52 protein-coding genes (1 of these 52 running past the window's edge) are annotated in these 57,671 nt (G+C 52.2%); 17 read left to right on the forward strand and 35 right to left on the reverse strand.

The window, feature by feature from the left end; genetic code table 11:
* The 3 genes from U2W12_RS14510 to U2W12_RS14520 form a co-directional block, all read right to left on the reverse strand.
* On the reverse strand, positions 1-509 hold a 509-nt coding region (locus U2W12_RS14510), incomplete at its 3' end, for an ATP-dependent metallopeptidase FtsH/Yme1/Tma family protein (RefSeq protein ID WP_326501407.1).
* Positions 510-626: 117 nt separating this feature from the next.
* A complete protein-coding gene (locus U2W12_RS14515) occupies positions 627-1,976 on the reverse strand; it encodes an RNA polymerase sigma factor RpoD/SigA (RefSeq protein ID WP_326501408.1) in 1,350 nt (449 codons plus the stop codon).
* 456 nt (positions 1,977-2,432) lie between these two features.
* On the reverse strand, positions 2,433-2,786 hold the full coding sequence (locus U2W12_RS14520; protein ID WP_326501409.1) for a HopJ type III effector protein: 354 nt from the start codon (positions 2,784-2,786) through the stop codon (positions 2,433-2,435).
* Between the two features lie 218 nt (positions 2,787-3,004).
* Between U2W12_RS14520 and U2W12_RS14525 the strand changes: the two genes are divergently transcribed.
* Positions 3,005-5,038, forward strand: a complete 2,034-nt coding sequence (locus U2W12_RS14525) for a diguanylate cyclase (RefSeq protein ID WP_326501410.1) — start codon at positions 3,005-3,007, stop codon at positions 5,036-5,038.
* 110 nt (positions 5,039-5,148) lie between these two features.
* Here U2W12_RS14525 and U2W12_RS14530 read toward each other — a convergent pair whose 3' ends face one another.
* Together U2W12_RS14530 and U2W12_RS14535 are read right to left on the reverse strand one after the other, a co-directional pair.
* Positions 5,149-5,619: a peroxiredoxin gene (locus tag U2W12_RS14530; RefSeq protein WP_326501411.1), complete on the reverse strand. Its 471-nt coding sequence runs from the start codon at positions 5,617-5,619 to the stop codon at positions 5,149-5,151.
* Between the two features lie 8 nt (positions 5,620-5,627).
* Complete coding sequence (locus tag U2W12_RS14535) at positions 5,628-6,152, reverse strand: ACT domain-containing protein (RefSeq protein WP_326501412.1); 525 nt, start codon at positions 6,150-6,152, stop codon at positions 5,628-5,630.
* 159 nt (positions 6,153-6,311) lie between these two features.
* Here U2W12_RS14535 and U2W12_RS14540 point away from each other — a divergent pair, with 159 nt between their 5' ends.
* Positions 6,312-7,850 (forward strand): SPOR domain-containing protein, encoded by a 1,539-nt coding sequence (locus U2W12_RS14540; protein ID WP_326501413.1) that lies wholly within the window; start codon positions 6,312-6,314, stop codon positions 7,848-7,850.
* 57 nt (positions 7,851-7,907) lie between these two features.
* Here the strand turns inward: U2W12_RS14540 and U2W12_RS14545 are convergent, their stop codons facing one another.
* From U2W12_RS14545 to glyQ, 5 genes are all read right to left on the reverse strand, one after another.
* On the reverse strand, positions 7,908-8,405 hold the full coding sequence (locus U2W12_RS14545) for a hypothetical protein (RefSeq protein ID WP_326501414.1): 498 nt from the start codon (positions 8,403-8,405) through the stop codon (positions 7,908-7,910).
* Positions 8,406-8,484: 79 nt separating this feature from the next.
* Positions 8,485-9,228: a lysophospholipid acyltransferase family protein gene (locus tag U2W12_RS14550; protein ID WP_326501415.1), complete on the reverse strand. Its 744-nt coding sequence runs from the start codon at positions 9,226-9,228 to the stop codon at positions 8,485-8,487.
* Entirely contained in the window at positions 9,194-9,739 is a 546-nt protein-coding gene (gmhB, locus tag U2W12_RS14555; protein WP_326501416.1) for a D-glycero-beta-D-manno-heptose 1,7-bisphosphate 7-phosphatase, read from the reverse strand. The genes U2W12_RS14550 and gmhB overlap by 35 nt, the downstream gene beginning before the upstream one ends.
* A 121-nt stretch (positions 9,740-9,860) precedes the next feature.
* Positions 9,861-11,930 (reverse strand): glycine--tRNA ligase subunit beta, encoded by a 2,070-nt coding sequence (gene glyS / locus U2W12_RS14560; RefSeq protein WP_326501417.1) that lies wholly within the window; start codon positions 11,928-11,930, stop codon positions 9,861-9,863.
* Positions 11,930-12,847 (reverse strand): glycine--tRNA ligase subunit alpha, encoded by a 918-nt coding sequence (gene glyQ, locus U2W12_RS14565; RefSeq protein WP_326501465.1) that lies wholly within the window; start codon positions 12,845-12,847, stop codon positions 11,930-11,932. Before glyQ ends, glyS begins: the two co-directional genes overlap by 1 nt.
* 179 nt (positions 12,848-13,026) lie before the next feature.
* Between glyQ and U2W12_RS14570 the strand changes: the two genes are divergently transcribed.
* Positions 13,027-13,323, forward strand: a complete 297-nt coding sequence (locus U2W12_RS14570; protein WP_326501418.1) for an antibiotic biosynthesis monooxygenase — start codon at positions 13,027-13,029, stop codon at positions 13,321-13,323.
* A gap of 5 nt (positions 13,324-13,328) precedes the next feature.
* Positions 13,329-14,522 (forward strand): iron-containing alcohol dehydrogenase, encoded by a 1,194-nt coding sequence (locus U2W12_RS14575; protein WP_326501419.1) that lies wholly within the window; start codon positions 13,329-13,331, stop codon positions 14,520-14,522.
* 51 nt (positions 14,523-14,573) lie between these two features.
* Here U2W12_RS14575 and U2W12_RS14580 read toward each other — a convergent pair whose 3' ends face one another.
* The gene (locus tag U2W12_RS14580; protein WP_326501420.1) at positions 14,574-16,694 is read right to left on the reverse strand and encodes a hypothetical protein; all 2,121 of its coding nucleotides are present in this window, start codon (positions 16,692-16,694) and stop codon (positions 14,574-14,576) included.
* 156 nt (positions 16,695-16,850) lie between these two features.
* On the reverse strand, positions 16,851-17,540 hold the full coding sequence (gene aqpZ, locus U2W12_RS14585; protein WP_326501421.1) for an aquaporin Z: 690 nt from the start codon (positions 17,538-17,540) through the stop codon (positions 16,851-16,853).
* 400 nt (positions 17,541-17,940) lie between these two features.
* Here aqpZ and U2W12_RS14590 point away from each other — a divergent pair, with 400 nt between their 5' ends.
* From U2W12_RS14590 to U2W12_RS14600, 3 genes are read left to right on the forward strand one after another with little or no spacing between them, the layout of a single operon-like run.
* Positions 17,941-18,630 carry a TIGR04283 family arsenosugar biosynthesis glycosyltransferase gene (locus U2W12_RS14590; RefSeq protein WP_326501422.1) on the forward strand — a complete coding sequence of 230 codons (690 nt, stop codon included), beginning with the start codon at positions 17,941-17,943 and terminating at the stop codon, positions 18,628-18,630.
* The gene (locus tag U2W12_RS14595) at positions 18,618-19,409 is read left to right on the forward strand and encodes a sterol desaturase family protein (protein WP_326501423.1); all 792 of its coding nucleotides are present in this window, start codon (positions 18,618-18,620) and stop codon (positions 19,407-19,409) included. The genes U2W12_RS14590 and U2W12_RS14595 overlap by 13 nt, the downstream gene beginning before the upstream one ends.
* Entirely contained in the window at positions 19,410-20,036 is a 627-nt protein-coding gene (locus tag U2W12_RS14600) for a TIGR04282 family arsenosugar biosynthesis glycosyltransferase (protein WP_326501424.1), read from the forward strand.
* A 4-nt stretch (positions 20,037-20,040) separates the two neighbouring features.
* Here the strand turns inward: U2W12_RS14600 and U2W12_RS14605 are convergent, their stop codons facing one another.
* On the reverse strand, positions 20,041-20,733 hold the full coding sequence (locus U2W12_RS14605; RefSeq protein ID WP_326501425.1) for a metallophosphoesterase: 693 nt from the start codon (positions 20,731-20,733) through the stop codon (positions 20,041-20,043).
* A gap of 739 nt (positions 20,734-21,472) precedes the next feature.
* Here U2W12_RS14605 and glmM point away from each other — a divergent pair.
* Both glmM and U2W12_RS14615 read left to right on the forward strand, forming a co-directional pair.
* Positions 21,473-22,843 carry a phosphoglucosamine mutase gene (glmM, locus tag U2W12_RS14610; RefSeq protein WP_326501426.1) on the forward strand — a complete coding sequence of 457 codons (1,371 nt, stop codon included), beginning with the start codon at positions 21,473-21,475 and terminating at the stop codon, positions 22,841-22,843.
* A gap of 413 nt (positions 22,844-23,256) precedes the next feature.
* Entirely contained in the window at positions 23,257-24,300 is a 1,044-nt protein-coding gene (locus U2W12_RS14615; protein WP_326501427.1) for an NAD(P)-dependent alcohol dehydrogenase, read from the forward strand.
* A 501-nt stretch (positions 24,301-24,801) separates the two neighbouring features.
* On the opposite strand, the gene U2W12_RS14620 is transcribed toward U2W12_RS14615, so the two are convergent.
* A complete protein-coding gene (locus U2W12_RS14620) occupies positions 24,802-27,864 on the reverse strand; it encodes a transglycosylase domain-containing protein (RefSeq protein WP_326501428.1) in 3,063 nt (1,020 codons plus the stop codon).
* A 406-nt stretch (positions 27,865-28,270) separates the two neighbouring features.
* Between U2W12_RS14620 and U2W12_RS14625 the strand changes: the two genes are divergently transcribed.
* Both U2W12_RS14625 and U2W12_RS14630 read left to right on the forward strand, forming a co-directional pair.
* Positions 28,271-30,553, forward strand: coding sequence for a Tex family protein (locus tag U2W12_RS14625; RefSeq protein ID WP_326501429.1), 2,283 nt, complete (start codon positions 28,271-28,273; stop codon positions 30,551-30,553).
* A 59-nt stretch (positions 30,554-30,612) separates the two neighbouring features.
* A complete protein-coding gene (locus tag U2W12_RS14630; RefSeq protein WP_326501430.1) occupies positions 30,613-31,206 on the forward strand; it encodes an exosortase system-associated protein, TIGR04073 family in 594 nt (197 codons plus the stop codon).
* 49 nt (positions 31,207-31,255) lie between these two features.
* Here U2W12_RS14630 and rsfS read toward each other — a convergent pair whose 3' ends face one another.
* From rsfS to nhaD, 17 genes are all read right to left on the reverse strand, one after another.
* On the reverse strand, positions 31,256-31,606 hold the full coding sequence (gene rsfS, locus U2W12_RS14635) for a ribosome silencing factor (RefSeq protein WP_326501431.1): 351 nt from the start codon (positions 31,604-31,606) through the stop codon (positions 31,256-31,258).
* Between the two features lie 30 nt (positions 31,607-31,636).
* Complete coding sequence (gene nadD, locus U2W12_RS14640; protein WP_326501432.1) at positions 31,637-32,260, reverse strand: nicotinate-nucleotide adenylyltransferase; 624 nt, start codon at positions 32,258-32,260, stop codon at positions 31,637-31,639.
* Positions 32,261-33,499, reverse strand: coding sequence for a glutamate-5-semialdehyde dehydrogenase (locus U2W12_RS14645; RefSeq protein ID WP_326501433.1), 1,239 nt, complete (start codon positions 33,497-33,499; stop codon positions 32,261-32,263).
* Between the two features lie 98 nt (positions 33,500-33,597).
* A complete protein-coding gene (gene glk / locus U2W12_RS14650; protein ID WP_326501434.1) occupies positions 33,598-34,584 on the reverse strand; it encodes a glucokinase in 987 nt (328 codons plus the stop codon).
* A 2-nt stretch (positions 34,585-34,586) separates the two neighbouring features.
* A complete protein-coding gene (locus tag U2W12_RS14655; RefSeq protein WP_326501435.1) occupies positions 34,587-35,042 on the reverse strand; it encodes a DUF411 domain-containing protein in 456 nt (151 codons plus the stop codon).
* A gap of 20 nt (positions 35,043-35,062) precedes the next feature.
* A complete protein-coding gene (hemE, locus tag U2W12_RS14660; protein ID WP_326501436.1) occupies positions 35,063-36,142 on the reverse strand; it encodes a uroporphyrinogen decarboxylase in 1,080 nt (359 codons plus the stop codon).
* Positions 36,143-36,190: 48 nt separating this feature from the next.
* Positions 36,191-37,636: an SPOR domain-containing protein gene (locus tag U2W12_RS14665; protein ID WP_326501437.1), complete on the reverse strand. Its 1,446-nt coding sequence runs from the start codon at positions 37,634-37,636 to the stop codon at positions 36,191-36,193.
* Entirely contained in the window at positions 37,623-38,705 is a 1,083-nt protein-coding gene (aroB, locus tag U2W12_RS14670) for a 3-dehydroquinate synthase (protein ID WP_326501438.1), read from the reverse strand. Before aroB ends, U2W12_RS14665 begins: the two co-directional genes overlap by 14 nt.
* Positions 38,702-39,232, reverse strand: coding sequence for a shikimate kinase AroK (gene aroK, locus U2W12_RS14675; protein ID WP_326501439.1), 531 nt, complete (start codon positions 39,230-39,232; stop codon positions 38,702-38,704). The genes aroB and aroK overlap by 4 nt, the downstream gene beginning before the upstream one ends.
* A gap of 319 nt (positions 39,233-39,551) precedes the next feature.
* Complete coding sequence (gene pilQ / locus U2W12_RS14680) at positions 39,552-41,924, reverse strand: type IV pilus secretin PilQ (RefSeq protein ID WP_326501440.1); 2,373 nt, start codon at positions 41,922-41,924, stop codon at positions 39,552-39,554.
* Entirely contained in the window at positions 41,890-42,450 is a 561-nt protein-coding gene (locus U2W12_RS14685) for a pilus assembly protein PilP (RefSeq protein ID WP_326501441.1), read from the reverse strand. The genes pilQ and U2W12_RS14685 overlap by 35 nt, the downstream gene beginning before the upstream one ends.
* Entirely contained in the window at positions 42,447-43,076 is a 630-nt protein-coding gene (locus tag U2W12_RS14690) for a type 4a pilus biogenesis protein PilO (RefSeq protein ID WP_326501442.1), read from the reverse strand. Before U2W12_RS14690 ends, U2W12_RS14685 begins: the two co-directional genes overlap by 4 nt.
* Positions 43,073-43,636, reverse strand: a complete 564-nt coding sequence (locus tag U2W12_RS14695; protein ID WP_326501443.1) for a PilN domain-containing protein — start codon at positions 43,634-43,636, stop codon at positions 43,073-43,075. The genes U2W12_RS14690 and U2W12_RS14695 overlap by 4 nt, the downstream gene beginning before the upstream one ends.
* Positions 43,636-44,697, reverse strand: a complete 1,062-nt coding sequence (locus U2W12_RS14700; RefSeq protein ID WP_326501444.1) for a pilus assembly protein PilM — start codon at positions 44,695-44,697, stop codon at positions 43,636-43,638. Before U2W12_RS14700 ends, U2W12_RS14695 begins: the two co-directional genes overlap by 1 nt.
* A 739-nt stretch (positions 44,698-45,436) precedes the next feature.
* Positions 45,437-45,637 (reverse strand): 50S ribosomal protein L31, encoded by a 201-nt coding sequence (gene rpmE, locus U2W12_RS14705; RefSeq protein ID WP_326501445.1) that lies wholly within the window; start codon positions 45,635-45,637, stop codon positions 45,437-45,439.
* Between the two features lie 72 nt (positions 45,638-45,709).
* Complete coding sequence (locus U2W12_RS14710) at positions 45,710-47,080, reverse strand: MFS transporter (protein WP_326501446.1); 1,371 nt, start codon at positions 47,078-47,080, stop codon at positions 45,710-45,712.
* Positions 47,081-47,138: 58 nt separating this feature from the next.
* On the reverse strand, positions 47,139-48,446 hold the full coding sequence (gene nhaD / locus U2W12_RS14715; protein ID WP_326501466.1) for a sodium:proton antiporter NhaD: 1,308 nt from the start codon (positions 48,444-48,446) through the stop codon (positions 47,139-47,141).
* A gap of 224 nt (positions 48,447-48,670) precedes the next feature.
* Between nhaD and U2W12_RS14720 the strand changes: the two genes are divergently transcribed.
* Positions 48,671-50,323, forward strand: a complete 1,653-nt coding sequence (locus tag U2W12_RS14720; RefSeq protein ID WP_326501447.1) for a nitrite/sulfite reductase — start codon at positions 48,671-48,673, stop codon at positions 50,321-50,323.
* Positions 50,310-50,762, forward strand: a complete 453-nt coding sequence (locus tag U2W12_RS14725; RefSeq protein ID WP_326501448.1) for a DUF934 domain-containing protein — start codon at positions 50,310-50,312, stop codon at positions 50,760-50,762. Before U2W12_RS14720 ends, U2W12_RS14725 begins: the two co-directional genes overlap by 14 nt.
* A gap of 163 nt (positions 50,763-50,925) precedes the next feature.
* On the opposite strand, the gene U2W12_RS14730 is transcribed toward U2W12_RS14725, so the two are convergent.
* The 3 genes from U2W12_RS14730 to U2W12_RS14740 form a co-directional block, all read right to left on the reverse strand.
* The gene (locus U2W12_RS14730; protein WP_326501449.1) at positions 50,926-52,248 is read right to left on the reverse strand and encodes a S41 family peptidase; all 1,323 of its coding nucleotides are present in this window, start codon (positions 52,246-52,248) and stop codon (positions 50,926-50,928) included.
* Positions 52,249-52,315: 67 nt separating this feature from the next.
* Positions 52,316-53,506, reverse strand: coding sequence for a peptidoglycan DD-metalloendopeptidase family protein (locus tag U2W12_RS14735; RefSeq protein WP_326501450.1), 1,191 nt, complete (start codon positions 53,504-53,506; stop codon positions 52,316-52,318).
* A gap of 7 nt (positions 53,507-53,513) precedes the next feature.
* Positions 53,514-53,975 carry a hypothetical protein gene (locus tag U2W12_RS14740; protein WP_326501451.1) on the reverse strand — a complete coding sequence of 154 codons (462 nt, stop codon included), beginning with the start codon at positions 53,973-53,975 and terminating at the stop codon, positions 53,514-53,516.
* Positions 53,976-54,257: 282 nt separating this feature from the next.
* Between U2W12_RS14740 and U2W12_RS14745 the strand changes: the two genes are divergently transcribed.
* The 4 genes from U2W12_RS14745 to U2W12_RS14760 all read left to right on the forward strand — a co-directional run bounded on the left by U2W12_RS14745 (position 54,258) and on the right by U2W12_RS14760 (position 56,716).
* A complete protein-coding gene (locus tag U2W12_RS14745) occupies positions 54,258-54,572 on the forward strand; it encodes a metalloregulator ArsR/SmtB family transcription factor (protein WP_326501452.1) in 315 nt (104 codons plus the stop codon).
* 46 nt (positions 54,573-54,618) lie between these two features.
* Complete coding sequence (locus U2W12_RS14750) at positions 54,619-55,068, forward strand: rhodanese-like domain-containing protein (RefSeq protein ID WP_326501453.1); 450 nt, start codon at positions 54,619-54,621, stop codon at positions 55,066-55,068.
* 160 nt (positions 55,069-55,228) lie between these two features.
* Positions 55,229-55,699 (forward strand): protein-export chaperone SecB, encoded by a 471-nt coding sequence (secB, locus tag U2W12_RS14755; RefSeq protein WP_326501454.1) that lies wholly within the window; start codon positions 55,229-55,231, stop codon positions 55,697-55,699.
* A gap of 3 nt (positions 55,700-55,702) precedes the next feature.
* Complete coding sequence (locus U2W12_RS14760) at positions 55,703-56,716, forward strand: NAD(P)H-dependent glycerol-3-phosphate dehydrogenase (protein WP_326501455.1); 1,014 nt, start codon at positions 55,703-55,705, stop codon at positions 56,714-56,716.
* A 32-nt stretch (positions 56,717-56,748) separates the two neighbouring features.
* Here the strand turns inward: U2W12_RS14760 and U2W12_RS14765 are convergent, their stop codons facing one another.
* Positions 56,749-57,671: the 3' portion of a L,D-transpeptidase family protein gene (locus U2W12_RS14765; protein ID WP_326501456.1), read on the reverse strand. It continues 91 nt past the right edge of the window; the window shows 923 of its 1,014 coding nt (coding positions 92-1,014); its start codon lies beyond the right edge, outside the window — the gene reads right to left on this strand; it ends in the stop codon at positions 56,749-56,751.

Here is a 57,671-nt window from a genome sequence, read left to right on the forward strand (position 1 = left end):
AGAAAATCGACCAGTTCGACGACTTCTTCCTTCGCTTCCTCGCAGCCGGCCACATCGGCAAAGTGGACCGTGCGCTTGTCTTCCTCGAGCAGCTTCGCCTTGCTTTTGCCGAAACTGCCTGCGCCGCCGGCCTGCTGGCGCCGCATATAGATCACCCAGACCGCAATCAACAACAGCATCGGAAACCATGACACAAAGATTTGCATCAGGAACGACTGCTTGGGCGGAGCAACGGTGCGGATCTGCACCCCGGCGGCCAACAAATCGTCGATCATGTGCGGATCGTCCGGATTGATCGTCTCCAGATCCTGACCATCATTGGTACGTATCTTGACCTGATCGCCCATTATTTCGACGCGCGTAATTTGCTTCGCTTTAACCTTGCCGAGAAAATCCGAATAAGCGATGCTGTCCAGCGCTGGCGGCCGTGTATTAAAGCGATTGAAAACTAATAGCAAGCCGGTGATCAGGATCGACCAGAGCAGCAGGTTGTATAGATTCATCTTCATTTTTCTCTCTCCTGACCATTTATCATTTTTAGGTTCTTCTTCAGCGGCTTAAAAACCTATTATTTTAATCAATTAATGGGCGCAGCCGTTGGTATTTTCAAGACCCATGGGCTAATGTTACAGAAAACTGCTCAATTGCCCACCAAAATGGCGTTTGATTTTGCTCAACGCCCCGACTTCAATTTGCCTGACCCTTTCGCGCGTCAGGTTCAATTCCAAGCCGATTTCCTTCAACGTCAACTCCCGGTCGGTATCGACGCCAAAATGTTCACAAATAATTTTTGACTCTCTCGGGCTTAGTATTTTAAGAGCTTGTGCAAGTAAATGCTCGAGATCGGACTGCGCAAGCATTCCAAAAGGCGGGGCGAAAATATGCTGTTCGAGAAAATCGATCGGCGCAAACGCCTCTTCCTCGTCTTCAGGCGAAGACTCGATAGGCACCGCGGTTTGCGAAATCGACAGAATCGCATCGATTTCTTGGGGAGACAGGCCGGTATGCTCGGCCAAATCGTGCAATGAAGGTTCCTTTCCTGTACACGCCAATAGCCGTTCGCGGTCACGGAAAAATTTGTTGATCAGGCAGACTTGTCCGCACGGAATCCTGACTACACGCTCGGAGCGGGACAGCGCCCTTGAAATCGCTTGCCTAATCCAATAACCGGCATAGGTAGAAAACTTGAACCCGAGGCGATAATCGTAACGGTCCACCGCTTTCAACAAACCGGTTTGACCTTCCTGAACCAGATCGTCGAAATCCAGAAATCCGCCTCTATAATGGTTCGCAATGAACAACACCAGACCCGAGTTTGCGATCACCAGTTGTTGGCGAAATTCGAGCCAACGACGTTCCAGTTTAAGCAAGCCTTCAATATACAACTGACTGTCCTGTCCATCCGACAGAAGCCATTGTCGCCGCCCAACATGTTGCAAATTCAATTCGAGCATTTGATCAATATCGGCGCAGCGTAGGCTTATCCGCGAGCTGTGTTCGCGGGTAGGCGCATAGCCGTCTCGTTCCTTTCTGCCAGCATAGCAGTGCAGACCGACCAGTTGCGTGAGATCCTTGAAAGTAAAAGGAAACCATTGCAAGGCTTTGCGCATGTCCTCTGCGTCAGCCGCTGTCGGCTCTTGCATGATGCGCCGATAACATTCACGAATGGCAGCCAGACACGACGCCAGTTCGGAGGACAATTTTGCCTCTTCGTCAGGCTCCTCAGCTTCCTTGTAAAGCTGTTGTTCATACTCCTTCAACAACCACAGCGGCGTCAAGGTGGATTGCGCCAAGGCATTGACCAAATCGACCTTCCCGCTTTTCAGCCGCCTTGCAATCAGAATATTCGGGTCTTCGGCATCGGAGACGGCACGCTCCGCACATTCGGGCGCCTGATCGAACGATGGATAGACGATTTCGTGGTGAATATCCTCTCGCAATACTGAAGAATGTTCTTCTACTATCGTGACAGCCATGCTTATCCTCCTCAAAACACTTTTGGAAGCAACGATCTAGCGTATTCCCAAAAAGTATCGAAACACTGTTTAGCATCGAATGAAAATGATTTCTTATATTTGTAACCGCATAATGCCGAAACGCCAGGTCGGTGAAGCATACTGAACGACAACCCTAGACAAAGTTCGTTCGACACTCTGAAAATCATCCGCGGCTCGTCTGAGTTTCGATGCGAGCAACTATCAGACAACATCTTGATAAATTAGTTTATTTATTGAGAAATATCATTTTCATTGTTCTGCGCCGGGGCGTTTGCAATGTAACAAGTTTCAGAGTCTGCGTCAAATAATATTTATACAAAAACTGTACAAACATGAACAGCATCGTTTCCCGTTCAAATAGTCGCGACAAACAGCAAGCAGGGGCCGGAATCGTTTGCCGGCTTTGGAATTCGGATCGAGGGAATAAGGGGTAATCTATTTTTCTTCCAAGGGCATTTCTTCGAACTGTATTCCGTCCCAGCCGTATTTGATGAAATTGCGGATATTTTGATGGCTCTTGCCGTCGGGGTCGCCGAGCACATCCAATCGATAAAAATCGCCGAACAGATTCAAGGTCTGCTGCTTATTCAGATCATGCAGCAGCGCAAAAGCGAAAATCTTGCAGGAGCCTTCGTTGACGCCCGCCAAATTGACGAGACATTGCTCGCCCAGACCGTTGCTGAATTCGACCGGGTGATAATCATAGTGCTCGGTGATCACGGCGATCGTGTCCTGAAAGCTGAGGGGAACGTTGGTTTTGATTTTTTCTAAAAAAGACGAAATAGACATTGTGTTAGTAAGATCAATGAGTAATGTAAAATGGCTAAGGGTAATCGATTTGGGCCAATTTATAAAGCATCCCGCGCTGGCCCCAAAATGTTCATTACACTTTAATCCGATCGACGCTTGAAATCAGCAAGCTTTTAATTTTTAACTTCTGATCTATATTTAGCTGGACTGTGTTTTTTGATCAGCCAACGCAGCCTTGACGGTTGAATCCCGGAGCAATGAAATACATTAACGTTTTTTTATCGATCCTATTGCTCCAATGTGGTACAACCTTAGCCTTTGCCGCCCGGAACCGGCAATTGGATGTGATCGATCTTCAACTGCGCTGGCATCATCAGTTCCAGTTTGCCGGCTATTACGCGGCCGTCGCCATGGGTTATTACCAACAGGAAGGGCTGGAGGTCAGGCTGCATGCCGGTGATCCCTCGCATCAACCCGTTCAGGAAGTCTTGTCCGGACGCGCGCACTATGCCGAAGGCAACAGCGAGGTCCTTTTCCAACGTTTGAAGGGTAAGCCGCTAATCGCGTTAGCGGCCATTTTTCAACATTCGCCGTCGATCCTGTTGACGCGCAAGGACACGGACATTGTTTCGGCGCATGACCTGGTCGGAAAAAAAGTAATGTTGATGAACCGGACAGAAGATGCTGACTTTCTGACCATGCTTTTGAACGAAGGCATTTCTGCCTCGCAAATCAATATCATCCCGAGCAGCTACCGGATCGAAGATCTGATAGCCGGCAAAATCGACGCCTTCAATGCCTATTCGACCAACGAACCGTTTTTCCTGAAGCAACGCCATATCGACTACAACATCATCGAGCCTAGCAACTACAGGGTCGATTTTTACAGCGACATTTTTTTCACTTCCGAACAAGAATTGCGCGATCACCCCAAGCGTGTTGAAAAGATGCTGCGCGCCACACTAAAAGGATGGCGATACGCGATGGACCACCCCGATCAGATCATCGATCTTTTGCTCAAAACCTATCATGTCGAAAAGTCACGGGCGCATCTCGAATTCGAAGCGGCCGAAATGCGGAAACTGATCCTTCCAGACATCATCGAAATCGGTCATATGAACCCCGAACGCTGGCAACACATGACGAACACTTTCGTCAAAGCAGGCCTGATTCCGGCTAACGATCTGCTAGACGGCTTCATCTATAGCAATACACCCAAGCGCTTGCCCGAGTGGGTCATACCCGTACTCGCGGCAACATCGGGCATCATACTCGCCATCTTGGCTGTGATCTATTATCTGGTGCAATTGAACCGACGCCTCGCTCTGACCCGGAGTCAGTTGCATATAGCCAACACGGTGCTCTCGGGGGAGATCGTTGAACGCGAGGCGATCGAATTGAGTTTACGCGCCAGTGAAGCACGCTATCGCTCGCTCTTTGAAAACATGCTCGGCGGCTTCGCATTTTGCCAAATGCTTTATCGTAACGGGCAACCCGATGATTTGATCTATCTTGAGGTCAACCCGGCCTTTGCCGCATTGACCGGCTTGACAAATGTGGTCGGTAAAAAAATTTCCGAAGCCATTCCCGGCATCAAAGAATCCAATCCGGAAATCTTTACGATTTACGCACGCGTTGCGGAGGGCGGTCCTCCCGAGAAATTCGAAACCTTCGTAAAACCGCTCGAACTCTGGTTTTCGATCGCCGCCTACCATACCGGCGGCCATTGTTTCGTCGCGATGGTCGAAAACATCACCGATCGCAAACAACTTCAACATAAATACGAGCACATGGCGCAGATCGATTATTTGACCGGCCTGGCCAATCGCCGGCACTTCATGCAACAGGCGGAGGCGGAACTGGCGCGCACGTTGCGCTACGGTGGCGCGCTGTCGCTGTTGATGCTCGATCTGGATAATTTTAAACAAATCAACGACAATTACGGCCATCTAACCGGCGACAGGGTTTTGCAGACATTCAGCGAGCTTTGCCAATCAACGCTGCGCGAAGCCGATCTGATCGGACGTCTCGGCGGAGAAGAGTTTGTGATCATGCTGCCGGCAACCGGCATCGCCGAAGCCGTCAAAGTCGCCGAACGACTGCGAAAAATGATCGCGGACATTTTCATCCCGCTGGAAGATGGTCAGCCTCTGCGATTTACCGTGTCGATCGGCGTCACCGCGCTCAATGAACTGTGCGCCCATATTGACGCGATGCTGCAAAAAGCGGATCAATCACTCTATAAAGCCAAGGAAGAGGGGCGCAACCGGGTCGTCTATGCGGATATTTAGATAAATGAGGGACATCCTACTCTTCATGGATTCGGTCAAAAATAACGTCTCGAAATTGCCCCCCCCCCCTGCACTGCGCGGGAGCGACAAGAAAATTGTTAGCGAAATCCTCAGATCAATGTTTCGACCGCGCTCAGCACTTCCTGCGCATGGCCCTTGACCTTGACCTTGCGCCATTCGCGCGCCAAGTTACCGCGGCTGTCGAACAAAAAGGTGCTGCGCTCGATACCGCGCACCTGTTTGCCGTACATGCTTTTCATTCTGATCACATCGAACAGTCCGCATAAAGTCTCATCGGGATCGGACAGCAGCTCGAACGGGAATTCCTGCTTGCATTTGAAACCTTCGTGCATCTTGATCGAATCACGCGAAACGCCGAAAATAATTGTATTCAGCGCGGCAAAGCGCTCGTTGAGATCGCTAAAATCGCGACCCTCTTGCGTGCAACCTGGCGTATTATCTTTCGGATAGAAATACAATACGATATTTTTTCCCTGGTAATCGGTCAATCTGAGCGTTTTGCCGCCGGTGGACACAATTTCAAGATCGGGAATGGCGCTGCCAAGTGTCAACGTGGTCATAGCAAATCCTATCGTTTGATCGGTTCGAGAATGGCATCAATATTCAGTTGATCGCAAAAATCTAAAAACTCCTCGCGCAATGGCAGCAGGCGGATCTCCGGCGGAATCAGCACGATAAACTTGGTCGCGAATACTGAAGTTGAAATATAGGGCGCCTGATAGGAACTGCCCGAGATCTCCTCGACTTCAATCCCGCGCACGGTTAAAAATGCCGACACCGACTCGATGATGTTGTCACGATCGATCGACAACGTTTCGAGCGAGTAAGGCAGAAAATCTTTTTCCTTGTGCTCACGCTCGGGCCTGAGCATGTGGATTTTGATTTCCAGACGTTTTTCGACCGCCTCCATGACGCTTTCGAACTTGGCAATTTGATTCCAGTTGCCTTGTATCAAGAGATAGGCGGCATCCGTCTGCTCCAGACGGCTGAAACGGATTTCCACGATACTGCATTTGCAATCGCGGATAGTGGACAATATTTCAGTAATAAAATAATTCCGGTTATGTCCTAATACGGTAATGGCTAATTGCATATTTTTCTTCTGTTTATCGGCTCATAGGGGCAATGTCGCAAAAACACCTTCGCTCAGCCTTAATTTTCCATTAAATAAATGAAAGATATTGGATTTTTTCGCGTCACGCAATAAACTAGCCCGCGAAAGAGTGTTATCTTACTACCAAAGAGCATCCAAATGACAGAGTCAACATACAAAAAGAACAAGGACCGACGCTACCACATCAAGAGCAATGTGGAAGAAACTGATCCGGTTTTCGAGCCCTTGACCGACCTTGATGATGACGAGGACGCGATTGATCGTCTGCTGGTCAATACCGGTTTCGATCGCGATGAAGATATTTCTGCGCCGATGGCGTCGCAAGACAAACTGTTGACCGTTTACACAGATCTGGTTTTCGAACCTGATGCGTTTAGCGATGACGAGGTGTTGTTCACGCTGAAAAACCAGGCAGACGACGATATCGAACCTGCCGATCTTGGCTCTCCGATTGCCGATATTGATCCATTGCAAGATGAAACAATATTCGCCGGCGATGAGTCGTTAGCGGTGCGGCATGATCCAGTACCCGTTGAAGATGGCCGGTTTTCGACGCTCAATAATCATACCGCCCAAGTCAACGATTCGATCCTTGACCGCTTCATCCCGCCTGGCGATGCAGACGAAACGATCGAGGCCGTCGATCGGGTCTCGCCCGTTTCCGGCTTCGCGCCGACCGAAGCGCCGAACATGGACTTCGCATCATGTGAAGATCATGATGCACTATTCGATCAGCCGGCAACCGCGATCGAACTACAAACCGATCCGGTTCCGATGTGGCAAAGCCCCTGGGACGATGCCTTCGCAAATACGATGCCAGCTGAAGCGACTGACGAAAGCGCCGGCGATGATGACTCTGCCGAAGGCACCGCGTCCCGACAAACGTCTTTCGTGCAAGACATCCACCCCGACATTGCGCCGATTCCGATCGATTGGGGCCGCTTGCTCTCGATGCAGGAAGACACAAGACAACAAATGGCGCAACTCGAAGAAAAAGCCCGAAAAGCCGGGCATCTTTCATACGCCGCGCTCGGCTTGTCTGTAACCGCCTTGTGCGTAGGGTTGACTGCCGGTTATCTGAATTTTCAGACGCGCGCTGAGCAGACCAAGTTAAAGGAAATGCAGACTGTCTTTGAAGAAGATATGAACAGCCTGAACGAAAAATTCGACAGCAACAACCAGGCCGCGGAAGATAGCGCCGAAACTTCAAGCAGTCTGGCTGACGAATCCATAATTATACCGAGAAAGAATCCGATTGCGGTAGACGAGGCGCTGCCTCCGAATACAGAATCGACTCAGGCGGCGGTAAAGCCAGCGCCGGGCATCGCCGGGAAAAAAATTGCCGCGCTACCCATGCGCAAAGGAGTCCCGCACCAATCGAAACCCGCGCTGAAAACGGCATCGCGCAAACCTTCTAGAAATCCGTCCGCCAACGAAACCGAGGCGAATTGGACGGTCAACCTGGCTTCCTTCAAACAAATACAAGAAGCCAGAAAAAAAGCAGCCGAATTCCGCAAAAAAGGTATATCGGTCAAAGTAACGAAGGTCGATATCAAGCGCGCAACTTGGTACCGGCTCAGCGTGTCAGGCTTCAAAACACGGCAAGCCGCCAGCACCCAATCGACCCGATTGAAGAAACTGCTGCGCCTGAACTCGATCTGGGTCGCGGCTATTTAAATCGCCTTCGTCACATACGGCGGCCGCAAATCGCAAACCTACCGGTTACACCGGATATTATTTCTTAACAGGCTCGCTCGGCGCTTGCTGCACCGGCGCATCAACGTTTTTGGGAGGCTCGGCATTCGGTATTGTCGGTTCCGTTGTAGGCTCGTTATCTTTTGCGTCCGACTCGGACTGAATCATGATCGCCGAATAGCAGTTCATCATGCTCTCGGTAAGGTTGTTATGCGCATCGGCCAAAGCTTTCGGCGAACCGAAATCATGGCGCAACTCTTCCAACGTCTTTTTCGGATCGGACGCCTTCATCAAAGTCAACATTTTGGTGTAATTTTTATAAGCCGTCCGGCGATCGGGATCAAATTCGAAATAACCCGGCATGTTTTTCGTCGTCGTATCGACCACGCACTGAGCCATTTTTTCCGGATCGATTTTATAATCCTTCACGTCCTGTTCCTTCTTCATTTCTTCCAAAACAGCATCTTCATATTCACCCTTTTCAGCACAGGCCGTCACGAGCAAAGCAGAAATCGCAATGAGCAGAATTTTTTTCATTAAAGTAAAGCCTTAAGTAATTATTTAATAATTCATTGGCACAGGATTCAAGGTTCAACAGTGAAACTTGTACCAACTTTCACATTTCCTTCATCGCCTCGGCAATCCACGCTTCAGCCTCGGCATTGATTTCGGCGGCCTTGCGTCCCTTGCTTTCGATAGGCGGGCCGATTTTGACCTTGATCGTGCCCGGATACTTCAAAAAACTGTAGCGCGGCCAACAAACACCCGCGTTATGCGCAATCGGCACGACCGGATAGCCAGATTGCTGGGCCAGCATCGCCCCGCCAACGTTGAATTTTTTGACTTCGCCGGGAGCGGTGCGGGTGCCTTCCGGAAAAATAATCACCCAAAGCCCGGACTTTAGATTTTCGGTGCCTTTTTCGAGTAATTTACGCAACGCCGCGCGCTGATTTTTGCGATCGATCGCGATGGGTTTCAGCGTCGCCATCGCCCAGCCCCAGAGCGGCAGCCAAAGCAGGGATTGTTTCAATAAGACCGAATGCATTGGCAAAAAATCACGATACGCGATTGTTTCCCAAGCCGATTGATGCTTGCTCAGAATGATCGCAGTCCGGTTTTGATCGATATGTTCCAGACCTTCGATTCGATGTCCGATGCCGCAGCAGACTTTCGCGAGCCAGAGCACCCATTTGACCCATAGCCCCGCAATCCGGTAACGAACCCGGAAAGGCAGCACGATTGCCAGCAGCACCAGCGGACCAATCACAAACAGCGACAGGGTCATGCCGAGAAACAGCACCGTCGAACCCAGGTAAACTTTGAAATTATTGTCCCGCGACGAGGGCGTTGGCAGCGTCATATAAATTATCGAATACTGGAATCTTCAAATCGGAGTTTTGTTTCAGTGTTTTCTCGCCCTTGCCGGTTTTGACCAGAATCGGCCGCGCGCCCACCGCTTCGGCAGCCTGAATGTCACGCTGCGAATCGCCAATCACAACCACATCGCGCAATTCGGTCTGATACTCTGCCGCGAACGCCCTGAGCAACCCTGGTTTCGGTTTGCGGCAATCGCAATCGCTCTCGGGCCCATGCGGACAAAAATAAATCGCCTCGATCGCACCGCCGTTTTCGGCAACCCTATGCTGCATCTTTTGATGAATACGGTCCAGCATCCCCAGATCGAACAGGCCGCGCGCAATACCGGATTGATTCGTGATCACTATTACCTTGAAGCCATTTGCATTCAGCAACGCAATCGCCTCCAAGCTGCCCCGAATCGGCCGCCATTCGTCCGGCGATTTGATGAACTGGTCGGAATCCTCGTTGATCACGCCGTCGCGGTCGAGTAAGACATAACGATCTCGGTTCATCTGTCCAAACCGCGTCGTCTTGATGCAGCGCAATGGACTTGTACCCTTGAGAGTAATCGAGGAATCGAAGCCCGCATCCCAGGGCTCAAATTGATTTCATCAAGGCGACGTTGATAACCGCTCAAGACTGCAATTTCGAAATATCCGCACACGTCAAAAACTGCTCGGACAGCAGCGCCAATAACGCCAGACGGTTCGCGCGCAATTCGAGATCATCGCACATCACCATCACATGGTCGAAAAAGTCATTGACCACCGGCTCCATCTGGGCAAGGCGGCTCAGCGTGCCCTGATAATCGCGCTGCGCCAGCAAAGGCTTGATCGCGTCGCCAGCCGCATTGGCGGCTTCCAGCAAGCGCTGTTCCTGCGCTTCAGCCAGTGCACCGACGGTTGCGGCAGGCGCGGTTTCCGATTTTTTTAGGATATTGCGGATGCGTTTGTTCGCGGCCGCGAGGCTTTCTGCCTCCGGCAACTGTCTGAACGTTTTGACCGCGGCCAGACGCTGAATGAAGTCGAGCGGCTCGGACGGAGCAATCGCCATGATTGCCTCAAACTCATCGGCCGTGTAACCCTGATCCAAACAGTAGCCTTTCAGGCGGTCGAATACGAAATCGGTCACCGCGAGGCGCGTGGCCTCCACATCGAAGGCGTGCGTAAACTGCTGCAGCGCAAAATCGATCAGATCGCGGATGTTCAGAGTCAAACGGTTTTCGATGACGATGCGCAGCACGCCGATCGCCGCGCGCCTCAGCGCATAAGGGTCCTTATCGCCGGTCGGAATCAGGCCGGCGCTAAAGATGCCGCACAAGGTGTCGATCTTGTCGGCCAGCGCGACAATCTGACCGGTCACGCAGCCCGGCGTCGGACCGCCTGACTGTTTCGGCAGATAATGCTCTTCGATCGCCTGCGCGACCTCGGCCGGCTCGCCGTCCGCGAGCGCGTAATAACGGCCCATGATGCCCTGCAGATTGCCGAATTCGCCGACCATGTCGGTCAGCAGGTCGGCTTTTGAGAGCAAGGCGGCGCGCTTCGCGTGTTCGACATCGGCGTGCAACAGATTCGCGATCAATTCGGCCAGCTTGATCACCCGCTCGGTCTTGTCCGCCACGGTGCCCAGTTTTTCCTGGAACACGATGCTGGACATGCTCAACACGCGTTCGGCCAGCGCCTTCTTGCGGTCCTGCTTCCAGAAAAATTCGGCGTCGGTCAGACGCGGGGTAATGACCCGCTCATTACCCTGCCGTATCGATTCGGGGCGCGTGCTTTCGATGTTACTGAAAGTAATGAAATGCGACAGCAGAGCGCCGCCCTGGCTCTTGACCGGAAAATACTTCTGGTTGGTCTGCATCGTCGTGATCAACACTTCTGCGGGCAGCTCCAGGAAACGCGGATCGAAATTGCCGGTTACCGGCACCGGCCATTCATTCAGCGCGGCGACTTCCTCGAGCAGATCGTCCTCGATATGCGCGCTGCCGCCAACCTGCCCCGCCGCTTGGTTCGCGGCGTCACGAATGATGACTTTTCTTGCCTCGAAATCGGCTATCACCCTGCCCTGTTCACGCAGCGTTTTGACATACGCATCGGGACTTGCGATCGTCAATTTATCCGGCGCATGAAAACGGTGGCCCTGCGTAGTCCGGCCGGTGTCAAGGCCCAAAATCTCGGCGTCTATCACTTGCTCGCCGAACAGCAGCACGGCCCAGTGCACGGGCCTGACGAATTCAGTCGTACTTTTGCCCCAACGCATCCGTTTCGCGATCGGCAAGGCGGCCAGGCTCTTGCGAATGATGTCCGGAATCAACTCTGCCGTCGACCGGCCTGCTATCTCTTGCGTATAAGTAAGCCACGCGCCCTTGTCGGTTTTCAGTTCCTGCAACTGCTCGAAAGTCGTGCCGCAGCTGGCCGCAAAACCTAATGCAGCCTTGCTCGGGCTGCCGTCCGGCGCATACGCCGCCTGCAAGGCAGGACCACGCTTCTCGACCGTCTTGTTCGGCTGCGCGATCGCGAGATTTTCGATTAATACCGCGAGGCGTCTCGGGGTCGCATAAAAGCGACTGCCGGAAAAAGTCAGGCCGGCCTCGTTCAATCCGGCGACGATGCCGTTTTGCAGTGCCTTGGCCAGATTCAGCAAGGTCTTCGGCGGCAGTTCTTCCGAGCCCAGTTCAAAAAGTAAATTTTTAGTCTCGCTCATCATGATTCTCCCTGTCCTGCCAGCATCGGAAAGCCCAGCGACTCACGGCGCTGGTAATACGCCTCGGCGACCGATTTGGCCAAATTTCTGACCCGCAAGATATAGCGCTGACGCTCGGTGACCGAAATCGCATGGCGCGCATCGAGCAGATTGAAAGTATGCGACGCCTTCAGCACCATCTCATAGGCCGGCAGCGGCAGGTTCGACTGGATCAATTTCTGACATTCCTGCTCGTAGGTATCGAAGCATTTGAACAGAAAATCGACGTTGGCATGATCGAAATTGAACGACGACATTTCGACTTCGTTCTGATGAAACACGTCGCCGTAGGTCACGACGCCGTGCGGCGTGCGCGTCCAGACCAGATCGAACACGCTCTTGACGCCCTGCAAATACATCGCGAGCCGTTCCAGGCCGTAGGTGATTTCGCCGGTGACCGGCCGGCATTCGAGTCCGCCGACCTGCTGAAAATAGGTAAACTGCGTCACTTCCATTCCGTTCAGCCAGACTTCCCAGCCGAGTCCCCAAGCACCCAAGGTCGGCGACTCCCAGTTGTCTTCGACGAAGCGGATGTCGTGTTCGAGCAGATCGAAACCAAGATAGCGCAAGGAGCCGAGATAAAGTTCCTGAATGTTGTCGGGCGACGGTTTCAGAATTACCTGATACTGGTAATAATGCTGCAAGCGGTTCGGATTCTCGCCGAAACGGCCGTCGGTCGGACGGCGCGAAGGCTGCACATAGGCGGTATTCCAGGGCTCCGGCCCGATCGCGCGCAGGAAAGTCGCCGGATGAAAAGTCCCTGCTCCCACTTCCTGATCCAACGGCTGCAACAAGACGCAACCCTGCTTGGCCCAATATTCCTGCAGGGCAAGAATCAATCCCTGAAATGTCGATACATCGTAATTCGAACTCGCCACGGTACTCACGATATGCAGTAAAAATCCCGCGATTATAACTGAAATTTTGGTTTGAGGCAGGGTTTGTGATGGGCTTTTTCTAGGGCAAGCGGATTATCGCATTTCCGCAAATTTGCCCCGATCGAACTCATCACGTGCAGTATAATGACCGCCTGTCCACAGTTGTTTTAGGTGAAACCATGCACGTTACTTTGGTCCACGTTAAAGTCAAACCCGATCACATCGACGATTTTATCACCGCCACCCGACTGAACCATCAGGCTTCTATCCGGGAGACTGGCAACCGCCGTTTCGATGTGCTGCAATCGCCCGAGAATCCGACTCAGTTTATTCTGTATGAAGCCTATGCATCCGCCGATGATGCGGCTGCGCACAAGCAAACGGCGCATTATTTAGCCTGGCGCGATATGGTCGCGGATTGGATGGCCGAGCCGCGCCTGGGCGTCCGTTATGATGGTCTGCTGCCTAAGGGGTAACTAGTATGCAGTTTGCTCCTTTCTCGATCTCGCGTTTGCCGCGCATCAGCTATGGCAAGGGCCGCATCAACGACATTCCGGCGCTAGCGGCGAACTATGGCCGCACCGCCTTATTAGTGACCGGCAAACAATCATTCTGCGCGACACCACGCTGGCAGATTTTCACCGAGGCTCTCGAAGCAAAGGGTCTGCGCTGGCTGCACTTTACCGTTTCGGGCGAACCATCGCCGATGCTGGTCGATGATGCGGTGAGTCGATTTCGTGGTGAAGGCGTCGAGGTGGTGATCGCAATCGGTGGCGGCAGTGTGCTGGATGCGGCCAAGGCGATAGCCGGACTTCTGCCGCACGGCAATTCGGTGATGGATCACCTGGAAGGCGTCGGCAAGAATGTTCCTTATCGCGGTCCAAGCACGCCTTTTATCGCGGTGCCGACGACTGCCGGGACCGGCAGCGAGGCGACCAAAAACTCGGTGTTGAGTATTCAAGGGCCTGAAGGCTTCAAGAAATCATTCCGTGACGAATGCCTGGTCCCCGAATACGCGGTGATCGATTCCGATTTGCTCGCAAGTTGCCCGCGCGAACTCATCGCGGCCGACGGCATGGATGCGTTTACACAGTTGCTGGAATCTTATGTCTCGACCAAGGCTAACCCTTTCACCGATGCCTTGGCATGGAGTGGGATGACTGCCTTCAAGGAAGGTTTTTTCGCCGCTTGGCAAGGCGTCGAACCGGAAGCCGGTCATGGCCGCGCCGCAATGGCTTATGCGGCCCTGCTCTCAGGCATCACGCTGGCGCAAGTCGGACTGGGTTCTGTGCATGGACTGGCTTCGCCTCTGGGCGCTTATTTTCCGGTCCCGCACGGCATTGCCTGCGGCACCTTGGTAGCCGCGGCGACTGGGGTCAATATTAGGGCGATGCAGGCGCGCGAACCGAACCACCCGGCCATGGCCAAATATGCAGAGGTCGGGCGGCTCTTGACCGGCCGGAACGAGATGGACGATGCGGCGGCACGCTCGGCGTTAATCACGCAGTTGGCCGAATGGGGCGAAAAGTTGCAGTTGCCTCGCCTGCATCGCTACGGGATTAGCGCAGAGGATTTTCCGCTGATCATCGGGAATAGCCGCGGCAGCAGCATGCTGACCAATCCGATCGTGCTGATCGATGCCGAGATCGAGGCGATTTTAACGGAACGACTTTAATCGGGATGCAGATTCCCAACATAAACGTTGGGAACCCGAGCAAATGCGTCGCTAAGAAAGCGACAACGCCGCACACATTCTTTCCGTCAACCTGAGTCCCAATTCGCGGTAAGCCTCGACCTGAGTCTCATCAAAAAACTGGTCGTTCGTGGACTGGTTCGGAAACTCTTCATGCTGTGCGCGATAGCTGTAGATCTCTGCCGGCAAATCTTTTACCAGGGTCGCTCTGACAATATATAGCGTGCCCTGTTTGGCGGGCTCTGTTCCGCAAGCCGGATAATGGATCGTACCTTTGTCGAAGCCCATTTTCGAAAAACCAAAACGTTTAGCATAGCTACCCTCTTGATCCGATCCCGGCATCAAACTTTCCAGTTCGTCATTGAAAGTGACCGTAACGCCGAAATCGACCCGCATGCGCACCAAGACACTGCCGATATCGTCAAGAGTGAAATTGGGGTCGGCGCCGGCCGATGAAAGATAAATCGTATCGATGCGCCGCCGGACCAATTCATACAGGCCGGTATTGTCGAAATGGCCGCCATCGGTCAGTTCCAGATAGCCCACGTTTTCCCTGAGATCCTGTCCCAAAAGCCCTTGAAAAAAACCGGGATAAAAGAAATTCGGACGCATGTTCATATCAGACAAGACTTTTCGCCAGCCGGTCACCGCGGGATTCTGGACCCAAAAACCCAGGCGGATATTCCAAAACGCCAGCAGAAACGACACCAGCCGGTTCCGGGTGGCGCCCTGCCCGGAGTTTGCCGCGTTCGGATTCAGCGCCGCGCCCGAGATCGAGACCGCCGTCGCCAGCGTCATCTCGCCGCCGGACAGCGACGCCATCGGATGAAAGCCGATCGCGTCGCCGCCGCAATACAGATGGGACATGATGAAATTGTCGCCGGCGCGCCCCCGGTATTTGGGGTTATTCGAATCGACCAGCACAGTATTCGCATTAATGATGTGATAAGGCCCCCATTGGTCGGGTCCCGAGACCTGCGAGAAGAACGTCACATCGGCCCGGGTCGCCAGTTCCCAGTGACTGTTGTCGACTGCAGCAGGATTCGGCATGAAAGCTTCCATCAGCCGATCCCGGTCCATTCGGCCGATGCCGAACAGGTTCAGATTGACGAACCATCCGGTCAATACGATACCGAGGATGACCACCCCGTAAAGCCATTGCGTCTCGGACTGCTGCCAATCCTGCGCAATTTGATAACTGATCGACAGAATGCCGACAATCAACAGCAGTGCGGTGACTAGAATCCGGATTTCGGTCATCGGGCCTTTGCTGGCTTCCGTGCCTTTTTTCTGTTGGAAAAACTCGAAGATCGACCCGATCACGCCGAGCAGCGCCGGAACCGAAGTAGACATGTATTCCATTCCAGCCAGTCGTTTATTGATAAAAACATCAATCACAGGCAGCAAGGCCAACAGGCCGAAGGCAAACGCCAGGAAAATGATGTTGCCCTGGGCGCGCTGAAACCAGAAGCGGCCTCGATACCCGCGTTCCTCGGTGCCTAATTTGCGCCAGGTCATCCAGGCATACAAAAAGCTGGTGACGCCGAAAAACACCACCATGGCCAGTGCGGCTTGCGTAAACAGCGATACCGGCTGCCAGTGATTCAAATACTGCAGCATCCAGGGCATAGGCTGAAACAGTTGAAGTTTGAAGCAGAGGAAAAAGAGGCTGGCGATGACCGCCAAATAAACCGAGGCCGCAAGCGTCATGTTACGCACGATGACACCCAACAATGACAAGGACGAAAGCCCGTCCGGCAACAGATAATTGCCGTGTTGCCGCAGGTAATTCAATGGTAAATGGGCGGCGCCCTGCCCCTGATCGATTTCGGAAGCGAAAGGAAAGCTCCAGGGCGAACCGCTTTGCTTGTTTAGATAATTGAACCATGTCAACGACGAACCGATATAGCCGCCGCCGGAGACGGTGGATAAATAATCCACCCCGCGCAGGATGTTATGCTTGTTCAATCCCTGCAATACGCCCAACGCAAACGAAGCGGAACGGATACCGCCGCCGCTGATCGCAAGGCCGGCGATTTGCTTGGCTTCATCACCCTGCCGGTTATCGCCCCGGTTCAGCCGCTGGCTTTTGATGACATTCAGCTCATCCTGTTGAACTTGCGCAAAACTGGTTGCGGACTGATCTTTTACCATGCATTCCCCCGTACTTAAAACAATAGCCTTACGCTTATGCGTATGGGAGCTTCACAAAACGTTGTATTAGGGGAAGCTCCCGGATGTTGAATTGATTTCTAAAATTGAATCCGTTTTTTTATATGATTTTTGATGAATCGGGACCTCTCTAAATTTTCAATCCTCACCCTCTGCAATAAACCGGTAAACGAATGCACCCAAAACCGCGCCCGCGATAGGCGCCACCCAGAACAGCCAGACTTGCCCCAGCGCCCAGTCTCCCGCATAAACCGCAATACCAAGGCTTCTGGCAGGGTTAACGGACGTGTTGGTGACAGGTATGCTGATCAAGTGTATCAGAGTCAGGCCCAATCCAATCGCGATTGGCGCAAAGCCTTGCGGTGCCCGGCGGTCGGTCGCGCCCATAATGATAAATAAAAACGTTGCGGTCATGACGACTTCTGTCACTAAAGCGGCGAATAAGGAATAGCCGCCGGGTGAATGTTCGCCATAGCCATTGGCCGCGAAGCCTGCGTGGGGATCGAAACCGGCTTTACCGGTCGCGATCAGATATAAGATGCCGCCGCCGACGATGCCTCCGGCTACTTGCGCCAAAATATAAGGCAATAACTTATTCGCCGGAAAGCGCCCGCCCGCCCACAAGCCGATGGACACGGCAGGGTTCAAATGATAACCGGAAATATGGCCGATCGCGTAACCCATCGTCAAAACCGTAAGTCCGAACGCGAATGCAACACCGAGTAAACCGATACCCACATTCGGAAATGCAGCCGCTAATACCGCGCTGCCGCACCCGCCTAGAACCAACCAGAAGGTTCCAAAAAATTCGGCACCAATTTGTTTCATATTTCTTCTCCTGCTATTCATGTTAAGAAAGTAAGGTAAGACTGCACGCATGTGCGCCCCTTTTTTTATATTTGCTTCCTAACCGTAATGAACCCAAAGCCCCATGTCGCACAAGCACAAATCGAATAACAGCCAGCTTGAGGGCGCCAAGCTCTTGACAACCGCGAATCCCTTGCGAACGGCTAAGAAAATAAAGTCAATTGCCTCGTCATTGTTTAATACAATGACGAGGCAATATAGGTCAGACCGTAAGAAACTGTCAATTTCTTTCCAGACTTTTGTTGCTAATGAGGCAGGATTGAATCAGGATGTGAATCCTTTCGGGGATGATCCACAATTGACTCCGCTCTTCGTCGGTTCGAGAATATCAATCAATCATCGCTTTTAACCTTGCATCCTTATGCATTTTTCGATCATCATTCCTGTATTGAATGAAGCCAAGTCCCTGCCCGCTTGCCTGGAAGCCTTGCAGGGCTTGCGGCATCAGGCTGAAATTATGGTCGTCGATGGCGGCAGCAGCGACGATACGCTCACGATCGCAACCGGCCTGGCCGACCGGGTTGTCCGGACGCATAGAGGCCGCGCATTGCAAATGAACGCCGGCGCACGGCAAGCCAAAGGTGATGTATTTTTATTTCTGCACGCCGATACTTTTTTGCCGGACCATGCCTTGACTTTGATCCAACAGCAATTGATGCAGGGCGGCCAATGGGGGCGTTTCGATATCTGTTTGTGCGGCCGGCCTGTGATGCTGAAGGTCATCGCCCAGCTGATGAACTGGCGTTCCCGCTTGACCGGCATTGCGACCGGCGATCAAGCGATTTTCGTGACGCGGCAAGCTTTTTTCAGCGTGGGCGGCTATCCCGACATCGCTTTGATGGAAGACATCGCCTTATCTAAGTTGCTCAAAAACATCGGCCCGCCGATTTACCTGAGCGCGAAAGTGTCCAGTGCGGGACGGCGGTGGGAGACATTCGGCGTATTCAGAACGATTTTGTTGATGTGGTCATTACGTCTGGGCTATTTTTTCGGCGCCGACCCGTCCGAGTTGGCGAAACTTTATCACAGGGGACGCTTTTGGAAACCGTAATCCGCTTATCCGCCGCGCTCGGCATTTTTTCGATCATGATCTGCGTGGAGTATTGGCGCCCCAGGCGGATATTGCGGCTTGGACGCGCGCAGCGATGGCCGATCAATCTGGGCCTGGCCGCTTTGAACATGGTCCTGATGCGCGTGACCATCGGCAGCATGTCTTATATCAGCGCCGTCTATGCCAAAGATCATGCCTGGGGCCTGTTGAACCTGACTGCGGCGCCCAACTGGCTGGCAGTCGTCGCCACCCTGTTGCTGCTGGACTTCGCCATCTACGGCCAACATATCTTGATGCACAAATGGCCGCCGCTTTGGCGCCTGCATCAGGTGCATCACACCGACCTCGAATTCGATGCGACGACCGCAGTGCGCTTTCATCCCTTCGAAATCATGCTGTCGATGTTATACAAAGTGCTGTGCATTATCTTGATCGGCGCAGACCCTGCCGCCGTGATTACCTTCGAGATCATCCTGAACGGCGCGGCGACTTTCAATCACGGCAATGTCGACATTCAACCCGCTCTCGACCGAAAACTGCGTTGGCTGATCATCACGCCGGACATGCATCGGATCCATCACTCGACCCGACGGGCAGAAACGGACAGCAATTACGGCTTTTCGATTTCGCTCTGGGACCGTTTGTGCGGCACTTATATTGCCGCACCGCAAGAACCGCAGACCCGCATGACAATCGGGCTTGCCGCTTACCGGAAGCCGGAGGAGTTGAGTTTCCTCCGGTTATTGCGGCTACCTTTCAAAACCCTGCGCAGAGATTGAATGAGCATATATCAATACCCGCACACCGTTTTGCAGATTTTTTGTAAAACCCCACAGTTGGGCTTGGTCAAAACCCGTTTGATGCCCGCGTTGAGTGCGGAAGAAGCCTTGGCGGCGCATCTGGAGCTGAGCCGGCGCACCCTGAGCCTAGCGACGAAAAACTGTTTATGCCCGATCGAGCTTTGGTGCACCCCAACGGTTGACCATCCGTTTTTTTTCGAAGCGGCACAGCATGACTCTGTGCGTCTATGTGAACAACAAGGCCGGAATTTGGGCGAACGCATGCACCATGCCTTGATCTCCGCACTGCATGATTATTCGAGCGCCGTACTGATCGGCACGGATTGCCCGTCGTTGACTGAACGGGACCTCAAGGCCGCGATTACGGCGCTGGATGCCGATGCGAATGTGGTATTCGCCCCCGCGGAAGACGGCGGTTATGTACTGGTCGGGTTGAATCGGCCGCGGCCGGAATTATTTGCGGACATGCCTTGGGGAACATCCGCCGTGATGGAGATATCGCGCGCCAGACTTGCCGCAATCGGTCAACCGCATGTCGAGCTGGCGGTGCAATGGGATGTCGATATCGCTGCGGATTTTGCGCGTTATCGAAAGTTGGGCGGGTAAATCCTTAAATCACCAGTTCGCCGGCACTGACCACATTCCCCGCCAAATCGGCCACCACTTGGTCCGCGACGCCAACCACACGGATATCTCGGCGGATTGTGGCCGAATAATTCTCATGCAAATGGCCGTGAAAAATGTGCTTGGCTCCCATAGCCGAAGCCAGTTCTGCGATCGCGGCAAAACCATAGCGATGCGAAGACGGCGCTTCGTGCGTAACCAGAATATCGGCCTGTAAGGTTTTCAGCGCTTCGAACTCCTCGTGCCAAATAGCTGAGCGGTATTTTAACGACAAATCATGAACGCGCAGCCCAGGCTTCTGGCTGTTAAGAAAGTGGCGCTTGTTGATCCACTTCGGCTGCCCGGGCGGATACCAGACCCGACCCAAAAAAATGCCGCCAAGCCCCGCAATCCGAAGACCGGCAATTTCCTTCACGCGAAGATGCAGGCCGTAATCTGATAGCGACGAATGAAACAGATTATGATATTTACAAGGAGACTGGAAATCATGATTGCCCGCAATCCACCAAATCTCGGTCAGGCCGATGATCTCATCCAGATAACATTCCAAAGGCCGTTCCAAATCGTAATCGCCGAGCAAGACGACGGCTTCCGGACGGTATTTACGTACCGCCTCAATCAACGGCTGGAAGTTTCCGTGTGGATCGCCAGCAAACAAGATTCGATGGTTGGAGCTCATTAGTAACGTTTAAATGAAATGAATGGCGCCTTAGATTAGTAATCGTACCATGGTATCATTAAACTCCCCCTACGAACCAATATTAAAAGTCAAGCCGTTCCCTCTTTATTGCAAAGAGGCTGCCTTAAGTCCCAGTATAGGAATCAAATCTGATTGAAACAGGCGTGCCGCACGTCAGCGATCAATCCGGCAGTCATAATACGGGCTTTCCTCGCGACATTTTTTAAGAAAGAACCGGGTAAAATGAAACTGGATGATTGCTGGTTTTAGAGAGCTAAATGAAGTTTGTGACGGGATTGAGCGAAGCGGAGCAGCGCACGTTGCTGATTGCGTCCCGCTATGCCCCATGGCCGCGTTTCCTGCGGCGTGCGTAGCCTTGAGAAGTGACCATCGTGGTCATGGATAATGCCTCGCTACATCGTAAAGCGTTGGATGCGGCCAATTGGGAGTGATTGGGGGCTGCGTGTCTGGGCCTGGCTCCTCCCTGTCTACTCTCCCGAACTGAATCCGATCGAGATATTATGGAAGAAAATTAAATATGCGTGGTTACCTTGGGCCGCCTAACATTGTTTTGAATCGATGCGCTCCGCCTTGAGTGAAATATTCGAAATTTGGGTGCAAATACCGGGTTAATTTTGCATAAGTACTTACCCTCGGGGGTTACCGTAAAAATCAGAAATTTCCAAAAACCTCTATACTTTGGAATAAATATTTACATATACCGCGTTTGTATTGAATGATGTCAACCAAAAAAATTAAATTATTCGGCACCGACGGTATTCGCGGCGACGCCAATCAATTTCCGATGCTGCCCGATATAGTCATCAAAGTCGGCAAAGCGATCGGCGTGATTTTGAAACGGCAAGCGGCGGCGCACTTGATTCCGAAAGTCGTGATCGGCAAAGACACTCGCCTGTCCGGTTATATGCTGGAAATGGCATTGACCTCAGGCCTGCTCTCCACCGGTGTAGAAGTGCAACTGGTCGGACCCTTGCCGACGCCGGGCGTCAGTTTCATTACCCGCAACATGCGCGCGTCGGTCGGTATCGTGATTTCAGCCAGCCATAATTCTTTTCATGATAACGGCATTAAAATTTTCGGAGCGGACGGTTTCAAAATTCCAGACGCGATGGAGGAGGAAATCGAGCGGCTAGTCAGCGAGGATGATTTTTCCCCCTATCTGGCGCACCACGAAAAGATCGGCAGGAGTCGACGCATCGACGATGCGCAGGGGCGTTATATTGTCTATGTCAAAAACACTCTGCCCAACCAATATACGCTCGACGGTCTGCGCATCGTGCTCGACACGGCCAACGGCGCCGCCTATAAAATTGCACCCGCCGTATTCTCCGAACTTGGCGCGGAAGTAATCCAAATCGGTAATACGCCCAATGGACTCAATATCAACGACGAGTGCGGTGCTTTGTATCCTGACATCATTTCCGAAGCCGTATTAAAGTACCGGGCCGATGTGGGCATCAGCCTGGACGGCGACGCAGACCGAGTCATGATGGCCGATGAATTCGGCCGTGTGATAAACGGCGATCATATCATGGGACTCTGCGCGCTTAACATGAAGCAAAAAGGCATGTTGCGCAACAACACGCTGGTCGTAACCCATATGAGCAACTATGGCCTGGAAAAAGCCATGCGTGAAAACGGCATCAATTTAGTCAGAGCCGAGGTTGGAGACAAGCATGTCGTCGACGAAATGCGCCGCCTGAACGCCTCATTAGGCGGCGAACAATCCGGGCATGTGATTCATCTAGACCACTCAACCACGGGCGACGGCTGTATCGCCGCGCTGAATGTGCTGGCGATCATGAAAGAAACCGGCAAAAAAATGAGCGAACTCAATCGGGTCTTCGAGGATGTTCCTCAGAAATTGATCAATGTCAAGGTCGCTAATAAAACCAGTCTTGATCTAATTAAAGGATATCCTGAACTGATTCAACGAATCGAAAGCCAATTAAATGGCCAGGGGCGCACCTTTGTCAGATTCTCCGGAACCGAACCTTTGGCCCGCGTCCTCGTTGAAGGCAACGATAAACTGCAAATTGACCAGTTTGCTGATGAAATAGCTGACTTGCTGAAAAATGAAATAGGGTGACGGAAACGTTAGAAACTGTCTGGAAAAAAAAGATCTTGTAAAATCGGGATTTTTTATTGTCATATTGCAAACGGGATACAAAAGCGGCCTCACGGCACGGACTGGGCATTAATTGAGCAAGGTTTTCAGCCTCAAAGCCGCCGAGGAATTGGCCTGACACCGCCTAAGGCTCAATACGCGCTAATGTGGAGCATACCTGCACGTTCCCATTTATGCCCTTGAGTGTATACTCTATTCACGCATAGCAGGAACGGTGCGAACAGCGTACCCGCGTTGAGCTGAACGCCACTGCCATTGGGTTGGCCCACTCCGCCCAGAGCGAGAGGAAGCATTCTTTGTATAAATTCGGATCTTACCTGCTGCACGCATCCGTCGAAACGCCAAAAAACAGAGAAACGACTACAGGAATCACGATGATAAAGACATCCGCCTATGCCACACCTAGCCCCACATCTCCCCTGGCCCCGTTCACGATCGACCGCCGCGAGCCTGGCAAGCATGATGTATTGATCGACATTCTATATTGTGGTGTCTGCCATTCCGATATTCATCAGGCGCGCGATGAATGGGGCGGGGCGATTTACCCGATGGTGCCGGGCCATGAGATCATCGGTACCATTCTGCGAATCGGCAGCGAGGTTAGCCGCTGGCATATCGGCGATACGGTTGGTGTTGGCTGTTTTGTCGATTCATGCCGGCAATGCGAGTCCTGTGAAGCCGGCGAAGAGCAGTATTGCCTGCACGGCGCAAGCTTTACTTATAACTCGCGGGAACAGGATGGCAAAACGCCGACCTATGGCGGGTATTCGACGCAGATTACCGTCGATGAATCGTATGTCGTCAGGATCCCTGCCGGCATTCCGCTTGAGCGGGCCGCACCGCTGCTCTGCGCGGGCATTACGACTTATTCGCCGCTACGCCATTTCGGCGTAAATCGGCACGACAAGATCGCGATCGTCGGACTCGGCGGCCTAGGGCATATGGCGGTCAAACTCGGCAAGGCGCTCGGCGCCGAGGTGACGGTACTGAGCCATTCGCCGAACAAACGCGACGATGCGATCAGGCTCGGCGCGGACAATTTTATCGTGACGCGCGATTTGGAAGTTTTTACGCAACACGCCGGCCGCTTCAGTTTTATTCTCGATACGGTATCGGCGCAGCACGATTACAACGCCTACCTGAGCCTGCTGAGCCGCGGAGGCACGATGGTGCTGGTCGGCTTGCCCGAACCTACCCCATTGTCCGCATGGCCTTTGGTAATGGGAGGGCGGCGCTTGGCCGGTTCATTGATCGGCGGCATTCGCGAAACTCAGGAAATGCTCGATTTTTGCGCAGAACATGGCATCGCGGCCGATGTGGAAGTGATTCCGATACAAAAAATCAATGATGCTTATGATCGCGCATTGAAAAACGATGTGCACTACCGATTTGTAATTGATGTGGCGAGTTTGAAGTAACTATCCGATCACTGCTCGGTTACTTACATCACCCTCTGTACCCAAGGGCGCCAAGCCTCCAAAGACAGACGGTTATGCCCTGCGTTTTCGAAACGCCAGAGTTTTTTCCTATCTGACAATGCATCGAACAATGCCGGCGTGTTCCTGTTCAGTATTGGCGCCTCCTTCCCAGCCAAGAGTTCTGGACATTGTCGAATTTGTCTAAAAGCCGCAAGCACCGGTAATAACGCTGCACGGCTTTCGCCATCGTATCGAACACTGGCGTGGCGTGCTCAACAGCATCCCTTCATGGGCGCAAGGCGACAATGCATGCCGTACCCTATCAACGCAGCTTTCGAAGGCGAGCAGCCCAGCGCTCCAAATTCCAGACGTTTGGCAATAACCCAGAACCAGCAAGAATGACATAACGCTAGAGATTTTCATGAAGTGAAGCAAAGGTTGCGAATCCGATTCTGGATTCGCAACCCGTCCACGCAAGCGAAAAACACCGCCTATAGCAACTTATTGGCCGGAAGCCAACGCCATTTTCGGCTCTGACAATGACTTTCCGTCGTCGGCCGTTGTCCGGTTCAACAATGGCGTCAGAGTAGGTTTCAGGAATCTGACGATTTGCACAGGCAATGAACTGGTGAAGTGATAATTTCCGGCATCCTTACCCGAAACATAGGCAGTAAACACGCCGAAATACCGGTTGCCCAGAAAGAAGGTAAACACGGCCGCGCGACTGATGAATTGTGAGCCGATCATCTGTCCGCGCGCATTGAACATCTCCTTGCGGTGATCGCCGGTTCCGGTTTTTCCGCCCACGGGGATGACTTTGCCTTGACTATCCGTATAAACATCTTTTAGACGCGAAGCGGTTCCTCCGTCAACGACCCCGATCATCGCGCTTCTGGCGGCTATGGCGACTTCGGTCGGAAAAACGCGTTTACCTTCATTCGGCGCTTTATCCAAAATCGTCTCGTAAGGCGTTCCTTCCGCAAAGTGCAGGTTTTCAAAACGGACGACAGGCATTCTGACACCGTCATTCAAAATGATGCCGACCAGTTCAGCCAGCGCCGCGGGACGGTCGCCGGATGCGCCGATCGAAGTCGCATAAGACGGCGTCAGTCTGCCGAATGGATAACCGACCTGCTTCCAGGCTTCATGAATTTGCTGAAAAGCCTCCGCTTCAAGCATACTCATGATGCGGTGCTGCTGCCCGGCCTTTTTCTTTTTACCTTTGAGCAGCCAGCGGTAAACATCCAGGCGCTGTTGCGCGCTGGCCGCAACCACTTCCTCGCGGCTCGCTTGCGGATGCTCGGCAAGATAACCGGCCAGCCACAATTCGATCGGGTGTATTTTGGTGATATACCCTTGATCCTGAAGGTCGAATTTTTCCGGTGAATATTTATCGTAAAGCGAGTAAATGTCTTCCTTCGCTACAATCTCTTTCGGCAAATGCGCGCGCAAAAATTTGTCGAGTTGAGCAACGTCATGATCGGGATAAATAGCGCGGTACAACATTGTCAGGCGCGATGATTTGAGCCATACCCTTTGGGCCAGCGCCTCCAAACGTTCTTCCGCGCTTTTACCTTGCGCCTTGGCATAAAACCGGCCAAGATAAACCTGTCCTTCCCGATCGGCAAACCTCTCCAGATATTCCTGGCGTTTCGGGCTTTCCGGATCGTCAAGCCAGCGGGCAACGCCTTCGGGTCTATATTGATAGTGATAAACTATGTCGCGCATCAAGCGAATGAATACCAGGTTGACCGAGTCGCGCAGGGCATCGCGCACCGACATGATCTGGTGATCATCGCTCTTCTTGAAATTATTGAAATGATGCAGGCCGCCGCCGGTGAAGAAATACTCGCCCGGACTGGCCGAATATTTGCGGTCCAGAGCCTGATTCAGTAGCGTTTGCAAATCGATTTTAGGCTGCGCCTTCAGTTGGGTGATCACCCAGTCGCTCAGATAGTCTCTGGGATGCAGTTGCACTTTATTCAATTCTTCTACGGGCTGGCCGTAATACTGCTTATAAAGCTCGGCAACCAGTTGCAGATAAAGCACCATCGTGCGCAACTTCGAGGTGGAGCCCAAATCCAGACGAATCCCCTCGTTGATATCCAGGGGTTGGTCCAGATTGTCGGTTTGCACACGCAGAAAGTTGCCTTTCGGCGTTTTTTCAAAAAGCATCAGACTATAGACGACGCGCGACAGATCGACATTTTCATTCAGCCGCCGCTCGCCAAAGGCTCCGGCCGTGCGCGCCTCATCGGGATCGCTCAGCTTGCGCAAGGCAGTCGCCACGGCTTGCTGCGTGTTGTAATCAATCGTGGTTTTGACCGTTAAATCCAGCCGGTCAAGATCATAAATCGTCTTGACGTTCAACGCTTGCGCCAACCGGGTGCGCAATACGGCCTGAGTCTTTTTCTCAGACACGAATTGCGCCGGTATTGAATCGGCCGGTAGCGGTTTGATGGTTTCGACCTGCAAAGCCCGATCGCGCAACGACGCGGAAATCACGCCCGCATCGGCAAGCAGCCGCAGATAACTGTTCGCCAGCGTTTGTAAAGCGTTATAACCCGGCCCCATAAAATAGGACGGACGTCTTTGCGACAACAAAATGCAAAGCACCTGCCGGTAGGCAATCGCCTGCTGATCGGTAATGCTTTCGGTGGAATTTTGTGTCGCGGCGCGCAGCAAATTGTTCACGTCGTCGAAGTTGGCGCCAAACCAGGCCGCGAGCCCATCGCCTAAGCCATGTACTTCACCGACTTTCGGAGCGGCCGAGAGCGGCATCGAGTTGAGATAGGCTAGCGCAATCTCACGGCGCATTTCTCGGGTATCAGGTCCCAACAGATAAGCGCGGATCGAAGCCGAACCCATCTGCCGGAATTTATCGACGATCGAATTGGTAAAACCATTTGGAGAATGCCGGTATTTTTCGATCTGGGTCGCCAACGTGCTGCCGCCCGGTACATTTTTGTCCACGCCAAGCTTGTGCGCGACCATTTGAAGGCTCGCATAACCCAAGCGGTCCCACTCGACTGCGGGGTTGACCGTTACCTTCGACTCATTCAGCAATTCGCGGTTTTCGATGAATAGCAAAGTATAAAGGACTATCGGCGGGATCGACTCGAAACTGGGATAACCGTGGTTTGGGTAGGTATTACTGAAGATCAACTGATCGGTCTGGTCGAATATTTTGAGACCAGCCTGCGTTTTTTCATGGTAAATCGAAAAAAAACCGTCATCGACCAATTGCGTCAGCATCGGCGACGAAACGGCTTGGGCCGACACCGCAAAACCGCCTTTGGTCATCCGCTCAACCGCTTCGTGCAGCAAGGTATAGCCCATGCGTTGATCATACGGACCGTATTCGGGATAGCGTATCGACGAACTCGGACCTTTTTCGAGTTTGAAGCTGATTTGTTTGCCGATATCGGAAAGATAGCGCGCCTGATACCGCGAAGTTTCGACTTCTTCGCGGACAAACTTGACGACAACAATGCCGACTATCAGCAAGCCGGCCAATAGGCTCAACAGCACTATCCGGGGTAATATTCGTCTTTTATTCTGCATAGCAGGATCACGCTCAAGGCGCGATGTAACCTCTACTTTATATATTGAGTATTCAATACGTATTGAACTTAAACCACTATCCCGGTGGCTTCTGTACATTTTGTTGCGAATGTGGAAAAATACCAGACCTTATCCTGTTGTCGACCGTATTACATCGCCCCGTTGTACCGTTTACTCGCTTTATGGTGACTCGATTCTAATTTCTGCTGATTATAGCAAAATTACTACCACAATGCCGAATCGGTTATTCGCCTCCGTTGCATATTAACAACATCGTTTGGCTTTAACGAGCTTAATGATGCTATACAACAGAACCTGAAAAACCCGGCCGCGAAAAAAATTTCCTCAACCATAGACCTCGGCTTGCTGATAAAATTTCCCACTTTCATCCGAACCGCACCCAATAATGGACGTCATCAAACGCATCGCCGAAGAACTCGCCGTAAACACCAGACAAGTTAGCGCCGCTGTCGCTTTGCTCGATGAAGGCGCGACCGTACCTTTCATCGCGCGCTACCGCAAGGAAGCGACCGGCGGTCTCGACGACACGCAACTTCGAAATCTTGAAGAGCGCCTGATCTATTTGCGCGAACTGAACGACCGACGCGCAGCAATTCTCGATAGCATCCGCGCACAGGAAAAACTGACGCCGGAGTTGGAAATGGCGATCAATGACGCCGATACCAAAACGCTGCTCGAAGATCTCTATCTGCCCTACAAACCCCGGCGCCGCACAAAAGCACAAATTGCCCGCGAAGCGGGGCTTGAGCCGTTGGCCGATGCGATTTTGGCCGACAGAAACCTGATTCCCGAACAATTCGCAGGAGGCTTTATCGATACCGAAAAAGGCGTTGCGGATAGCGCAGCGGCTCTGGAAGGCGCGCGTCAAATCATCATGGAACGGTTGTCCGAGGATGCCGAACTGTTGGCGGAACTCCGCGAGCGGACCTGGAGCAAGGGCATTTTGCATGCGACCGTGACAGCCGGCAAGGAACAGGAAGCGAGCAAGTTTCGCGATTATTTCGATTATCAGGAAGCGATCCAGAAAATTCCGTCGCACAGGGCGCTGGCGCTGTTACGCGGCCGCAACGAGGATTTGCTGACACTGACCTTAAAGCCGGCTCAAGAGGAACAGCAGGAACACGATCTTTGCGCCCAATTCACTGCGAACCGGCTCGACGTGACCAACACCGCCAAACCTGCCGATGCCTGGCTAGCGGAAACGGCGAGGTTGGCCTGGAAAATCAAACTGTTTACCCGGATCGACCTGGACTTGAAAATGCGCGTGAGGGAAGCCGCCGAACAGGAAGCGATTCGGGTATTTTCGAGCAATTTGCGAGATCTTTTATTGGCCGCACCCGCCGGTCACAAAGCCACGATGGGACTCGATCCCGGCATCCGTACCGGAGTAAAAGTCGCGGTCGTCGATGCGACTGGCAAACTGTTGGCAACCGACACGATCTATCCGCATCCACCTCGGCAGGCTTGGCACGATTCGATCGCGACCCTCGCCAAATTGATCGGCCGACATCAAGTGCAATTGGTCAGTATCGGCAACGGCACCGGCTCGCGCGAAACCGATCAGTTGGTCGCCGATATACAGAAACAGCATCCGGAACTGAAATTCAGCAAAATCGTCGTCTCCGAAGCCGGGGCGTCGGTGTATTCGGCATCCGAACTGGCTGCGAAAGAATTCCCCGACCTCAATGTGTCATTGCGCGGTGCGGTCTCGATCGCCAGACGCTTGCAGGACCCTCTCGCCGAACTGGTCAAGATCGAGCCGAAATCGATCGGCGTCGGCCAGTACCAGCATGACGTTAATCAGGTGCAACTCGCACGCGGCCTGGATGCGGTGGTCGAGGATTGCGTGAACGCGGTCGGCGTCGATGTGAATACCGCCTCTGCCGCGCTACTGAAACAGGTATCCGGACTGTCGCAAAGCGTCAGTGAAAACATTGTCGCCTATCGGAACGAACATGGCCCGTTCGCAAACCGCGCGCTGTTGAAAAAGGTGCCGCGCCTCGGCGACAAGGCCTATGAACAAGCGGCCGGCTTTCTGCGCATCACGAACGGCGACAATCCCTTAGACGCCTCCGCGGTGCATCCGGAAACCTACCCGGTTGTCGAAGCGATCATCAAGGACACCGGCAAATCGATCCGCGACCTGATCGGCCAATCGCAAATTCTGCGCCGACTCGATCCGGTTCGCTATACCGACGACAGATTCGGTCTGCCGACCGTGACCGACATCCTCCAAGAACTTGAAAAACCCGGACGCGATCCGCGCCCCGAGTTCAAAAGCGTCCAATTCAAGACTGGCGTCGAGAAAATCACCGATCTCGAGCCCGGAATGCGGCTCAACGGCGTGGTCACAAACGTCGCCAATTTCGGCGCTTTTGTCGATATCGGCGTACATCAGGACGGTCTGGTGCATATTTCGCATCTGGCTGACAATTTCATCAAAGACCCGCGCGAGGTCGTGAAAGCAGGCGACATCGTTGAAGTCAAAGTGATTGAAGTGGATGTGGAGCGCAAACGGATCGCCCTGTCGATGAAAGCGGACGCGGAAGTGACAAACGCGCCTAAACGCGATACGAACCAGCGCAAACCGCAAGGCAAAATCACTGCGTCCGCGCCTCCGATGCGCGGCGCGATGGCGAATGCGCTGACCAATGCACTAAAAAAGTAAAGAAAAAAAGCTCTGCTATACTTGCTAGGTATTGTTAATACCTAGTAGCAGGACCAGATATGATGACTTTTTTCCGCTTTTTTGCATCCTTGTCACTCGTTTGCCTGACAATCGCCTATGCGCCGCTGACAGAGGCCGAGCCGATGTCTCAGGAGTGGGAGATTGATGCCCCCGCCAAGAAAATTCCGACAAAGCCGCAGAGTTATGGCGAACGCGTCGAGGAAAAAGCACTGAACAGTTTCGCGAATATTGCGACAGGATGGCTCGAAATGCCCAAGAACGTCATCAATACGACCAATCAAAGCAATATCATCTACGGTTTTATCGGGGGCTTGGCGAAAGGCATGATTCACACTGCGGGACGGATGGGCGTCGGTATCGCCGAATTGGTTACCCTGCCGATAGCGACCGATCCCATCATTTATCCATTGTACATCTGGGATAATTTTAATGTAGATACCGTCTACGGCAATGTGATGCAAGTGCAGGAGCAGCAGCAAAGACAGGCCCCTGTAGTCGAGATTCCGCCGGCACCACAAGCCGCCGAGCCTGTAGCACCTGCGCCCGTATCGCCGCAATCGGCGCAGATGCAGTATCCGACCGATACGAATCGCAAGATCGATGCGATTTTCAAGGACAAGATGTTGAAATAAAACGCGCATCATTCCCTAATGGCGTCTACGCCGTTAGGGAACAAAAAAATTAAAACGACTTTCCTGCCTCTTTGGACTGATCCACCGACCAAAGCTTTTCAAGCTGGTAAAACTCGCGTGACTGCGCGGTCATTGCATGAACGATCACATCGCCCAAATCCAGCAGAACCCAATCCGATCCCAAATCACCCTCCATACCCAACGGCTTTACGCCGAATTCAGCCAGTTTTTCGACGACATAGTCGCACAGTGCTTTCAGGTGCCGATCCGAGGTACCGGTCACTAACACCATAAAGTCGGTAAAACTGGTCTTGCCACGGACGTCGAGTGTAGTGATATATTTACCTTTCTTGTCATCCAGGACCGCCTGAACGATTTTTAGTATTTCTTCTGCTTGCATTCGTTTTCCTAAATGAGCTGATCGAAGAGATCAGACTTTTTGATAAAGATGATGACTATGGATATAGTCTAATACGGCATCGGGCAATAAAAAACGAGGATCTCGCTTTTCGGCGATCATTTTGCGGATTGCGCTAGCCGAAATATCCAGTTCGGTGATCGGCCGAAACAACAGCTTGCCGGCTTTGTGCCGTGTCAATTCGGCCGCATCGAAGACTTGCCGGGCTCTAAAAAACTCGCTTTGCAGTTGAATCGAATAGCCGGGCCGGGTCATCACGACGATATGCGCATGATCGAATAACTCAGTCCATCGATGCCAGCTTGTCAATCCGTTGAATGCGTCAACTCCGATGAACAGCAGTAATGGCCGCCGCGGAAAATCGCGGCATAACGACCGCAGCGTATCGACCATGTAAGACGGACCATCCCTATCCAGCTCGCGGGTATCGATCACGAGCCCGGGCAGATTTTCAGTCGCGAGACGCAGCATGTCGAGCCGCATCTTCGGCATCGCGGAAGGTTCCGACCGATGCGGCGGGGTTTTGTTCGGAAGCAGACGCACTTCGTCCAGCTTAAAAATCTCCCTGACCTCGATAATGGCGCGCAGATGGCCGTAATGTACCGGGTCGAAGGTGCCGCCGAAGATGCCGATCATTTATCGGCGAATATGGCCATCGCCGAGCACGATGAATTTCAGCGTGGTAAGCCCCGCCAACCCGACCGGCCCGCGCGCATGCAGCTTGTCGGTGCTGATGCCGATTTCGGCGCCTAATCCGTATTCAAAACCATCCGCGAAACGCGTCGAAGCATTCACCATCACCGAACTCGAATCGACCTCACGCAAAAAGCGCCGCGCCAACGTGTAATTTTCAGTCATGATCGCGTCGGTATGTTGAGAACCGTAACGGTTGATATGGAAAATCGCCTCGTCGATTCCGGCCACGATCTTGATCGACAATATCGGCGCCAAATATTCAGTGACCCAGTCTTCCTCGGTCGCGCGCGTCGCGGAAGGAATCAGCGAACAGGTTTTCGGACAACCGCGCAGTTCTACGCCTTTTTGCCGGTATTGTTCGGCCAGAAGCGGCAAGACTTGCCCGGCAATCGCTTCTGCAACCAATAGCGTTTCCATTGCGTTGCAGACGCCGTAACGGTGCGTCTTTGCGTTGACCGCGACCTTTACCGCTTTGTCGATGTCGGCCGAGTCGTCGATATAAACATGACAAATACCGTCCAGGTGCTTGATCACCGGAATCGTCGCATTGTTCGCGATGCGTTCGATCAGACTCTTGCCTCCGCGCGGCACGATAACATCGACATATCTGTCCATCGTGATCAACTCGCCGACGGCTTCACGGTCTGTCGTTTCCACCACCTGCACCGCGTCACTCGGCAAACCGGCCGCCTCCAAACCCTCGGAGATACAGGCTGCGATCGCTTTGTTTGAATGAATCGACTCCGAGCCGCCGCGCAAGATGCAGGCATTGCCCGCTTTCAGGCACAAGGCCGCCGCATCGACGGTCACGTTCGGACGCGATTCGTAAATGATGCCGATCACGCCGAGTGGCACGCGCATCTGACCAACCTGAATGCCGCTGGGCCGGTAATTCAGACCGGTGATTTCGCCGACCGGGTCCGGCAATGCGGCCACCTGCTGCAAGCCGTCAATCATGGTTTGTATAGCCTTTTCAGACAGCGTCAACCGGTCCAGTAATGCCGCATCCAGGCCATTCGCGCGGCCGGCATCGAGGTCCTTATTGTTTTCCGCTTTCAACATGTCGCGGCGGCTGTCGAGCGCTTCGGCGATTTTCAGCAACGCCAGATTCTTCCTTCCGGTCTCGGCACGGCTGATTTCTGTTCCGGCTTGTCTTGCCTTGATTCCAAGACCCTGCATGTACTCTCTGATGCCCAAAACCGATACCTGCTAATTTGCTTAATAAACTTGCGATTATATCGGTTCTGCCAGCGATGCAACAACTGCAAAAATCTGGATCAAGCGGCCAGCCGGGAACCGAAAGCCAAGGCGCCCAACAACCCTACTTCCTGATTGATGCAGACTTTAACCGGAATTTGCTCCAGGGCCGCGCGGTAGCGCCCTTTTGCCAAGTAGCCATCCATGAAGTCCCCGCGCGTGATAACCGGCAGGATCTTTGCAGCGATGCCGCCGGCAAGATAGACGCCCGCATAAGGCAAGCATTTTAGCGCCAGATTGCCGGCTTCGGCACCATAAATCCGGCAGAAGAGCGACAATGCCGCAACACTCAGCGCATCGGCACCCGCCACACCCGCGTCACCGATCACCGCAGCCGGGTCGTATTCTCTCATCTGCTGCTCGATGCCGGGCTGTGCCGGTGCATGGCCGACTGTTTTCAAAAATTGATAAATGTTGATCAGCCCTTCGCCTGACAGCAGCCTTTCATAACTGACATGCCCCGGATATTTTTCCCACAGGAACTGCAATAAAGCGAGTTCCTGTTTGCTGCCCGGCGCAAAATCGCTGTGCCCGCCCTCGCTGGCCAACACCTGATGCTTTTCTCCATCCCAGGCAACGATAGCCTCCCCCAGACCGGTGCCTGCCGCAAGTATCGCGCTGTTACCTGGACGGGGTTCCGAATCGGGATTCAGCGTCACAAAATCCACCGCCGGCAAATCCAGAATGCCCCAGGCGGTCGCTTCGAGATCATTCAACAGTCGAACCTTCTCTGTGCCGAGGTAATTGCCGATTTCACTTCGACGCAACACCCAAGGCAGGTTGGTCGCCACGCAATCGCCATCGACGATGGGGCCTGCAACGCCGAGGCAGGCCGAAGCGATCGCATCCATCTCGCCCTCTTTTAAAAAATCCTGCAATAGAGTGGTAAAAGTTGAGTGGTCAAGGCTCGAATAGCGCGTTTTTTTGATGCACCGCCACTCGTCGCCATTCGCATCATAGAGCGCGAGTATCGTCTTGGTGCCGCCCACATCGCCCGCCAGTATCATGATTACTTGCCTTGATAGTGGTTGAAGATTTGAAAATGTTTTTCCTTATCAAAACTCATCACATCATAAGGGTCTACACGTCCGCCCATTTCCATGCCAGGGCTGCCGGTAACCATGCCCGGCACCGCCAGCCCGGTTACTTTGGGTTTGGTCTTTAGCAATTTCTTGATGTCCGCGGCCGGAACGTGCCCCTCGACGACATAGCCGTCGACGATCGCGGTATGGCACGACGCCATTTCTTTCGGCACCCCATATCGGGTTTTAATCTCCTCCATTGCGTCGTTAATGTTATCTTTCACATTGAAATTGTTTTGCTTCAAATGCTCGATCCACTTGCCGCAACAGCCGCAGGTTGGGCTGCGGTAAACGGTAATCTCGACCGGCTTTTCCGCCGCGTAGACGGCAGGTCCCAAAATCGCCGTAATCAGAAGCCATAAAACGATTTGAATTGCTTTCATGATGATCACCCCGAGTGGTGTTAAATTGGGTTTAATGGTAGATGATAAGCCGGACTGAAACGATGCACCGCATCAACCATCGCGCCGACATTTTCCGGATTGATGTCGGGCAGAATGCCGTGTCCCAAATTGAACACATGACCGGATCCCCTACCGTATTTTTCTAAAATGGTTTTAACTTTTTCGGCAATGATCTCCGGCTTGGCATAGAGCGCGACCGGATCCATATTGCCTTGCAAAGCCACTTTATCACCGACTCGGGCGCGCGCTAGACCGATATCGGTTTGCCAGTCAAGCCCCAACGTATCATAACCCGCTTCGACCATCGTTTCCAGCCACAGTCCGCCGCCCTTGGTAAATAGAATGGTCGGAATTTTTTGACCGTTCATGTTGGTTTTCAATAATGCCGCCACCCGACTGGCATATCGTAATGAAAACATCCGATAATCCTCGGAGGTCAACATGCCGCCCCAGGTATCGAATACCATCACCGCCTGCGCGCCGGCAGCAATCTGCGCATTCAGATAAGCCGCGACCGCCTCGGCAAGCTTCTCGAGCAAGACATGCATCAATGCCGGCTGTTCATACATCAATGCTTTGACTTTGCGGAAACTTTTGCTACCGCCGCCTTCGACCATGTAGGTCGCCAGTGTCCAGGGGCTGCCGGAAAAACCGATCAACGGTACGCGCCCGTTCAATTCGCGACGAATCAAACGCACCGCGTCGATTACATAGCGCAAGTCGGTTTCAGGATCAGGAATGCCGAGATTGTAAATATCTGCAGACGTACTGATCGGTCTCGCAAACTGCGGCCCCTCCCCTTCGGAAAAGCTCAAGCCCAGCCCCATTGCATCGGGAATGGTCAAAATATCCGAGAACAGAATCGCCGCATCGAAGGCAAAGCGCCTGAGCGGCTGTAGCGTCACTTCGCAAGCGAGATCGGGATTCGTGCATAAATTAATGAAACTGCCGGCTTCTTCTCTGACCTTTCGATATTCTGGCAAATACCGGCCTGCCTGACGCATCATCCACACCGGCGTGCGCTCGACAGGCTGCTTTAACAAGGCTCTGAGAAAAGTGTCGTTCTTTAATTCTGTCATTCGTTATAAACTTGTAAGTTAGTAAGTTTGCGAGCGCTTTCTTGTTGCTTAGGGCTTGGGCATGAAAGGAAACTCTTTTCTGATCGTGCCAAATTTCCGTATCATTGACGACTTAAACTCGGCCGGCAATGATTTCTTTGCGTTTTTTGCCGATTCGGCATCCGCAAAATCCCCATACAACAGCACGAATTTTTCCTTGCCCTTCCAAATACGCCGCACAAATCTCAAATCCGGTTGCAATTCGGCATGGCGGGCAATCACCGCCTGTACGGCGGATGCATTTGATATTATCATTAATTGCAGCGCGTAGCTGTTTTCCGGCCGCGCCGCCAGCCACTCGGAATCGTCTCCCGATCCCACTTGGGCAGCCGACTCCGGGGATGGCACCGGAGAAACCGCTGCATCCGTAGCCGTTTCAGGAAGCACTTGCTGCTGTTCCGGGGTCTTTGCCGAATTATTCGAAAATGCAGGGGCAGCAGGCGCTACGGCGACCAGCTTCGCTTGCTCGCCGCCAACGGCCTGGCCGGTTTTACCAAAAGGTGCTGGCCCATCCAACTGCTCACCAGGTAAATCCGGATCTTGCGAGCCTTGCAATAAACCGCCGACAGGCAAACTTAAAATAGGCTGCCGTAAATCGGAATAGGCTTTGCTTGCACCAGACTGAACCGTTGCGGCGTTATTTTGATCGGCCGGTCTTGACGCGGTAAACCATTGTATATAAAACGCCAAGGATACCAGACAGACCACGGCAACAATCAAGAACGTCAACGAATCTACGCTTTCTTTGGGTTTATTCAGTTCCGGAAAGTGAGCGATCATTTTCGCCGGAATACCGTGTGACTCCCGATAGACCACATCGAGCACATCGTCCGTCAACCCCTTGCCAAACCGTGGCGAAACCGAATGCGAGGCGATGTGCTGGACAAAATCGCGACATTCTTTTTGGAGTAGGGGTTTGGCCTCGACGATAAAGCAATTTTCGATTACCGGGTCCGAGCAGTTTTTGACATGCCACTGATCGTGCGTCAAGACGAAGAGAGCACGCAAATTCGAATGCTTTTCGGCCAACTGAATTAACCGGGTAAGAAGGCCTGGAGCCAATTCGCCCGCATCATCGATGACAAGAACGACATCCTTACGAGAATCCGGCGTACGGTCATATCCGGTATTTCTGACCGGCACTTCGGGTTTGAGACGCGCAACCAAAGGACCGACGCGATCATGGACTTCCTCAAACGTCATGCCGCCATGCCCCTTCATCATGCACCAGGACCACTCATCCTTCAGGCGTTTCTGCAAAACCTCCAGAAAGGCGGTCTTGCCGACACCTTCCGGGCCGCACAGCACGATGGCCTGCTCAGTATTGGCGAGTAAATGTTGTAATAATTCGAGATTCTGGCTTCTCTCCGGCGTCATCAGAAAGCGGAGCGACGCCGCCTTGCCCTCGCTCCGCACCGTTTTGACTTGATAGGTATCACCATCAATTTCGACCATAAGTGTTTAACGTCAATTCCAGGAGGGTCCGATCAATATACACCGGCAATGTCGCCTTGCCGATTTTTTCCAGCAAAATCAATCGAATTCGGCCGTCCAAATTCTTTTTATCTACCGCCATCAGTTCGAGAAACCGCTCGGAATCGAGCGCCGCGGGAGGAATCACCGGCAAACCGGCGCGCCGGACCAACGCGATGATTCTTTCTAGATCCTGCCGAGACAGCCAGCCTTTGCGCATCGACAGCTCAGCCGCCTGGCAAATGCCTATTGCAACCGCCTCTCCATGCAGGTAGGCTCCGTAACCGGTGCCGGTTTCAATTGCATGACCAAAAGTATGGCCGAGATTCAAAGTTGCTCTGACGCCGGTCTCGGTTTCATCCTCAGCGACAATGTCGGCTTTGTTGCGGCAGGAATGCTCGATCGCATGGGCCAACGCATTTTTATCGCGCGCGCGTAATGCATCGATACTATGCTCCAACCAGACAAAAAAGTCGGCATCCCGAATCAGGCCGTATTTTATCACTTCCGCAAGACCCGCCGACAATTGGCGATCGTCGAGAGTGTCCAGCACATCGGTATCGGCCAGTACGCATTGCGGCTGATAAAACGCGCCGATCATGTTTTTGCCGAGCGGATGATTGACCCCGGTTTTGCCGCCGACCGACGAATCGACCTGCGCCAGCAACGTAGTCGGAATTTGCAGAAATGCTATGCCGCGTTGATAGCAGGCTGCCGCGAAGCCGCCCATATCGCCGATTACGCCGCCCCCCAGCGCGATCAAGGTCGCATTGCGGCTAAATTTGGCGACTAACAGTTTGTCGAAAATCCGGCCGAGAGTATCCAAGGTCTTGTACTGCTCGCCATCCGCTAATATCACCGTTTCGATCTGATAAGCCTGCAGACTTTGCAAAACCTTATCGAGATACAGCGGCGCAACCGTTTCATTGGTGACGATCAGGACTTGTCTGGATTTGATGTGACGGGTATATAAATCCGCCTGATTTAAAAGCTGGGAACCGATATAAATAGGGTAACTGCGATCACCCAACTCGACATGTAATTGTTTCATTCTGTTTCGGAATTGATTGCCCTGTAGCGTTCTAAAATGCGGCTGACGACCGCTTTGCTTTGCATCACGCCCGTGTCGACTTTAAAGTCGGCGCAAGCCAGATAGAGCGGTTCGCGTTCGGCATAGAGACTTTCCAAACGCGCTCTGGGATTGTCTGTTCTGAGCAACGGGCGCTGCGTGTCCTTGCGCGTCCGTTCCAAAATCCTGCCGACCGAACACTTTAGATAAACGACAAAACCGTTTTCTTTCAATAAGCGGCGGTTTTCTTCGCGCAGGATAGCGCCGCCGCCGGTTGCCAGCACGATGCCTTGCATTCCGGTCAGTTGCCTTATCATTTTCTGTTCGCGGTCCCGGAATCCTTCCTCGCCTTCAAACTCGAAGATTGTCGGGATATTAACACCGGTCGCCTCCTCGATCGCCTTGTCGCTATCGTAGAAAGGTAATTTCAGCGACTTTGCCAATTGCCGACCGACCGTCGTTTTACCAGCGCCCATCAGACCGATTAAATATATGTTTTCAGATCGCATGACGTATCGCCACGGTATTCATCTTTCCTGTTAAAAAAACATATCATTATGCCTGTTTCTTTTTAGCAAGATCAATCGGCAGAATAAAAATTGTTTAAAAGCGACAGAATAATACTGCAACAAGCCAAAGGAATGGATACGGATATTAGGCAAGACAGGGACGACGATTTGTGCCTGAAAACTGAATTCGGCTTCCTTTCTCGTATCATATTTTGTTCTAAAAATATTGCACTTGGAATTCGAGCGCGGGCCCTGTTAAAAACAATTTGCTTCGCACAAAAAAAGGGGCTTACGCCCCTTTTATGATGCCAATCGGTTGTCAGTTGCTAACCAGTTGATCATTGACGATTTTTGGCGTTACAAACACCAATAGCTCACGTTTGTCCTCGGATTTATTAGTTCTTTTGAATAAAAAACCAATTCCCGGTAAATCCGCGAAGAAAGGTACGTTGTTAACTAAATTAGCGGTCGTGTCCTTATAGACACCACCCAACACGACCGTTTCACCATCGTTAACTTGAACATTGGTTTTTAGCGAATTCGTATCGATTGATGGCTGACCATTCACGACTATATTTCCCGGGTCGTCCCGAGCAACTTCCAAGTCCATATTGATGCTTCCGGTTGGCGTAATTTGAGGGGTAACCTCCATTTTCAATGTCGCATCGATAAATTGAATATTGGTGCCGGCGTTGCCGCTTTGGGTTTGATAAGGAATTGACGTGCCTTGAATAATTGTGGCCGTACACCGGTTAGTGGTCATCACGCGCGGATTCGAAAGCAACTGACCGCGACCCTGGTCCTGCAAAGCCGACAACTCGAGATTGAGTACATAATCGGCCGCTCTCGCCAGAGTCATGCCCAAAGTTCCATATGGATTATGCGCGGCAAGATCGACAATAGTATCCTTAATTGTGCCAATATTGCCGTTTTCATCGGGCTGTGCATTACTGTTGGATTGCGTGCCGGCGCCTCCCAAGGCAAAAGTCTTACCTGAGCCCAGGTCCGCCATCTTGGCCACGCCAAATCTTACCCCCAGTTCCCTGGCAAAAGTACTGGTCGCAATCACGAGGCGTGATTCGATCATGACCTGTTTAACAGGAATATCCAGCAGGCGTATCATTTTTTTGATATCGCCCAAACGCTTGGTCGTTTCTCTCACTATCAATGTATTTGTTCGAGAATCGACTACAGCCGTGCCGCGCGACGAAAGAAGATTAAGTCTATTCGTTTGCGATTGCTGGGCATTTGCATTCGGTCCGCCAGAAATGCCACCTATCGCTGAACCAATCGTACTTCCAGTTGGACCTATCACATTTCCGCCCAGATTATTGAATTGCTGCTGCGATTTTTGACCACTCGCCTGAGATGCAGAAGAAGATGCCGTAGTTTTTGGCGAACCGCAAGCGATCCTGGTCGTGTTATTGAATCCATAAAGAAGCGGTATAAAATCTTCAGCCTTCGCATAATTGATCTTCAAATATTCGGTTATCAAGGGATCGAGCTGCTCGATAACGACTTCTTTTTCTTTTTGTTTCTCTTTGTAGTCCTTGATCTTGCCGACCGGCGCGACAAGCGTCACGTTGCCGGTTTCGTATTTTTCCAATCCCTTGGTCATCATAATGAAATCCAGTGCTTCGTCCCAGGGCACATCGTCCAGTTTGACGGTCACTGTCCCGGTCACGTCGTCGCCTGCCACCACGTTTTGGCCGGTGAACTCAGACAATACCGCGATCACGCTACGGATGTCGATGTCCTGAAAATTCAGCGACAATCTATCGCCGGTGTATTTGGTGCGTTGATTATCAATCGCTTCTTTTTCAGCGCTGGTCAACGGCCGAAACTCGACAGTCAACAAACCTTCGGACTGAAATAATGAATAATCGTAGAGTGTATTTTGCAGCGCCACGGTGACAGTCGTTTCCTTGGCCGTGGAAGCGGCATCGACATACTTTACTGGCGTCGCAAACTCGGATACATCCATGCGTTTACTCAAATGGCCGGGCAATTGGGTATTCATGAAACTGATCACCACATTACCATTTTCTTCACGGGTGTTCACCACCGTATTCGGATTCGCAAGAGAAACCAGAATCCGTCCTTCCCCCTTATCGCCGCGTTTAAAATCAAAACCGGTTATCGACTGCTGCGGTATCAATTGGCCTATAATAGAAGACTTACTTGCCTCAACAGGCCTGGCAACTGCGGAAGATGCGGGATTAATGCTTTTCGCATGAGTCAACGTTAATAAGACTTTCCGGCCCTCCGTTTTCGTATCGAACGCTACGGATTCCGCCAGATTGATTACCACGCGCACTCTGTCGGCAGCTTCCGCAACATAAAGACTATTGACCGCGCCTTGGTTTATCGGATAAGTTTTTTGCGGCAAACTGTTTTTTACGCCCGTAAAGTCCAGTGCAATCCGTGCGGGATTGTCGGTTTTAAAAACTTTCGGCGCGACGGCGGGACCGTTCATTTCCAACTGAATCTGTAATTTGTCTCCTGCCTGCGTCGCCACATCCATCTGAGTTATGGCCAAATCGTCGGCTTTGACGGACGCCATCTGCGCGATAAATAAAATCAGGCATGTACTGAAAATTCTTAACATCTTCATCAATAAGCCGTTCTGTTCAATAATCATCTTTTTGTCCTCAAAATCATTCCGCCAAAGCCAAGGATGCTTGTTGTTCATGCCATGATCCCGGTTTATCGGAGATCAATTCCATCAATTCTATTTTGTCGCCGACAATCCGAATAATCTTTCCGTAATTCTTGCCCATATAATTTCCGACTTTCACACGATAGACCGTACTGTCGACCGCCTTAACCAGACCCCACAAGCCACTCTTCGTATTGACAGTGCCCACCATTCTTAAACTATCCAGAGAAAAGGCTTCCAGTTCTTCCTTGGGACGCGTCAAATCCGGCTTGATACCGGAACTTGCATCCGCGGCGGAACCCGCGGTTTCGACCGCTTGCTCCAAAGGCGTAAACGGATCCCTGAGACCATCCGGATTAAAAATAAAAGGCTCCACGACTTTGATTTCCGGCAAAGGATCAATCGTACCTTTGGGTTTGGCTTTTTCCGCAGCGACAAACGCTTTTAAATCGGATAAATCATCATTTGCGCAAGCGGTCAGTAAAGCGATACAACATGCGCAACACATTGGCATCCATAATGTTTTACTCAGCCACAATGATCGTTTATGAGATTTCATGATTTGGCCTCTTTTCTTTTCTTCTTGTCAGCGCCTGTCGTTTGTTTGGCGGCTTCTTCCTTATAGGTTTTAACGACGGCATTCATTACCATCAAGCCATCCTTGGCTTTAGCCAAAGGCGCAATATCGACATTGTGTACTGTCACGATTCTGGGCAATGAGGCTAAACCGCTCACAAATAAGCCAAGCTCCTCGAAGCGGCCAATCACTTGAATGTCGATCGGCAATTCCGAATAAAAATCTTTTGCGACTTGGGGCGCTGGTTTGAATAAACGAAACTCTAGGCCGCTTGCTAAACCGGTTTGAGAAATATCGATCAGAAGACTGGCGACTTCTTCCTCGGTAGGCATTTGCTTGAGCATTTCTCCGAGCGCCCCCTGAATTTGCTCCAACTGTTTTACATACTCCGGAAGATTGACCGCCTTCTTTTGTTTGTTTGCGAAGGAGGCCTTCAATTCGACTTCCTTAGTTTCCAAGCTATCGAGCCCCGCCAACTGATCCATCGTATCGTAATAATAGCCCCCGCCCGCCACCAAAGCGCACAAAATCAAAATGGAGACGGCTTTAACAGGTAAGGGCCAAGTTCCCGATGCCTCGAAATCCCAATTAATTTCGGAAAGATTCATGACGGTTTCTCCGCATTTTTGTTGCCTTGACTCGCATTGAGCGTAAAATCACTAACCTGATCTGCTTCTTTTTTATCTGGCGACTGGATCACGACTACCTTCGGAGACTGCAACCAATGGGAGGCTTCAATTGCCCGCATGAATGCCGATACCCGCGCATTGGATTGAGTTTTACCGACAAAGGTCAGCGCAGCGCCGGTTTGTGTCAATTTGGTCAAATAGACGCCATCCGGAGCAGTTTTAGGCACCTCATCGAAAAGATGCACAATTTCAGGCCGGCTTTCCTGCAATTTTTGAATCACATCGATTTTGGCCAACAATTTTTTCTTGGTTTCCTCGATGTCGCGAATCTTCGCGATTTGAACGTCCAATTGTTTGATCTCGGCCTCTAAAAGCTGATTACGTTGACTCTGATATTCTTTCAGTCCGTCGATATACAGATGCACCACAACCAAAAGACCGATGGTTGTCAACACCGATATCCCTATCGCAACAACAAAATCTTTTTGTTTTTGTTTGCGCAGTTCCTCGCGCCAGGGGAGTAAATTAATTCTTGCCATCAGTCAAAACTCCTCAAAGCCAGACCACATGCGATCATCATCGCAGGTGCATCGTTACTCAAACCTTGCGGCCTCACTCTATTTGATAACGACATATTCACGAACGGATTGGCGACATAAGCCGGCACGCCAAGGCTTTGTTCGACCAATTTATCCACGCCGGCGATCGAAGCGCATCCTCCTGCGAGAATGATGCTGTCTATGCCGCGGTTGGCGCTAGACGATACGAAAAATTGCAGTGATCTGGCAATTTGCTGCACCATCGCCTTTTTGAAAGGCTCCAGCACATCAACGACATAATTGTCAGGCAATCCGCCCTGTCTTTTCGCCAGACCCGCCTCTTCATAGGAAAGCCCGTAACGCCGCTGAATTTCTTCAGTCAGTTGCTTGCCGCCGAAACCTTGCTCTCGGGTGTAAACGGTTCTTCCATCATGCAGTACGTTGAGTGCAACGACCGAAGCCCCAATATCGGCAATAGCCACCGTTTTACCTTTGACAGAATCCTCAAACTGATCGGCGAGCAAACCAAAGGCATTTTCCATCGCAAATGCTTCGACATCGACAATCTTTGCCTTCAATCCTGCTTTACTCAAGGCAGCAACACGGTCATCGATATTTTCTTTTCTTGACGCGGCCAACAGCACATCGACCAATTCGGGATTCTTTTCATTGGCTCTTTGCACTTCGAAATCGAAATTGACCTCATCTAGCGAATACGGTACGTATTGATCGGCTTCCATCATGATCTGCTCTTCCATTTCCTCATCGGATAAAGAAACCGGCATCGTAATGATTTTGGTCATGACCGAGGAACCGGAAACCGCGACCGCCGCTTGTTTGAGTTTGGAGCCGGATTGTTTGACCGCGGTTTTGATGACGCCGGCGATAATATCCATATTGGCGATATTTTTATCGATTACCGCGTCTTTCGGCAAAGGAGCAACAGCATAGCTCTCAACCCGGTAACGTGAGCCTGACTTACTCAATTCCAGTAGTTTTATCGATGCCGTACTGATATCGATGCCAAGAACAGCGCTCTGTTTCTGATTAAACAAGCTCATGACATATCCTTAAAAAAATTTGAACATTAACGTCACTCATATATCGAAATGCCCGTATTCGTTGAATTCAACAGCCATGTAGGAATTCTTTCGCTCCCCTGTCTGGCCTTATTTCTTGCAAAGTATAGTTGCGATTTTTAAATTGACCGGGAAAACACAGGATTTTATGACTTGCCGGAAACCGCGGACTTTATACTGCCCGCAAGCCATTCTATTGTTGTGGAGATTGGCTTCATTTTCTGGAGGATGCATCACAGACTCTCGATAAAGCCGACATAACACCGACATCGACCCAGCCTGGATTGAAAAATCCACGGCAAGCGAAGGTTGAAACAAAAATAACGGATGATAAAAAGAAAATTACCGGCAATGGAGATAAGATGCCGATCAAGGAGGATACGAAATGCGGAACCGAACTAGCCGGTCAGACCGCTTGAAGGTTTGAATGGAATAACAGAAGAGAATGGGGCGAAGTTGTGCGAAAGCAATCGCTGTCGAATCGACAATTCGATAAGCGCGAATATTTTAATATTTCCGGGAGGGATCGGGAGAAACCTTAGCCGATCCTGCGGCGGTCTCTCCCTGTTAGACTTAAACAGCTAAACGCAGGGACTCACTATATCCGCGACTGGGCGGCGTAACGGCGGAATAATCAAGCTTGCGTCCGAATTGAATTCGGAAAAACCCGAAACCCAATTGCAATTTTTAATGCAAAAATCGCAAAAGCCGCCGGCAGAACTTATTTGCCGTATTTTTTGCGGAACTTATCAACGCGGCCCGCCGTATCGACAACGCGTTGCTTGCCTGTGTAAAAAGGATGACAAGAGGAACATACTTCGATCAACAGATCTTTGGAAAGAACGGAACCTGTGGCAAATGTGTTGCCGCAGCCGCAAGTCACTGTAATTTGCTTATAATTTGGATGAATTTCTGGTTTCATAACGCTTCACATTACCCGCGCGGGCAAATACCGGTTAAAAACCGACTATGATAAGGCTTTTATAGCCATTTATCAACTTGATTTTAGTGACTTTGGGCTCTGCGTAGCCGCTACCATACGGCGTTCGCGGCTAATCAGCAACAGAACCAGCGAAATCGCTGGCAACCCCACCGCTGAAGCATAAACAAAAAAGACATAATAACCGTAATGATCGACGACAAGCCCGGCAAATCCCCCTAAAAACTGGGCCGGCAAAGTCATCAGGGAACTGAACAAAGCATATTGAGTAGCGGTATAAGCCTTGCTGGTCAAACTGGAAAGGTATGCGATAAAAACCGATGTCGCGAGCCCGCCGCTCAAGTTATCCGCGCTAATCACCGCCGCCAGCAAGGGCTTGCTGGGCGCGCTCAAGGCCAGCACCGCAAAGAGCAAATTGGTTGCGACCACCATTACGGAGCCGAGCAACAACGGCCTCATTAGACCGTACCTAACCACCAGCGCGCCGCCCAAGGCCGCGCCGGCAATCGTCATGAAAAAACCGAAAATCTTGCTGATTTCGGCAATGTCTTTTTTACTGAAGCCTAGATCGAGGTAAAACGGATTGGCCATAACCCCCATCGTGATGTCGCTCATTTTGTAAACGGCGATCAACAGCAGAATGATGAATCCGGCTCTGCCATTACGGCTAAAAAACTCGACGAAAGGACTCAATACCGCATCCGTGAATCCGGCTAGCAACCGTTGCCAAAACGAAGCCCGCCTGGAAACGCCCAGAGCGGATTCCAGCCGACTTTCGACATGGCGCGCAGATTCGATTGGCCGATGTTCGGGTTCGCGCAAACACAGCGTCGTCAACATGCCGATCGACATGGCAGCCGCCATCACCGAATAGGCTGAGCTCCAGCTTGAATATTCGGCGATATAAAAGGCGCCCGCACCGGCCATTAACAAAGCGATCCGATAACCCAGCACATAAGCTGCCGCCATCGCGCCTTGATAGCGCGCATCGGCCGTTTCGATACGGAAAGCATCGATCACGACATCCTGAGTCGCCGAACAAAACGCCACCCCCGCCGCAAAAACGGCGCAGAGTTTCAATTGCGTGTGAGAATCCAGGCCGGCCATTCCTGACAGTCCCAGCGCAATCCCAACCTGCGCAAGCAACATCCAACTCCGTCGTTTGCCCAGAACTCTAGTCAGCACCGGTATCGGCAGCCGGTCGATCACCGGCGCCCAGAAGACTTTGATAGAATAGATCACGCCGACCCAGCTGAAGAAGCCGATCACGGTGCGCTCAATCCCATCATCCCGAAGCCAGGCCGACAAGGTCGAAAATACCAGCAGGAAAGGCAAGCCCGCGGAAAATCCGAGAAAAATCATGCTGACGACACGCGGCTGCAAATAGACTGCAAACGCCGTACGCCAGCTTTTTTCGGCCGTCACCAGACTTTACCCGGACAGCCGCGCCGCACGAGAAGTGCGGCGCAAGCAGAGACAAGGCCTAGCCATTGATCAGATAATGCACGACGATACTGCCGACATAACCGGCCGCAATCGCCGGCGTCCATTTCAAATGACTGAAGAACGTATATTTATGATTGGACTGACCCATCAACGCCACGCCCGCCGCGGAACCAACCGACAGCAACGAACCGCCGACGCCAGCAGTCAATGTGACCAGCAGCCATTGATACAAGCTCATGTCCAGATTCATGTTCAATACCGCGAACATCACCGGAATGTTGTCGACGATCGCAGAAATCAAACCGACCAGAATGTTCGCGGTTGTTTGACCCAGGCCGTCATACATCGCCCCTGACAAGAGCTCCAGATAACCAATGTAACCCAAACCACCAACCGCAAACACGACGCCAAAGAAAAACAGCAGCGTATCCCATTCGGCATGACGCACCTTGTTGAAAATATCGAAACTTTCTTCGCCTTCGACGGTAAATTTCTTTTTGATTCGGTAACCATAGAGCATCAACACCGACAAACCGGCCATCATACCCATGAACGGCGGCAAATGCAGAACTTGCTTAAAGCTGACCGCGGTCGCAATAGTCAGCAGAAACATCACACAGATTTGAATCGCGCCCGGCTTCAATTGAACGGCTTCCTCGTCGGTCGCTAACGGCTGCTCGTCCGGCACCGCAAAATACATCACCGCGGCTGGAACTCCGTAGTTAATCGCCGAAGGAATGAACAGCTTGAAGAAGTCGAAAAACTCCGCATAGCCCGCCTGCCAAACCATCAAGGTGGTAATATCGCCGAACGGACAGAACGCGCCGCCCGCATTCGCGGCAACCACCAGATTCACGAAGCCGATGCTGACGAATTTCGGGTTGTCCGCCCCGACCGCCATCACCACCGCGCCGACCAGCAAGGCGGCGGTCAGGTTATCGGCGACCGCGGATAGGAAAAACGTGATGACACCGGTGATCAAAAACAGTTTCCGATACCCGAACTGCCGTCTGACCAGCCAGGAACGCAGCGCCTCGAATACGTTACGCTCGGCCATCGAGTTGATGTAGGTCATCGCGACCAACAGGAACAGCATCAACTCGGCATATTCTTTCAAGTTGTATTCAAACGCTTCGTGCATCGCATCGACCGACACACCGGCTTGCGACGCCAAAATGGCCGCATGCGACCAGATGATCGCGGCCGCCAAAATGACCGGCTTCGACTTACGCAAATGCGTAAACTCTTCGGCCATCACAAAACCGTATGCGATCAAAAAGATCAGCACGCAATAAATGCCGCGCTCGGTCCCGGTCAGCCCAAGACTTTCAATACCGCCGGCCATCGCCAACTCAGGCACCAGCAGCGTCATCAACAGAATAAAAAGAAACCTCACAAAACCCCTCCTATTAATGCTTTTTGTAGTTAGTTATATCGAAAAATTTAATGACTAAAGCCGTCTTCAACCGGATATACTATCACTTCGGAATAATCTTTGTCATTTTATGACGCAGCGTATATGATTAGCGGTCGATTGTCATCGCAAAACCTGCAACCACACATCAACTTATGTACCAGTACAACGAACAAGATCAAACCCTTGTCGAGGAAAGGGCCACGCAATACCGGCGGCAAACCGAGGATTTTCTAAAAGGCGAACTGACCGAGGATCAATTCCGCGCACTGCGCCTGCGCAACGGCTTGTATATCCAGACCCATGCGCCGATGCTCCGAATCGCGGTACCCTACGGCCTTCTGAACTCCAAACAACTGCGCAAATTGGCGCACATCGCCCGCGAATTCGACAAAGGCTACTGCCATTTCACAACTCGACAGAACGTTCAGTTCAACTGGCCGGAGCTTGAACGCGTGCCGGACATTCTGGACGAACTGGCCAGCGTGCAGATGCATTCGATCCAAACCAGCGGCAACTGCATGCGCAATACCACCTCCGACCATCTGGCCGGCGTCGCGATCGATGAAATCGAAGACCCGCGCCCGTACTGCGAAATCATCCGCCAATGGACGACCCTGCATCCCGAATTCGATTATTTGCCGCGCAAATTCAAGATTGCGGTCAGCGGCGCACTGCAGGACCGTGCGGCTACACAATTGCATGACATCGGCGTGCATTTGGTCAAGAATGACGCCGGCGAAACCGGCTTCAGAATATTGGTCGGCGGCGGACTCGGACGCACACCGATCATCGGCCAGGTGATCCGTCCATTTCTGGAAAGAAAACACTTGCTGTCTTATCTGGAAGCGATACTGCGCATCTACAACCTATTCGGACGCCGCGACAACAAATACAAGGCGCGGATAAAGATACTGGTCAAAGAAACCGGTCTCGAACAGTTTAGCGAGATGGTCGAAGCGGAATGGCGCCAAATCAAGGACGGCATGGAACTGACCGATGAGAGGATTGAGGTAATCAAGGCACATTTCACGCCGCCTTTATATGACGCGAACGCCTCCCAGGATCAGAGCCTGGCCGCGCAATTGTCGGCAAATCCCGCCTTCGCAACCTGGTACCAATACAATACCGCCGCGCACCGCGTGCCGGGCTACCGCGCAGCTTTCATCTCGCTAAAAGCGCCCGACTCGCCGCCAGGAGACATGACCGATACGCAACTCGATGCCGTCGCCGATTTAGCCGATCGCTACAGTTTCGGGAAGATTCGCAGCACGCACCGGCAAAATCTGATTCTGGCCGACGTCAAACAGGCCGACTTGTTTACGCTGTGGCAAACGCTAACCTCCTTAAAGCTGGCGACGCCGAACATCGGCACGGTGACCGACATTATCTGCTGCCCCGGCCTCGATTTCTGTTCGCTGGCAAATGCCGGATCGATTGGCGTCGTGCAAGAAATCAACGAAGCACTCGACAACATCGACTATGTGCATGACATCGGCGACGTGAAGATCAACATGTCGGGCTGCATGAACGGTTGCGCGCACCAAAGTGTCGGCCATATAGGCATCCTCGGCGTCGACAAGAAAGGCGCAGAATGGTATCAAATCACCCTGGGCGGCTCTTCCGAGAACGAAGCGGCGATCGGCGAACGTCTGGGACCCGCGGTTGCCCGCGACGAAGTTACGCAGGCGATTACCACGATTCTGGATGTTTATGTCAAACAACGGCAGGAAGAAGAATCATTTTTGGACATGGTAAAACGTGTTGGCATCACACCTTTCAAAGAACGAGTCTATGCAGATCATTAAAGACAACGCCATTATCGAGGACACCTACACAACGCTTGCCGATGACGCCAACCTGACGAGCGGCGATATCAGCATCTCTCTGGCCAGATGGAAACGTGACCGCGAACTCCTGCTCGCGCATCCCGGCAAATTGGGTGTGCGCATCCTCGCCGCCGATACGACTGCCGATCTTGCCTCCGACCTGAAGCACATTCATCTGATCGAGCTCGATTTCGCCGATTTTGCAGACGGACGCCTATTTTCGCACGCCTGGCTGCTCAGGGGTCGGTATCATTATCAGGGCGAAATTCGCGCGACCGGCCATTATCTGATGGACCAGGTTTTTTATCTGTCGCGGGTCGGCGTCAATGCGTTTAAACCCGCCAAAGCCGAGCAATTACCGACCATCCTCGCGAACCTGCATGATTTCTCGGTCAAATATCAACCCTCGATCGTTTGAATCCGGGTTTCGCGCTCTCTGAAACATAAAAGCCTTGCCCGGGATGATTACCGGGCAAGGCTTTTTTATGCCCATCGAAAAAAACGGCTTATCCGTCCAGCAAGCGGACCCTGCTGAAACTCCGCGGCAAAACCTCGGCTTTGCCGCGAGCCATGCCTTCCGATCAATGCTTCATGATCGCCAGGCCCTTCAACAACGACAACGCCTCGAATACCGGATAATCGCTGACTTCCAGCTTTTGCTCCTTCTCCTTCTCGTCGCCCGCTTTCGGCGTTTCGACTTTCTTCTTGCCGTTTTCCAAATGGTGTGACAAGTCGGCTTCCTTGACCGGGACGAAATCCGATTTTTCGACCGACTCCAACTTGACCGGAGCCAGCGCGATGTCGGGCTCGATACCCTCAGCCTGAATCGATCTGCCGGAAGGCGTGTAATAACGCGCGGTCGTCAGCTTGACTGCTGCGCCATTACTAGTCGGCAATATCGTCTGCACCGAGCCTTTGCCGAAGGATTTCTCGCCCATGATCACCGCGCGTTTTTGATCCTGCAGCGCGCCGGCGACAATTTCGGACGCCGAGGCAGAACCCGCATTGATCAGCACGACCATCGGCGAGCCGTTCAGCACGTCATCGCCTGCCGCCGAGAAACGCATTTCGGAATTCTCGATGCGCCCCTTCGTATAGACGATCAGGCCGCTTTTCAGGAAGGCATCGCTGACTTCGACCGCCGCGTTCAAGACTCCACCGGGATTATTCCGAAGATCGAGCACCAACCCCTTCAGAGCGCCCGCATTGTCTTTTTTCAATTGCGCCAGACTTTCGAGCAGACTTTCACCGGTACCGGATTGGAAACTGCTGATCCGGACATAGCCGTAGCCTTTTTCCAGCAGCTTGTTTTTCACGCTCTTGACTTTGATGATGTCGCGGGTCAGGGTGAATTTCAGCGGCGCTTCCTCACCTTCCCGGACCACGGTCAACTCAATCTTGCTGCCCGGGTCGCCGCGCATCGTCTTCACCGCCTCGACCAGGCTCATGCCCTTGACCGGCTTGTCGTCCAAGCGGATGATCAGGTCGCCGGTTTTCAGCCCGGCCCGTTGGGCCGGCGTATCATCGATCGGCGATACGACTTTGATAAAGCCGTTTTCCATCGTAACTTCGATGCCCAAGCCGCCAAACTGGCCGGTCGTGCCTTCCTTCAGCTCCTGGTATTCTTCGGGCACCAGATAGGCCGAATGCGGATCGAGTCCGCTCAGCATGCCGCGCACCGCGTCTTCCAACAGCTTTTTGTCCGACACGGGCTCCACATAATCCCGTTTAATCCGTCCGAAAATTTCGGTGAATGTCCTGAGTTCCTCAAAAGGCAAAGCTTCCGTTTCGCTCTCCGCCGTGTTGGCTTTGTTCAGTTCGGCCAGCACAGTACCGCCGATGCTGATGAATACGCCCAACATAATCCCTAAGGACAAAATAAAAAATGTCTTTTTTTTCTGCATGCGCCTTGCTACCCCAAATACTCGATTCCTAAATGTGTTTCACTACCTAGCTAACTTCTTTCATGGCTTATCCCGGATACCATGCCAAAGGATCAACCGGTTTGCCATTCTTGCGAATGCCAAAATATAATCCCGACTGCGACCGCCCGCCGCTTTGACCCGCGCCGGCGACCACATCTCCCGCATCGACCCATTCATCGACCCGTTTGTAGAGGCTCTGATTAAAACCATACAAGGTCATGAAGCCATTGCCGTGATCGAGAATCATCAATAACCCGTATCCCGACAGCCATTGCGAATAAACGACCTTGCCGCGGGCCACTGCGCGGACCTCCGTGCCTTCCGGCGCATCGATCAGAATGCCGTCCCAGAGGCTCTGCATCCCATTGGCAGCCGATTTACCCGAAACCGGCCAGGGCAATTGCCCCTTGAGCCGCTCGAAATCGGCCGAGGCCGGTTTCCCGGCGCCGCTGGGAGCGCCCTGCTCCTCGCTTTGAGACTGAACATTCATACCAACAGTTTCCGGCTCCTGACCGTCCACTGGCGGATTCTCCCATTTCGCCTGCGTGTCGATCAGCGTCTTCAGTTCATTTTCGCTTTCTTTCAGCCGATTGAGCTGCTGCTCGCCGGACGAATAGTCCTGCTCGATTTCGGCGAGCAGCTTGTTTCTTTCATTCCGCAACAATTCAAGCGCACTTTGCTCGATGCGGTTTTTCTCGACATCGCGCTCCATCAGCATCGCTTCCTCCCTTTGTCGGTTCTCCAATTCAGCAAGCCCGGCGACAGACTTTTGCATCACCACCAGCTTCTTCAGCCGCTGCCGGCGCAAATAATCATGATAGACCACCATCCGATTCGCCTTCGCGAGGTCCTGATGATTCAGAATCAACTTCAATTTTCCGGTCCGGCTCATGACGAAATCGGCGCGCAACTGCGCCGCCAACGCCTTGTTATGCAGTGCGATCTCATCCTTCTGCAATACAATGTCCTGCCGGATCAGCTTCATTTGGCTACGATTTTGCAAGATGTCGTCTTGCAACCTTTTCAACGTCGCCGCACTTTCGCCATAGCGGTTCTCGATATCGGCGAGTTGCTCCGCCACCGCATCCTTTTGAAGCAGCATCGCTTGTATTTTTTTCTTGACTGCTGCGATGCTGGACTGAACCACGCCCAAGTCGCCCTTGAGGGTGACCTCCTCGGCAACACATTCCTTAGCCAGCATCCCCAAAACGATGCAGGCTACAATCCTTGTCCGCATCTCTCGCTTAGTGCGCGGCCAGCAATGATCTATCCGTCATTTCCACAGGCTGAGGAACGCCCAGAATGTCCAACATGGTCGGTGCCAAGTCTGAAAGATTGCCGCCCGGTGAAAGCAGTCCCATGATGTGCAGCGCTTTGCCTTTTTCCTTGACGATGTCGACCGCCTTGCACAAGACCTCATTGATAAAGAAACTGCCGTCCCGGATCGCATCATTGACCTTAGTATAATACTGCGACACATAACGGCCGGTGCCGATATGAATATGTCCAACTTCCGAATTGCCCATCTGATCGTCCGGAAGACCCACCACGGCGCCGGAACAATTCAACAAGGTCATCGGATAATCTGCCTGCAGTTTGTTCCAGCAAGGTTTTTTTTCCGCCGCAATGGCATTGTATTGTTTTTCGAGCGAGCACCCGAAGCCGTCGAGAATTAACAAAACTAAGGGTCTTGGCCGATTCAACATCTTTAAAATTTCTCCAGTCACAAACACAAAAATCTAGATCCGCGCCACCTTCAGCCATGCACGCTACGCCAATGAACCATTATTACAAATCCATTACCCCCAAGAGATAAAACTAATGTATCATAGCACCGATTACTAGGCTTTCATGCTTAAGGTATACGCAAGATAGGGCTACTAAGCGTCCATTATATTAATACACGTTGGCAATCCTTGTGTAAAAATAATTCATTGCGGCCGCCTTTTTTCAATAAAACACAAAAAACGTCCTGAAGGTCAGATCTTATGGATATGCTGAATAAACTTCCGATATACGACGACAAGGACATCAATCGAGCCGCGCGTTGCATCAAGGCGATGTCACATCCTTTACGATTGAAGATATTGTGCGTTTTGGGCACCAACTCGGTCAGTGTGCAGGACATCGTCGAACAGGTCGGCACCTCGCAAAGCAACATCTCTCAACACTTGGCAATACTTCGGGAAAAGAACATTCTGGGCTCTAAAAAAGAAGCCAACCGGGTCTACTACTACATCGATGACAACCGCATGCTGCAACTGATCAACATGATGCGCGAAGTATTTTGCTCGCGGCTTTAGATTTACCTGTTTACCTTTATCATTTGTTTCAACCATCCATCCATCCATGCAACGTCTTTTTGAATTTATTTTTAATCACTATGTTTATTCGCTTGCCCTGGCAGTCGTCACCTATCTGTTGATTCAGGAATTTTTCGATACCGCTTTCAAAAAATTCAACCCGATCACGCCGATGCTCGCGGTCGCAAAGATGAACGAAAGCGACATCCAAATTATCGATGTGCGCGAAGCGCCCGATTACGCCCAAGGCTACATTGAAAAGGCAATCAATGCGCCACTCAGCAAACTGAGCGAGCAATTGCCAAAACTCACCAGCGACAAAAAAGCGCCATTACTGGTCGTCTGCCAGAACGGCACCCGCTCGCTAACCGCCGCCAAAACCTTGGCCAAGGCGGGTTTCGAGCAGATTTTCGTAATCACCGGCGGCATGGATGCCTGGACCGAAGACTACAAACTACCAATAACCACCCAACGCAAGCAAAAAGCGAGCGTCTAGGTAATCCGCTCCGGTCTTAAAACCACTGCATTGAATCCCGACAAAAATGCAATTTACGGGCATAAGCCGTAACTTGCATTTTTAAGGATTTCATTTAAAACCGCTGTCATCAAGACGGCGCATAATCCCAAAACTATCCACCTTTCATTAAAAAGCTATCATGGCCGAAGAACAACAAAACGTCGAAAAACAATTCGCTATCCAAAAAATATATACAAAAGACATATCTTTTGAAACGCCGAACTCCCCGAAAATCTTCATGGAGAAATGGGAACCGATCGTCGATTTCAACCTGAGCACCCGTGTCGAAACGATCGATCAAAACTTGTACGAAATCGTATTGACGACAACGATTACGGTCAAAATCTCCAACGCCACCGCCTATCTGGTCGAAGTGAACCAGGCCGGCATCTTTACGATCGCCGGTTTCACCGAACAGGAACTGGGACCTATGATCGGCAGTTTTTGCCCGAACATTCTGTTTCCTTACGCCCGCGAAGTGGTGTCCGACCTGGTCGCCAAAGGCGGCTTTCCACAGCTTTTATTGGCCCCGGTCAATTTTGACGCCTTGTATGCACAACACTTGCAACAAGTGCAAAACCAAGTTCCCGCCAAGGAAAGCCTAAATTAAGCAATGACAGCAAGAAAAATCGGCATTCTGGGCGCCGGTTCATGGGGAACAGCACTCGCAATCCAGGCGGCAAGAACCGGCTGCGATGTTTTGCTTTGGGGACATCATCCGCAGCATGTTGCCACGCTGGCCGACGGCCGGGAAAACAAACGTTATTTGCCCGGCGCCGTGTTTCCCTGGAACTTGTCAGTCTCCGCCAACTTACAGGAAGTCAGCCGTTTCTCCGACCTGTTACTGATCGCGGTGCCGAGCCACGCTTTTAAAACTACGCTGGAGCAACTCCGGCCGCTTACGGCAGCCAACATCCGGATTGCCTGGGCAACCAAAGGCTTCAACCCCGATAACGGTTCTCTGTTGCACGAACTGGTGGCGGCGCTGTTTACAGCGCAGACGCCGGCGGCTGTGTTGTCGGGGCCGACTTTTGCGCATGAAGTTGCGGCCGAATTGCCGACCGCAATTACGATAGCTTCCCCTTACCCGGCGTTCTCGAATGAGTTGACCCAACTGTTTCACAGCAATCGGTTTCGGACTTATACGAGCGCCGACATCGTCGGCGTCGAAGTCGGTGGCGCGGTCAAAAACGTGATGGCGATCGCCGCAGGCATTGCAGACGGTTTGGGCTTCGGCGCCAATACCCGGGCGGCGTTGATTACTCGCGGGCTGACAGAAATCATCCGGCTCGGTCTTCGTCTCGGCGGGCATCAGGAAACCTTCATGGGATTGGCCGGACTCGGCGATCTGATTCTGACTTGCACCGATAACCAGTCCAGAAACCGGCGTCTCGGCATTGCGCTCGGGCGCGGACAAGCGTTGCAGCCGGCGATGCGCGAGATAGGCCAGGAAATCGAAGGTGTGCTGGCCGCAAAAGAAACTTACCTGCTCTCCCAAAAGCATGCGATCGACATGCCGATTACCGAGCAAACCTATAAAGTTTTATATGAGGGATTATCCCCGGCCACAGCAGTGCAGAATCTGCTCTCGCGCGAATTAAAAAGCGAATCGACAGGACAAGGATGACGCCGGTCCGGGAAAGCCGGCGTCAGGGTTATTTAGGTTCCGTGATAATAGCCGTCCGATGACGCCCCGTGGGCTTCCCGTTGCTGCGCACCCTCAGGCTGTTGCTCCAGTGGAGGCAGTCTTTCATAAATCGGCGTCGGTTCGCCGTCGAGCGCATGCAAGGCCTGATTCAAGGCTGTTTGATCAAAATCAGGCATTTCCTCTTTCGTTACTTTCCGGATCAAGTCGAGCGCCACCGCATAGCGTTGATCCTGACTCATCTCCTCGCCTTCCAGATCCGGATGCGCCTCGATATACAACGTATTATTGAGCCAACCGACCTTGATCGGTTGCTTGACGATATAGACTGTCGTACCGACCGGCGCGTGGCTGTATAGCTCGGCAATGTCTTCAGGATACATCCGTACGCAACCGTGCGTGATCTGCATGCCAATGCCATAAATCTTGTCGATGTCGGTGCCGTGGATCCGGTAATCACCCGGCAGATTTAGATACAACGCATAGGCGCCGAGCGGATTGTGCGGGCCGGGCGGCACGACTTCGGGCAACGGATCACCCATTGCGGCATGTTCGCGCCGGATAGACTCGGGCGGATGCCAGCTCGGATCCTTCACTTTTTTAATTACCGTGGTTTTACCGAGCGGCGTCTTCCAATCCTGCCGGCCGATGCCGTGCGCAAATGACATAACCTGCCGACCGCCGGGCGGATAATAATACATCCGGTATTCGGACAGATTCAGCGTGATGCCGTCATGCGGCGTATCAGGAAGAATGCGCCGGTTGGCGATGCGCACGATCTCACCTTTTTTGACATGCCAGCGATCGACTTTCTGATTCAGTCGTACGATTTCCGCTTGCCCCAACCGATAACGCAACGCCACGTCCAGCAACGTTTCATCCTGTTCCGCATGGGTAAATGCGACAGGATCAGCGTACTCCATGACGACCGTGTCGC

The organism is Methylomicrobium sp. Wu6 (assembly GCF_035916875.1).
In the GTDB taxonomy this organism is placed as follows: domain Bacteria; phylum Pseudomonadota; class Gammaproteobacteria; order Methylococcales; family Methylomonadaceae; genus Methylomicrobium.

What these genes read in the sequence shown, in the direction of transcription:
- U2W12_RS14515 (WP_326501408.1), bottom strand. Translation starts at nt 1,976, where the DNA reads ATGGCTGTCACGATAGTAGAAGAACATTCTTCAGTATTGCGAGAGGAT.
- U2W12_RS14520 (WP_326501409.1), bottom strand. Translation starts at nt 2,786, where the DNA reads ATGTCTATTTCGTCTTTTTTAGAAAAAATCAAAACCAACGTTCCCCTC.
- U2W12_RS14525 (WP_326501410.1), top strand. Translation starts at nt 3,005, where the DNA reads ATGAAATACATTAACGTTTTTTTATCGATCCTATTGCTCCAATGTGGT.
- U2W12_RS14530 (WP_326501411.1), bottom strand. Translation starts at nt 5,619, where the DNA reads ATGACCACGTTGACACTTGGCAGCGCCATTCCCGATCTTGAAATTGTG.
- U2W12_RS14535 (WP_326501412.1), bottom strand. Translation starts at nt 6,152, where the DNA reads ATGCAATTAGCCATTACCGTATTAGGACATAACCGGAATTATTTTATT.
- U2W12_RS14540 (WP_326501413.1), top strand. Translation starts at nt 6,312, where the DNA reads ATGACAGAGTCAACATACAAAAAGAACAAGGACCGACGCTACCACATC.
- U2W12_RS14545 (WP_326501414.1), bottom strand. Translation starts at nt 8,405, where the DNA reads ATGAAAAAAATTCTGCTCATTGCGATTTCTGCTTTGCTCGTGACGGCC.
- U2W12_RS14550 (WP_326501415.1), bottom strand. Translation starts at nt 9,228, where the DNA reads ATGACGCTGCCAACGCCCTCGTCGCGGGACAATAATTTCAAAGTTTAC.
- gmhB (WP_326501416.1), bottom strand. Translation starts at nt 9,739, where the DNA reads ATGAACCGAGATCGTTATGTCTTACTCGACCGCGACGGCGTGATCAAC.
- glyS (WP_326501417.1), bottom strand. Translation starts at nt 11,930, where the DNA reads ATGAGCGAGACTAAAAATTTACTTTTTGAACTGGGCTCGGAAGAACTG.
- U2W12_RS14570 (WP_326501418.1), top strand. Translation starts at nt 13,027, where the DNA reads ATGCACGTTACTTTGGTCCACGTTAAAGTCAAACCCGATCACATCGAC.
- U2W12_RS14575 (WP_326501419.1), top strand. Translation starts at nt 13,329, where the DNA reads ATGCAGTTTGCTCCTTTCTCGATCTCGCGTTTGCCGCGCATCAGCTAT.
- U2W12_RS14580 (WP_326501420.1), bottom strand. Translation starts at nt 16,694, where the DNA reads ATGGTAAAAGATCAGTCCGCAACCAGTTTTGCGCAAGTTCAACAGGAT.
- aqpZ (WP_326501421.1), bottom strand. Translation starts at nt 17,540, where the DNA reads ATGAAACAAATTGGTGCCGAATTTTTTGGAACCTTCTGGTTGGTTCTA.
- U2W12_RS14590 (WP_326501422.1), top strand. Translation starts at nt 17,941, where the DNA reads ATGCATTTTTCGATCATCATTCCTGTATTGAATGAAGCCAAGTCCCTG.
- U2W12_RS14600 (WP_326501424.1), top strand. Translation starts at nt 19,410, where the DNA reads ATGAGCATATATCAATACCCGCACACCGTTTTGCAGATTTTTTGTAAA.
- U2W12_RS14605 (WP_326501425.1), bottom strand. Translation starts at nt 20,733, where the DNA reads ATGAGCTCCAACCATCGAATCTTGTTTGCTGGCGATCCACACGGAAAC.
- glmM (WP_326501426.1), top strand. Translation starts at nt 21,473, where the DNA reads ATGTCAACCAAAAAAATTAAATTATTCGGCACCGACGGTATTCGCGGC.
- U2W12_RS14615 (WP_326501427.1), top strand. Translation starts at nt 23,257, where the DNA reads ATGATAAAGACATCCGCCTATGCCACACCTAGCCCCACATCTCCCCTG.
- U2W12_RS14620 (WP_326501428.1), bottom strand. Translation starts at nt 27,864, where the DNA reads ATGCAGAATAAAAGACGAATATTACCCCGGATAGTGCTGTTGAGCCTA.
- U2W12_RS14625 (WP_326501429.1), top strand. Translation starts at nt 28,271, where the DNA reads ATGGACGTCATCAAACGCATCGCCGAAGAACTCGCCGTAAACACCAGA.
- U2W12_RS14630 (WP_326501430.1), top strand. Translation starts at nt 30,613, where the DNA reads ATGATGACTTTTTTCCGCTTTTTTGCATCCTTGTCACTCGTTTGCCTG.
- rsfS (WP_326501431.1), bottom strand. Translation starts at nt 31,606, where the DNA reads ATGCAAGCAGAAGAAATACTAAAAATCGTTCAGGCGGTCCTGGATGAC.
- nadD (WP_326501432.1), bottom strand. Translation starts at nt 32,260, where the DNA reads ATGATCGGCATCTTCGGCGGCACCTTCGACCCGGTACATTACGGCCAT.
- U2W12_RS14645 (WP_326501433.1), bottom strand. Translation starts at nt 33,499, where the DNA reads ATGCAGGGTCTTGGAATCAAGGCAAGACAAGCCGGAACAGAAATCAGC.
- glk (WP_326501434.1), bottom strand. Translation starts at nt 34,584, where the DNA reads ATGATACTGGCGGGCGATGTGGGCGGCACCAAGACGATACTCGCGCTC.
- U2W12_RS14655 (WP_326501435.1), bottom strand. Translation starts at nt 35,042, where the DNA reads ATGAAAGCAATTCAAATCGTTTTATGGCTTCTGATTACGGCGATTTTG.
- hemE (WP_326501436.1), bottom strand. Translation starts at nt 36,142, where the DNA reads ATGACAGAATTAAAGAACGACACTTTTCTCAGAGCCTTGTTAAAGCAG.
- U2W12_RS14665 (WP_326501437.1), bottom strand. Translation starts at nt 37,636, where the DNA reads ATGGTCGAAATTGATGGTGATACCTATCAAGTCAAAACGGTGCGGAGC.
- aroB (WP_326501438.1), bottom strand. Translation starts at nt 38,705, where the DNA reads ATGAAACAATTACATGTCGAGTTGGGTGATCGCAGTTACCCTATTTAT.
- aroK (WP_326501439.1), bottom strand. Translation starts at nt 39,232, where the DNA reads ATGCGATCTGAAAACATATATTTAATCGGTCTGATGGGCGCTGGTAAA.
- pilQ (WP_326501440.1), bottom strand. Translation starts at nt 41,924, where the DNA reads ATGAACAACAAGCATCCTTGGCTTTGGCGGAATGATTTTGAGGACAAA.
- U2W12_RS14685 (WP_326501441.1), bottom strand. Translation starts at nt 42,450, where the DNA reads ATGAAATCTCATAAACGATCATTGTGGCTGAGTAAAACATTATGGATG.
- U2W12_RS14690 (WP_326501442.1), bottom strand. Translation starts at nt 43,076, where the DNA reads ATGAATCTTTCCGAAATTAATTGGGATTTCGAGGCATCGGGAACTTGG.
- U2W12_RS14695 (WP_326501443.1), bottom strand. Translation starts at nt 43,636, where the DNA reads ATGGCAAGAATTAATTTACTCCCCTGGCGCGAGGAACTGCGCAAACAA.
- U2W12_RS14700 (WP_326501444.1), bottom strand. Translation starts at nt 44,697, where the DNA reads ATGAGCTTGTTTAATCAGAAACAGAGCGCTGTTCTTGGCATCGATATC.
- rpmE (WP_326501445.1), bottom strand. Translation starts at nt 45,637, where the DNA reads ATGAAACCAGAAATTCATCCAAATTATAAGCAAATTACAGTGACTTGC.
- nhaD (WP_326501466.1), bottom strand. Translation starts at nt 48,446, where the DNA reads ATGGCCGGCGGTATTGAAAGTCTTGGGCTGACCGGGACCGAGCGCGGC.
- U2W12_RS14720 (WP_326501447.1), top strand. Translation starts at nt 48,671, where the DNA reads ATGTACCAGTACAACGAACAAGATCAAACCCTTGTCGAGGAAAGGGCC.
- U2W12_RS14725 (WP_326501448.1), top strand. Translation starts at nt 50,310, where the DNA reads ATGCAGATCATTAAAGACAACGCCATTATCGAGGACACCTACACAACG.
- U2W12_RS14730 (WP_326501449.1), bottom strand. Translation starts at nt 52,248, where the DNA reads ATGCAGAAAAAAAAGACATTTTTTATTTTGTCCTTAGGGATTATGTTG.
- U2W12_RS14735 (WP_326501450.1), bottom strand. Translation starts at nt 53,506, where the DNA reads ATGCGGACAAGGATTGTAGCCTGCATCGTTTTGGGGATGCTGGCTAAG.
- U2W12_RS14740 (WP_326501451.1), bottom strand. Translation starts at nt 53,975, where the DNA reads ATGTTGAATCGGCCAAGACCCTTAGTTTTGTTAATTCTCGACGGCTTC.
- U2W12_RS14745 (WP_326501452.1), top strand. Translation starts at nt 54,258, where the DNA reads ATGGATATGCTGAATAAACTTCCGATATACGACGACAAGGACATCAAT.
- U2W12_RS14750 (WP_326501453.1), top strand. Translation starts at nt 54,619, where the DNA reads ATGCAACGTCTTTTTGAATTTATTTTTAATCACTATGTTTATTCGCTT.
- secB (WP_326501454.1), top strand. Translation starts at nt 55,229, where the DNA reads ATGGCCGAAGAACAACAAAACGTCGAAAAACAATTCGCTATCCAAAAA.
- U2W12_RS14760 (WP_326501455.1), top strand. Translation starts at nt 55,703, where the DNA reads ATGACAGCAAGAAAAATCGGCATTCTGGGCGCCGGTTCATGGGGAACA.